General features: G+C 68.6%; 52 protein-coding genes and 1 pseudogene (1 of these 53 cut by a window edge). 22 read left to right on the plus strand and 31 right to left on the minus strand.

From position 1 onward, the window contains the following. Positions 1-316: 316 nt before the first annotated feature. Both tyrS and ACLJO0_RS37145 read right to left on the minus strand, forming a co-directional pair. Positions 317-1,591, minus strand: a complete 1,275-nt coding sequence (gene tyrS, locus ACLJO0_RS37140; RefSeq protein WP_410584009.1) for a tyrosine--tRNA ligase — start codon at positions 1,589-1,591, stop codon at positions 317-319. 32 nt (positions 1,592-1,623) lie between these two features. Further along, a complete protein-coding gene (locus tag ACLJO0_RS37145) occupies positions 1,624-2,259 on the minus strand; it encodes a DNA-3-methyladenine glycosylase (RefSeq protein WP_410584498.1) in 636 nt (211 codons plus the stop codon). Positions 2,260-2,373: 114 nt separating this feature from the next. Here ACLJO0_RS37145 and ACLJO0_RS37150 point away from each other — a divergent pair, with 114 nt between their 5' ends. Genes ACLJO0_RS37150 through ACLJO0_RS37160 form a run of 3 tightly spaced genes read left to right on the plus strand, consistent with a single transcriptional unit; the run spans position 2,374 to position 4,252 of the window. Further along, entirely contained in the window at positions 2,374-2,949 is a 576-nt protein-coding gene (locus tag ACLJO0_RS37150) for an SRPBCC family protein (RefSeq protein WP_410584011.1), read from the plus strand. Next, the gene (locus ACLJO0_RS37155; protein ID WP_410584013.1) at positions 2,946-3,617 is read left to right on the plus strand and encodes a DUF4166 domain-containing protein; all 672 of its coding nucleotides are present in this window, start codon (positions 2,946-2,948) and stop codon (positions 3,615-3,617) included. The genes ACLJO0_RS37150 and ACLJO0_RS37155 overlap by 4 nt, the downstream gene beginning before the upstream one ends. Beyond that, positions 3,617-4,252, plus strand: coding sequence for a TetR/AcrR family transcriptional regulator (locus ACLJO0_RS37160; protein WP_410584015.1), 636 nt, complete (start codon positions 3,617-3,619; stop codon positions 4,250-4,252). Before ACLJO0_RS37155 ends, ACLJO0_RS37160 begins: the two co-directional genes overlap by 1 nt. Here the strand turns inward: ACLJO0_RS37160 and ACLJO0_RS37165 are convergent, their stop codons facing one another. After that, complete coding sequence (locus tag ACLJO0_RS37165; RefSeq protein WP_410584017.1) at positions 4,253-5,629, minus strand: serine hydrolase domain-containing protein; 1,377 nt, start codon at positions 5,627-5,629, stop codon at positions 4,253-4,255. It abuts the gene before it with no gap. A 34-nt stretch (positions 5,630-5,663) separates the two neighbouring features. Here ACLJO0_RS37165 and ACLJO0_RS37170 point away from each other — a divergent pair, with 34 nt between their 5' ends. After that, on the plus strand, positions 5,664-6,359 hold the full coding sequence (locus ACLJO0_RS37170) for a TetR/AcrR family transcriptional regulator (protein WP_410584500.1): 696 nt from the start codon (positions 5,664-5,666) through the stop codon (positions 6,357-6,359). Positions 6,360-6,416: 57 nt separating this feature from the next. On the opposite strand, the gene argH is transcribed toward ACLJO0_RS37170, so the two are convergent. Genes argH through argC form a run of 8 tightly spaced genes read right to left on the minus strand, consistent with a single transcriptional unit; the run spans position 6,417 to position 13,958 of the window. Beyond that, the gene (gene argH / locus ACLJO0_RS37175) at positions 6,417-7,832 is read right to left on the minus strand and encodes an argininosuccinate lyase (protein ID WP_410584019.1); all 1,416 of its coding nucleotides are present in this window, start codon (positions 7,830-7,832) and stop codon (positions 6,417-6,419) included. A 26-nt stretch (positions 7,833-7,858) separates the two neighbouring features. Beyond that, positions 7,859-8,212: an argininosuccinate synthase domain-containing protein gene (locus ACLJO0_RS37180; RefSeq protein WP_125789857.1), complete on the minus strand. Its 354-nt coding sequence runs from the start codon at positions 8,210-8,212 to the stop codon at positions 7,859-7,861. Further along, the gene (locus ACLJO0_RS37185) at positions 8,202-8,723 is read right to left on the minus strand and encodes an arginine repressor (protein ID WP_034321647.1); all 522 of its coding nucleotides are present in this window, start codon (positions 8,721-8,723) and stop codon (positions 8,202-8,204) included. The genes ACLJO0_RS37180 and ACLJO0_RS37185 overlap by 11 nt, the downstream gene beginning before the upstream one ends. Continuing rightward, a complete protein-coding gene (argF, locus tag ACLJO0_RS37190) occupies positions 8,720-9,649 on the minus strand; it encodes an ornithine carbamoyltransferase (protein ID WP_125789858.1) in 930 nt (309 codons plus the stop codon). Before argF ends, ACLJO0_RS37185 begins: the two co-directional genes overlap by 4 nt. Before the next feature lie 16 nt (positions 9,650-9,665). Beyond that, on the minus strand, positions 9,666-10,859 hold the full coding sequence (locus ACLJO0_RS37195) for an acetylornithine transaminase (RefSeq protein WP_410584022.1): 1,194 nt from the start codon (positions 10,857-10,859) through the stop codon (positions 9,666-9,668). Beyond that, positions 10,856-11,776 (minus strand): acetylglutamate kinase, encoded by a 921-nt coding sequence (gene argB, locus ACLJO0_RS37200; protein WP_125789860.1) that lies wholly within the window; start codon positions 11,774-11,776, stop codon positions 10,856-10,858. Before argB ends, ACLJO0_RS37195 begins: the two co-directional genes overlap by 4 nt. Further along, positions 11,773-12,933, minus strand: a complete 1,161-nt coding sequence (gene argJ / locus ACLJO0_RS37205; protein WP_410584025.1) for a bifunctional glutamate N-acetyltransferase/amino-acid acetyltransferase ArgJ — start codon at positions 12,931-12,933, stop codon at positions 11,773-11,775. Before argJ ends, argB begins: the two co-directional genes overlap by 4 nt. After that, positions 12,930-13,958, minus strand: coding sequence for an N-acetyl-gamma-glutamyl-phosphate reductase (gene argC / locus ACLJO0_RS37210; RefSeq protein ID WP_410584027.1), 1,029 nt, complete (start codon positions 13,956-13,958; stop codon positions 12,930-12,932). The genes argJ and argC overlap by 4 nt, the downstream gene beginning before the upstream one ends. A gap of 90 nt (positions 13,959-14,048) precedes the next feature. On the opposite strand from argC, the gene ACLJO0_RS37215 reads away from it, so the two are divergent. Then, positions 14,049-15,014, plus strand: a complete 966-nt coding sequence (locus ACLJO0_RS37215) for a helix-turn-helix transcriptional regulator (RefSeq protein ID WP_410584029.1) — start codon at positions 14,049-14,051, stop codon at positions 15,012-15,014. 42 nt (positions 15,015-15,056) lie between these two features. Here ACLJO0_RS37215 and ACLJO0_RS37220 read toward each other — a convergent pair whose 3' ends face one another. Next, a complete protein-coding gene (locus ACLJO0_RS37220) occupies positions 15,057-15,551 on the minus strand; it encodes a helix-turn-helix domain containing protein (RefSeq protein WP_410584031.1) in 495 nt (164 codons plus the stop codon). A gap of 352 nt (positions 15,552-15,903) precedes the next feature. After that, positions 15,904-17,490 carry an alpha/beta hydrolase gene (locus tag ACLJO0_RS37225; RefSeq protein WP_410584033.1) on the minus strand — a complete coding sequence of 529 codons (1,587 nt, stop codon included), beginning with the start codon at positions 17,488-17,490 and terminating at the stop codon, positions 15,904-15,906. Positions 17,491-17,675: 185 nt separating this feature from the next. Between ACLJO0_RS37225 and ACLJO0_RS37230 the strand changes: the two genes are divergently transcribed. Beyond that, entirely contained in the window at positions 17,676-18,368 is a 693-nt protein-coding gene (locus tag ACLJO0_RS37230; protein ID WP_410584035.1) for a DNA alkylation repair protein, read from the plus strand. Here the strand turns inward: ACLJO0_RS37230 and ACLJO0_RS37235 are convergent. The 7 genes from ACLJO0_RS37235 to infC all read right to left on the minus strand — a co-directional run bounded on the left by ACLJO0_RS37235 (position 18,349) and on the right by infC (position 27,814). Beyond that, entirely contained in the window at positions 18,349-21,735 is a 3,387-nt protein-coding gene (locus ACLJO0_RS37235; protein ID WP_410584037.1) for a tetratricopeptide repeat protein, read from the minus strand. The genes ACLJO0_RS37230 and ACLJO0_RS37235 overlap by 20 nt on opposite strands. Positions 21,736-21,826: 91 nt before the next feature. Continuing rightward, positions 21,827-24,403: a phenylalanine--tRNA ligase subunit beta gene (gene pheT, locus ACLJO0_RS37240; RefSeq protein WP_410584039.1), complete on the minus strand. Its 2,577-nt coding sequence runs from the start codon at positions 24,401-24,403 to the stop codon at positions 21,827-21,829. Continuing rightward, entirely contained in the window at positions 24,404-25,468 is a 1,065-nt protein-coding gene (gene pheS / locus ACLJO0_RS37245) for a phenylalanine--tRNA ligase subunit alpha (RefSeq protein ID WP_125789869.1), read from the minus strand. It abuts the gene before it with no gap. 237 nt (positions 25,469-25,705) lie between these two features. Next, positions 25,706-26,536 (minus strand): TrmH family RNA methyltransferase, encoded by an 831-nt coding sequence (locus tag ACLJO0_RS37250; RefSeq protein ID WP_410584502.1) that lies wholly within the window; start codon positions 26,534-26,536, stop codon positions 25,706-25,708. After that, a complete protein-coding gene (gene rplT, locus ACLJO0_RS37255; protein WP_005163284.1) occupies positions 26,533-26,910 on the minus strand; it encodes a 50S ribosomal protein L20 in 378 nt (125 codons plus the stop codon). The genes ACLJO0_RS37250 and rplT overlap by 4 nt, the downstream gene beginning before the upstream one ends. Before the next feature lie 63 nt (positions 26,911-26,973). Next, a complete protein-coding gene (gene rpmI / locus ACLJO0_RS37260) occupies positions 26,974-27,168 on the minus strand; it encodes a 50S ribosomal protein L35 (RefSeq protein ID WP_005163285.1) in 195 nt (64 codons plus the stop codon). A 70-nt stretch (positions 27,169-27,238) separates the two neighbouring features. Beyond that, positions 27,239-27,814, minus strand: a complete 576-nt coding sequence (gene infC / locus ACLJO0_RS37265) for a translation initiation factor IF-3 (RefSeq protein ID WP_125795494.1) — start codon at positions 27,812-27,814, stop codon at positions 27,239-27,241. Between the two features lie 267 nt (positions 27,815-28,081). Here infC and ACLJO0_RS37270 point away from each other — a divergent pair, with 267 nt between their 5' ends. The 3 genes from ACLJO0_RS37270 (at position 28,082) to ACLJO0_RS37280 (ending at position 30,200) form a co-directional block, all read left to right on the plus strand. Then, entirely contained in the window at positions 28,082-28,441 is a 360-nt protein-coding gene (locus ACLJO0_RS37270; RefSeq protein ID WP_061987073.1) for a DUF1844 domain-containing protein, read from the plus strand. 119 nt (positions 28,442-28,560) lie between these two features. After that, complete coding sequence (locus ACLJO0_RS37275; RefSeq protein WP_410584043.1) at positions 28,561-29,208, plus strand: GntR family transcriptional regulator; 648 nt, start codon at positions 28,561-28,563, stop codon at positions 29,206-29,208. After that, positions 29,205-30,200 (plus strand): 1-aminocyclopropane-1-carboxylate deaminase, encoded by a 996-nt coding sequence (locus tag ACLJO0_RS37280; RefSeq protein WP_410584045.1) that lies wholly within the window; start codon positions 29,205-29,207, stop codon positions 30,198-30,200. Before ACLJO0_RS37275 ends, ACLJO0_RS37280 begins: the two co-directional genes overlap by 4 nt. A gap of 403 nt (positions 30,201-30,603) precedes the next feature. Here the strand turns inward: ACLJO0_RS37280 and ACLJO0_RS37285 are convergent, their stop codons facing one another. The 3 genes from ACLJO0_RS37285 to ACLJO0_RS37295 are packed head-to-tail and all read right to left on the minus strand — an operon-like array spanning position 30,604 to position 32,686. Beyond that, positions 30,604-30,987, minus strand: coding sequence for a RidA family protein (locus tag ACLJO0_RS37285; RefSeq protein WP_410584047.1), 384 nt, complete (start codon positions 30,985-30,987; stop codon positions 30,604-30,606). Then, positions 30,984-31,748 (minus strand): IclR family transcriptional regulator, encoded by a 765-nt coding sequence (locus tag ACLJO0_RS37290; protein ID WP_125800213.1) that lies wholly within the window; start codon positions 31,746-31,748, stop codon positions 30,984-30,986. Before ACLJO0_RS37290 ends, ACLJO0_RS37285 begins: the two co-directional genes overlap by 4 nt. Continuing rightward, positions 31,745-32,686, minus strand: a complete 942-nt coding sequence (locus tag ACLJO0_RS37295; protein ID WP_410584505.1) for a sugar kinase — start codon at positions 32,684-32,686, stop codon at positions 31,745-31,747. The genes ACLJO0_RS37290 and ACLJO0_RS37295 overlap by 4 nt, the downstream gene beginning before the upstream one ends. 150 nt (positions 32,687-32,836) lie before the next feature. On the opposite strand from ACLJO0_RS37295, the gene ACLJO0_RS37300 reads away from it, so the two are divergent. From ACLJO0_RS37300 to ACLJO0_RS37335, 8 genes are read left to right on the plus strand one after another with little or no spacing between them, the layout of a single operon-like run. Then, positions 32,837-34,141 (plus strand): amino acid deaminase, encoded by a 1,305-nt coding sequence (locus ACLJO0_RS37300; protein ID WP_410584050.1) that lies wholly within the window; start codon positions 32,837-32,839, stop codon positions 34,139-34,141. Between the two features lie 34 nt (positions 34,142-34,175). After that, positions 34,176-35,768, plus strand: a complete 1,593-nt coding sequence (locus tag ACLJO0_RS37305) for an N-acyl-D-amino-acid deacylase family protein (protein WP_410584052.1) — start codon at positions 34,176-34,178, stop codon at positions 35,766-35,768. After that, positions 35,768-37,156, plus strand: a complete 1,389-nt coding sequence (locus ACLJO0_RS37310) for a GntP family permease (RefSeq protein WP_125795392.1) — start codon at positions 35,768-35,770, stop codon at positions 37,154-37,156. Before ACLJO0_RS37305 ends, ACLJO0_RS37310 begins: the two co-directional genes overlap by 1 nt. Before the next feature lie 27 nt (positions 37,157-37,183). Beyond that, positions 37,184-38,314, plus strand: coding sequence for a lactonase family protein (locus ACLJO0_RS37315; RefSeq protein WP_410584054.1), 1,131 nt, complete (start codon positions 37,184-37,186; stop codon positions 38,312-38,314). 12 nt (positions 38,315-38,326) lie between these two features. Then, entirely contained in the window at positions 38,327-39,610 is a 1,284-nt protein-coding gene (locus tag ACLJO0_RS37320) for an extracellular solute-binding protein (protein ID WP_410584056.1), read from the plus strand. Beyond that, the gene (locus tag ACLJO0_RS37325; protein WP_410584058.1) at positions 39,611-40,570 is read left to right on the plus strand and encodes a carbohydrate ABC transporter permease; all 960 of its coding nucleotides are present in this window, start codon (positions 39,611-39,613) and stop codon (positions 40,568-40,570) included. Further along, positions 40,561-41,442: a carbohydrate ABC transporter permease gene (locus tag ACLJO0_RS37330; RefSeq protein ID WP_125795388.1), complete on the plus strand. Its 882-nt coding sequence runs from the start codon at positions 40,561-40,563 to the stop codon at positions 41,440-41,442. Before ACLJO0_RS37325 ends, ACLJO0_RS37330 begins: the two co-directional genes overlap by 10 nt. 1 nt (position 41,443) lies before the next feature. Continuing rightward, positions 41,444-42,856: a beta-N-acetylhexosaminidase gene (locus tag ACLJO0_RS37335; protein ID WP_410584061.1), complete on the plus strand. Its 1,413-nt coding sequence runs from the start codon at positions 41,444-41,446 to the stop codon at positions 42,854-42,856. A gap of 96 nt (positions 42,857-42,952) precedes the next feature. Here ACLJO0_RS37335 and ACLJO0_RS37340 read toward each other — a convergent pair whose 3' ends face one another. Further along, entirely contained in the window at positions 42,953-43,981 is a 1,029-nt protein-coding gene (locus ACLJO0_RS37340; RefSeq protein ID WP_410584063.1) for a sensor histidine kinase, read from the minus strand. Positions 43,982-43,998: 17 nt separating this feature from the next. Next, on the minus strand, positions 43,999-44,658 hold the full coding sequence (locus ACLJO0_RS37345) for a response regulator transcription factor (RefSeq protein WP_410584065.1): 660 nt from the start codon (positions 44,656-44,658) through the stop codon (positions 43,999-44,001). A 100-nt stretch (positions 44,659-44,758) separates the two neighbouring features. On the opposite strand from ACLJO0_RS37345, the pseudogene mptB reads away from it, so the two are divergent. Continuing rightward, a pseudogene (mptB, locus tag ACLJO0_RS37350) lies at positions 44,759-46,060 on the plus strand (polyprenol phosphomannose-dependent alpha 1,6 mannosyltransferase MptB); the annotation flags it as partial. Between the two features lie 63 nt (positions 46,061-46,123). On the opposite strand, the gene ACLJO0_RS37355 reads toward mptB, so the two are convergent. After that, complete coding sequence (locus ACLJO0_RS37355; RefSeq protein WP_410584067.1) at positions 46,124-47,218, minus strand: DUF5005 domain-containing protein; 1,095 nt, start codon at positions 47,216-47,218, stop codon at positions 46,124-46,126. 67 nt (positions 47,219-47,285) lie between these two features. Between ACLJO0_RS37355 and ACLJO0_RS37360 the strand changes: the two genes are divergently transcribed. Next, the gene (locus ACLJO0_RS37360; RefSeq protein ID WP_410584069.1) at positions 47,286-48,536 is read left to right on the plus strand and encodes a choice-of-anchor Q domain-containing protein; all 1,251 of its coding nucleotides are present in this window, start codon (positions 47,286-47,288) and stop codon (positions 48,534-48,536) included. Positions 48,537-48,739: 203 nt separating this feature from the next. On the opposite strand, the gene ACLJO0_RS37365 is transcribed toward ACLJO0_RS37360, so the two are convergent. From ACLJO0_RS37365 to ACLJO0_RS37375, 3 genes are all read right to left on the minus strand, one after another. Further along, positions 48,740-49,288 (minus strand): snapalysin family zinc-dependent metalloprotease, encoded by a 549-nt coding sequence (locus tag ACLJO0_RS37365; RefSeq protein ID WP_410584071.1) that lies wholly within the window; start codon positions 49,286-49,288, stop codon positions 48,740-48,742. A gap of 174 nt (positions 49,289-49,462) precedes the next feature. Beyond that, entirely contained in the window at positions 49,463-50,131 is a 669-nt protein-coding gene (locus ACLJO0_RS37370; RefSeq protein WP_125795380.1) for a response regulator, read from the minus strand. Next, entirely contained in the window at positions 50,128-51,744 is a 1,617-nt protein-coding gene (locus ACLJO0_RS37375) for an ATP-binding protein (protein ID WP_410584073.1), read from the minus strand. Before ACLJO0_RS37375 ends, ACLJO0_RS37370 begins: the two co-directional genes overlap by 4 nt. Positions 51,745-51,949: 205 nt before the next feature. Between ACLJO0_RS37375 and ACLJO0_RS37380 the strand changes: the two genes are divergently transcribed. Beyond that, entirely contained in the window at positions 51,950-53,272 is a 1,323-nt protein-coding gene (locus ACLJO0_RS37380; protein ID WP_410584507.1) for a cation:dicarboxylate symporter family transporter, read from the plus strand. A 79-nt stretch (positions 53,273-53,351) separates the two neighbouring features. After that, a complete protein-coding gene (locus tag ACLJO0_RS37385) occupies positions 53,352-53,933 on the plus strand; it encodes a DUF6000 family protein (RefSeq protein ID WP_410584075.1) in 582 nt (193 codons plus the stop codon). On the opposite strand, the gene ACLJO0_RS37390 is transcribed toward ACLJO0_RS37385, so the two are convergent. After that, complete coding sequence (locus tag ACLJO0_RS37390; RefSeq protein ID WP_410584077.1) at positions 53,923-54,324, minus strand: winged helix-turn-helix transcriptional regulator; 402 nt, start codon at positions 54,322-54,324, stop codon at positions 53,923-53,925. The two genes, ACLJO0_RS37385 and ACLJO0_RS37390, sit on opposite strands and share 11 nt — an antisense overlap. Before the next feature lie 104 nt (positions 54,325-54,428). On the opposite strand from ACLJO0_RS37390, the gene ACLJO0_RS37395 reads away from it, so the two are divergent. Further along, positions 54,429-55,838 carry an MFS transporter gene (locus ACLJO0_RS37395; RefSeq protein WP_410584079.1) on the plus strand — a complete coding sequence of 470 codons (1,410 nt, stop codon included), beginning with the start codon at positions 54,429-54,431 and terminating at the stop codon, positions 55,836-55,838. On the opposite strand, the gene ACLJO0_RS37400 is transcribed toward ACLJO0_RS37395, so the two are convergent. Beyond that, positions 55,817-56,413 carry the 3' portion of a carbon-nitrogen hydrolase family protein gene (locus ACLJO0_RS37400; RefSeq protein WP_410584081.1) on the minus strand. It continues 108 nt past the right edge of the window, so the window shows 597 of its 705 coding nt (coding positions 109-705); the start codon falls outside the window, past its right edge; it ends in the stop codon at positions 55,817-55,819. The genes ACLJO0_RS37395 and ACLJO0_RS37400 overlap by 22 nt on opposite strands.

Below are 56,413 nucleotides of genomic sequence, written 5' to 3' on the forward strand. Positions count from 1 at the left end.
CTCTCAAAGGAACCTCAAACGAGGTTCAAATACATAAGCTCTACTGGCTTAGTTCACTAGCACACTGTTGAGTTCTCAAGCAACACACCCCGAATCGCACCACTCACGCGGCCTTATCCGAAGCAGTCATTCCTAGCAGTTTTTGGTGAGACACCCACTCAATCACCTAGAGGTGAGAGCTTGGTTCGTGTCCCGCGGCCACCCGGTTTCCCTGGCGACTTGGAGAACTTTACATGGCCCGCAGGGGCCCGAAACAGGGGGGTACCTTAACTGCGTTTCCGCAGGTCAAGGCCCCTGTTTCGGGCCGGGGCCGCGATCAGCCCTCGACGCGGACGCCGGCGACGTTGCGCTTGCCCTTGCGGACCACGAGCCAGCGGCCGTGCAGAGCGTCGGCCGCGGACGGCTTCCACTCCTCGTCGGCGATCTTCGTGTTGTTGACGTACGCGCCGCCTTCCTTGACGGTGCGGCGCGCGGCGCCCTTGCTGTCGACGAGCCCGGCGGCGATCAGCAGGTCGACGATCGTCGACTCGCCGTTCGGGTCGATCTTGCCGTTGGGCACCTCGGCCATGGCGGCATCGAGGGTCGGCGAGTCGAGCTCACGCAGCTCTCCCCTGCCGAACAGCGCCCCGCTCGCGGCGATGACCTGCCGGGTCGCCGCTTCGCCGTGCACCAGGGTCGTGAAGTCCTCCGCCAGCTTCCGCTGCGCCGACCGCAGGTGGGGGCGCTGTTCGGTGTCCTCGGCCAGCACCGCGATCTCCTCCTGCCCGAGGAAGGAGAACATCTTCAGGTAGCGGATGACGTCGGCGTCGGCGACGTTCAGGAAGTACTGGAACCACGCGTACGGCGAGGTCATCTCCGGGTCGAGCCAGACGCTGCCGCCGCCGGTGGACTTCCCGAACTTGCGTCCCTCGGAGTCGGTGACCAGCGGCGCGGTCAGCGCGTGGGTGTGCCCGCCGTCGGTGCGGCGGATCAGGTCGACACCGCCGACGAGGTTGCCCCACTGGTCGGAGCCGCCGATCTGCAGCTTGCAGCCGTACTCGCGGTACAGGTGCAGGTAGTCCTGCGACTGCAGCAGCAGGTAGCTGAACTCGGTGTAGGAGATGCCGTCGGTTTCGAGGCGGCGCTTCACCGTCTCCCGGTTCAGCATCATGTTGACCGGGAAGTGCTTGCCGACGTCGCGCAGGAACTCGACCACGCTCTGCTTCGCGGTCCAGTTCAGGTTGTTCTCGATGACCGCGCCGGTCGGCGAGTCGTCGAAGTCGACGAACCGCTCCAGCTGGCCGCGGATCCGGTCGGCCCACTCGGAGACGGTGTCCACCGTGTTCAAGGTGCGCTCACCGGTGTCGCGCGGGTCGCCGATCATCCCGGTGGCGACGCCCGCCAGCACGATCGGCCGGTGGCCGGCGCGCTGGAAGCGCGAGAGCATCAGCAGCGGGACCAGGTTGCCGGCGTGCAGGCTCGGCGCGGTCGGGTCGAATCCGCAATAGAGCGTGAGGGGTCCTTGGTCGAGGTCTCGCCGCAGTGCGTCGGTGTCGGTGGATTGCGCGATCAGGCCGCGCCAGGTCAGCTCGTCAAGGATGTGCTCGCTCACGCCTGTAGATCCTCCCGCACCAGGTCAACCGACTATCGGCCGGGGGCCGCCGCCCGTCGCTTGCCGCCCCGGCGATAGGTGGAGACCGCGGGAGAGCCGTCGATCCAGAACCGCCAAGGCGTGTCCATCGCCATCGCGACGCCGACACGCGGCCCGGTGCGGATGTCCGCTTCGGGGACGCGGTCGCCGGTGAACAACCGGACGGGTGACGCGGGGTCGGTCAGGTCGACACCGTTCTCCGGCCGGGCGATGCCGAGCACCGAGGTGAGGATGGCCGGACCCTTGGCGAGTTCGCCGTTGCCCCGAGCGGACGGCCTCCGCGCGCGGGCGATGCCCGCGCCGGAAACCACTTCCCCGGCCCGCAGCAGCACGGCGCCCGGCTGCCCGTCTTCGGTGCCGACGACGTTGGCGCAGAAGTGCATCCCGTAGACGAAGTACACGTACAGATGGCCCGCCGGCCCCCACATGACCTCGTTGCGCGGGGTCTTGCCGCGATAGCAGTGCGACGCGGGATCGTCGAGACCGCGATAGGCCTCGACCTCCACCAGACGGACGGCGACCGTGCCGTCGGGACCGGTCGACTCGATCACCGCCCCGAGCAGGAGCGTGGACAGCTCCACCGGATCCAGCGCCAGCTCCCGCCGGGTGAACTGTCTCCCGGTCGCCACGTTCCGCACGCCTCGACCTTAACCGCAGGCTCCGACAGGTTCGGTATTGAGCGATCGCTCAATACCGGTCTACAGTGTCATTGAGCGATCGCTCAAAACTGGGGAGGAAGCTCGATGAGCCGAAGAGCGCTGTACGTCGAAACGGTGATCCGCACGGACCTCGAAACGCTGTGGCGGTACACGCAGGAGCCGGATCTGCACGAACGGTGGGATCTTCGCTTCGCGCGGATCGAGCCGGTCGCGGGTTCACCGGGACGGTTCCACTACGCGACGAGGTTCCTGGGACTCGTCATCAACGGAACCGGGATTCACGCCGGGGAGAGCCAGCGGCCCGACGGCGGGAGGACGTCGGCGTTGCGGTTCACCTCCGCGGATCCGCTGTCCCTCATCAGGTCCGGTTCGGGGTACTGGCGCTATACCCCGACCGACGACGGCGTCCGCTTCGTCACCGGCTTCGACTACACCACCCGGTGGGGTGTCTTCGGCAGGTTCGCCGATCTGCTGTTCCGGCCGCTTTTCGGATGGATGACGGCCTGGTCGTTCGACAGGCTCCGTCTGTGGCTCGAAACCGGTGCCCCGCCGGAGGAACTCCCCTTGCTCTCGCCCACAGCCGGCCGCTGCCGCCGGAGCCCGCGGCCGGGTAAGGACGGCGTGGCACCTCGCGTTCTCGACACCCTGGAGCAGGCATGATCTTCCGAGAGGCACTGGGCGAGCAGTTCGCGTCGCTGCATCCGCGCATGCGCGAACGACTGTCGCTGAGCACGGAGAACGGTGTCGGGATGATCGGCGTCGGCGTGATGGACGAGATCTGGCGCGGCGCCGCGTTCACCACACCGTTCCTGCGGCTGGGCGCGTCGAGGCACATCCTGTTCCCCGAACGGGGCCGCAACGTCCCCTTCACCATCGAGAACTATCCGTACGTCGATTCCCTCGGCAGGGAGACGGTCTCGTTCGTCCGCACCTTCGAACTGCCAGGGAGGCGGCGGCGGTTCGACGCGCAGATGATCTACAGCGCCGAGCGCGGGACGATCGTCGACTACCTGGGAACACATCAGCACATCGCCGTCGATCTCGACCTGACGGTGCGGCCGGACGGCGGCTTCCACTTCCGTTCGGAGGAGTTCCGGCTCTGCGAAGGCCCGCTTCGGTGCGTGGTGCCGCGATCCGTCGTCGGAGTGGCCGAGGTCGACGAGTGGTTCGACGAGGAAAGCGGTCTGTTCCGAATCGAGATCCAGGTGACGAACCGGCGGTTCGGCCCGCTGTTCGGCTACCGGGGCGCGTTCGAGGCGCGGTTCGTCGACCTGCGGGCGGGGGTGAGCGGGGCGGTGAAGCCGTTGCGTGAGAAAGTCCTGGACTGATGAACGGGCCCAGCACCAAACAGCGGTTGATCGATGGCGCGCTGGAGACGATCCGCACCAGCGGCATCACCGCGGTTTCGGCCAGGACCGTCGCCGCGGCCGCGGGCACCAATCAAGCCCTGATCTTCTACCACTTCGGCAGTGTCGAGGAGTTGCTCGCGCAGTCCTGCGTGACGGCGACCGAAAGCCGCGTCTCCCATTACCGTGATCGGTTCGCCGAAGTGAGCACACTGGGCGAGCTACTGGAACTGGGCCGCACGATCCACGCGGAGGAACGGGCCGAGGGGAACATGACGGTCCTCGCCCAGACGCTCGCCGGTGCCCAGGCAGGCGGACGGCTGGCCGAGGCGACCCGGCAGGCGCTCGACAAGTGGGTTCGCGAAGTTCAAGGCGCGCTCGACCGCGTGCTGACCGGTTCACCGGTGCTCGAACTGGCGGAGACCGAGGGGCTCGCCCACGCGGTCTCCGCCGGTTTCCTGGGCCTGACCTTGTTCGAGACGGTCAATCCGGAAGGCGCCGAGCAGGCATTGGCGGCGCTGGGGCAGCTGGCTGTCCTGGTCGACGTCCTCGAAGGACTCGGCCCGGTCGCGACCCGTGCCGTGCGCGCGAAGCTCCGGAAGAGCGCGAAGAAGTAGCTACGCGATCTTCGGCGCCACTCGCATGCTGGTGTAGCAGCATGCGGTGCCGTCGGGCAGTTTCGTGAACAGCACCGGCATCCAGTCGTCGCCGAACATCGAGTTCATCCCGGCGAAGACGTTCTCCGCCACCGGCACCAGCTCCGCCTCGATCGGCGGGGCGATGCCTTCGAGGCCATCGGCGAATTCGTAGACGAAGTGCAGCTTCCCGTCCTTCTCGGTGACGGTGATGATGACGCCTTCACGGCGATAGGTACCCGCGAAAGGCGCGACGTCCACCGAAGGCGGTGACGGCGGCGGAGCGAAATCGGCGGGAACCCGGACCCCGGCGAGTTCACCGAGCAGTTCCCGTGACAGTCCGGTGTACAGCCGATCGGTCGTGCCGTGATTCGTGAGCAACGCGAAGGCGAACCCCGCCTCCGGCACCACCCGCAGGTACGAGCGCTGCCCGATCGAAGACCCGTTGTGCCCGAAGCCCGCGACGCCGTTCCAGTCGTAGGTCGACAGGCCGAGGCCCCAGCCGTCGGAACCGAGCGTCCATTTGTCAGGTACCTCGACCTCGCGCCGCCGCATCGCGGTCACCGTCTCCTCCGCGAGCACGCGAGCGCCGTCGGCGGCGGTGCCGTCCAGCAGCATCCGCGCGAAGCGCACCACGTCGCCGGCCGTGGCGAGAACGCGGCCGAACGGTCCGGCGGAGCGCGGCAGGAGATCCCAGGCGGCGGTCGGCTCCGGGTCCTTCCCGAGGTGTCCCATCGCGACGCGAAAGCGCAGGGCCTCTTCGGGCAGGGTCATGGTCTCGGCGAGCCCGAGCGGGGCGACGATCCGTGCCCGCAGGGCGTCGTCCCAGGTCAGACCGGTGAGTACCTCGACGATCCGGCCGAGCACGTTGTACCCGACGCTGCTGTAGGACGCGGCCGTCCCCGGCGGGCAGTCGAGCGCCACTCCCCTCGCCGCTTCGACGTACTTGGCGAGACAGTCGTCGCCGCGTCCGGTGTCTTCGATGAAGTCGCAGGTGAGCCCGCCGGTGTGACTGAGCAGCTGCCGGGCGGTGATCGTCTTCGTCGCGTCCGGATCGACCGTCGCGAACTCCGGGAGCACCTCGACGACCGGTGCGTCGAGATCGAGCCGTCCTTCCTCGGCGAGCCCCATCACCAGCGAAGCCGTGTAGACCTTCGCGATCGAGCCGAGCTGGAAGACCGAGTCGGTGGTCGCCTCCACTCCGGTCCCCCGATGCAGGATCCCGCTCGCGAACTCGTGGATCTCGCCGTCCTTCAGCACCGCGAGGCTCGCTCCCGGTACGCGGTGTTCGGCCCGCAGGTCGTCGAGGCGGGACTGCCAGTGGTCATGGTCGAGCGTTGTCCGTACAGTGTTAGGCATACTGAACACTGTACGGAAAATGAGGGGAATGCGGATGTCGGTGTGGATGCGGCCCCCGAAACGCAAGCGCGAGCAGCCGTCGCTGAGCCGGGAGCAGATCGTTTCCGCGGCGATCGAGCTTCTCGACGCCGAAGGCATCGACGCGCTGAGCATGCGGAAGCTCGGAGCGCGGCTCGATGTGGCCGCCGCGTCGATGTACACGCATGTGGCAGGCAAGGACGAGCTGTCCGAACTGGTCGTCGACGAGGTCTACGGCGAGGTCGCGCTCCCGGAGCCGGGTCCGTGGCGAACGGCCGCGACGACGTTCGCGCACGACCTGCGTTCGGTGTTCCTCCGCCATCCGTGGATCGGCTCGCTGCTCGGCGAGGCTGGGGTGGCGTATCTGGGGCCGAACGTCTTGAAGCTGTCGGAAGCGGCGCTGGCCCTGTTCGAAGACGCCGGGTTCTCGCTGGACGACGCCGATCTGGCGTGGAACACGGTCATGGCGTTCGTCGTCGGGAGAGCCACCGGCGAAGCCGCGTGGCTCACGACGCTCAAGCGCAGCGGGCAGAGCGAGCAGGAATGGAAAGACCGTCTGTGGCCCGCGGCCGAGCAAGCGGTGCGAGACCACCCACGGCTGAAGAAGCTCTACGCGGCACAGCGAAACCAGAAACCGGGCGAGACCAACGACGACGACTTCGAACGCGGCCTCGCCTGCGTCCTCGACGGGCTCGCGACGAGGCTTCCCTGAAGCGCGTGAAGGCCCCTTCCTCGGCTCAGCCTAGGGAAGGGGCCTTCACGCGAGAACTCAGCTCAGCCAGGCGCGGTGTTCGGCGACCCGCGCGACCAGTCGGTCCCGCTGCTCGGCGACGCGCTCCGGAGCGGTACCGCCACGAGCGTTGCGCGAACTCACCGAGCCTTCGACGGTCAGCACTTCGCGCACGGCGGGCGTCAGGGCCGGGTTGATCTTCTCGAACTCTTCGTCGGTCAGTTCGTCCAGGCCGACACCGCGGGCTTCGGCGACGCGGACGCTCTCCCCCGCCGCTTCGTGCGCGACACGGAACGGAACACCCTGGCGCACCAGCCATTCGGCGATGTCCGTGGCGAGGGTGAAGCCGGCGGGCGCCAGTTCGGCGAGCCGGTCGGTGTGGAAGGTCAGCGTCTCGAGCATGCCCGCGATCGCCGGGAACAGCAGTTCCAGCTGCTCGACGGAGTCGAAGACCGGCTCCTTGTCCTCTTGCAGGTCACGGTTGTACGCGAGCGGCTGCGCCTTGAGCGTCGCGAGCAGACCGGTCAGGTTGCCGATGAGCCGCCCGGCCTTGCCGCGGGTCAGCTCGGCGACGTCCGGGTTCTTCTTCTGCGGCATGATCGAACTGCCGGTCGCCCAGGCGTCGTCGAGGGTGACGTAGCCGAATTCGGCGGTGTTCCAGATGATCACCTCTTCGGCGATCCTGGACAGGTTGACCGCGAGCATCGCGACGTCGAAGGCGAACTCGGCGACGAAGTCCCGCGAGGCGGTGCCGTCGATGGAGTTCTCGACGCTGGTGTCGAAGCCCAGTTCCGCGGCGACGGCCTCGGGGTCGAGGCCCAGCGAGGAGCCCGCGAGCGCGCCGGAGCCATAAGGCGATTCGGCGGTGCGAGCGTCCCAGTCACGCAGCCGGGTGACGTCGCGCAGCAGCGACTGGCCGTGCGCGAGCAGGTGGTGCGCCAGCAGGACCGGCTGGGCGTGCTGCAGGTGGGTGCGGCCGGGGAGGATCGCGTCCGGGTGCCGTTTCGCCTGCGAAACGAGCGCGTCCACGACCCCGAGGGTGCCCGCGACCACCCGGCGGGCGGCGTCGCGCAGCCACATCCGGAACAGCGTCGCGACCTGGTCGTTGCGCGAACGTCCCGCCCTCAGCTTGCCGCCGAGTTCGGTGCCCGCCCGCTCCAGCAGACCGCGTTCGAGCGCGGTGTGGACGTCCTCGTCGGCGACGGTCGGGGTGAACTCACCCGACTCGACGTCCTGCGCCAGGGTGTCCAGCGCGGCGAGCATGCCGGTCAGCTCGTCATCGGTGAGCAGTCCCGCCTTCCGCAGCACTCGCGCGTGGGCCCGCGACCCGGCGATGTCGTACGGCGCCAGCCGCCAGTCGAAATGGGTCGACGCGCTCAGCGCCGCCATCGCCTCGGCCGGCCCGCTGGCGAACCGGCCGCCCCACAGCTGCACCGGCTGCTCATTCCCGCTCACGACACTCCTCGAATTCTTTGATTACTTCAGGCGACTGATCGGTCGAAGGTAGCGCCTGTGCCGAAGTCGTACAGCGCGCGCTCGTCGCGCGCCGAGTTCACGACCGCGTTCCCGCGGTGCAGGACCAGGCGGACTTCGCCGGACACCCGCTCGGAACTGACCTTTTGCAGTTCCTCGTGCGCGGTGACCAGCGCGAGCGCACCGGGCCCCTCGTAGATTTCGCGTCCTCTGAGCCCGAAGGCGCCGACACGTCGGTTCAGCTGCTGGAAGGCCTCCAGCAGCGTCACGGTCTCCCCGTCGATGGCCACCGGCACACCTTCGTCGAAGGTGATGACCAGCTTCTCCGGGTCATCCGGGAAGGCGAACCCGTCAGGCGTCACCCTCGGTCTCCTCACCGCCGTCCACTGTGGACGACCGTCGGGCCAGCGCCATGAAGCGCTCGGCCAGGTCTTTGCCGGACAACGGCTCCCTCGCGATCACCGCGACCGTGTCGTCGCCTGCGATGGAACCGACGACCTCCTCCAGCGCCGCCCTGTCGATGGCGCTGGCCAGGAACTGCGCCGCGCCCGGCGGGGTGCGCAGCACCGTCAGGTTCCCGGACGAGTCCGCCGAAACGAGCAGTTCCGCGAGCAACCGCGAAAGCCGGGACGTACCGCCCTGCACCCCGCGTACCGGGCTGCCGTCCTCCGGAATGACATACACCGGCGCGCCGGAATCCGCACCCCGGAGCTTCACCGCGCCCAGTTCGTCGAGGTCCCGCGACAGCGTCGCCTGGGTGACGTCGATCCCTTCCGCCGCCAGGAGCTTCGCGAGCTCCGTCTGGCTGCGGATGGCCATCGTGGACACGAGTTCGGTGATCCGGGCCTGCCGGGTGACCCTGCTGCCGGTCATCGTCGCCGCTTCTCGTCCATGAGCCACACCAGCAAGGCCTTCTGCGCGTGCAGCCGGTTTTCGGCCTCGTCCCAGACCGCGCTCGCCGGTCCGTCGATGACCTCGTCGGTGATCTCCCAGCCGCGGTGCGCGGGCAGGCAGTGCAGCACGATCGCCTCGTCCGCGGCGCGGCGCATCAGCGCGGCGTTGACCTGCAGCTCGCGGAACGGGCCGACGCGGTCGAGGCCGTCGTTCTCCTGACCCATCGAAGTCCAGGTGTCGGTGACGACGACGTCCGCGCCTTCGACGGCGGCGTACGGATCGGTGAAGACCGTGGTGCTGCCGCCGGTTTCACTCGATCGGTGCTTGGCGTCGAGCATGACCTGCTGATCGGGCTGGAAGCCTTCCGGCGAGACGACTCGGACGTGCATCCCGGCCGTGGTTCCGCCCAGCAGCAGCGAATGCGCCATGTTGTTGGCGCCGTCGCCGAGGTAGACCAGGGTGAGCCCGGCGAGCTTGCCCTTGCGCTCGCGGATGGTCATCAGGTCGGTGAGCACCTGGCAAGGGTGGAACTCGTCGGTGAGCGCGTTGATCACCGGGATGCTCGCCGCCGACGCCATCGCGTCGATGCGCTTCTGGGCGAAGGTCCGCCAGACGATCGCGTCCAGGTACCGCGAAAGCACCCGCGAGGTGTCCTCGATGGTCTCTTCGCGGCCGAGCTGCATGGAGCGTCCGTCGACGATGACCGGGTTCCCGCCGAGCTGGGCGATGCCCACCTCGAAGGAGAACCTGGTCCGGGTGGAGTTCTTCTCGAAGATCGCCGCGACGGACTTGCCCTCCAGCGCGCGCGAGCTCAGCGGCTCTGCTTTCAACTGGTCGGCGAGGTCCAGGATCTCGGCCTGTTCGGCGGGGCTGAGATCATCGTCACGGAGGAAGTTGCGGAGCATGCGTTTGGTCTCTGTCCTAGGTGGTGGTGGAATCGAGCGCCCCGGGAAGGGCTTCGAGGAATCCCGCGGCCTCGTCGGCGCTCAGGATCAGCGGCGGTGCCAGCCGGATGGTGTCCGGTGCGATCGGGTTGACCAGGTACCCCGCGTCCTGCGCGGCCTTGGCGACCGCGGCGGAGACCGGTTCGCGCAACGCGATGCCGAGCAACAGCCCGGCACCGCGGACCCCGGCCACCAGCGGATGGCCGAGCTCCTCGACGCGGGAGGCGATGTCCTTGCCCAGAGCGGAAACGTGGTCGTTCAGGTTCTCCTTGGCGATGGTCTTGAGCACGGCGAGCCCGGCGGCGCAGCAGATCGGGTTGCCGCCGAAGGTGGTGCCGTGCTGGCCCGGCTTCATCAGCTCCCCCGCTTCGCCGACGCCGATGACCGCGCCGATCGGCAGACCGCCGCCGAGCCCCTTCGCCAGTGTGATGACGTCCGGGACGATGCCGGTGTGCTGGAAGGCGAACCACGCGCCGGTGCGGCCGATACCGGTCTGCACCTCGTCGAGGACCAGCAGGGTCCCGGTCGCCTTGGTGATCTCCCGCGCGGCCTGGAGGTAGCCGTCCGGTGCCGGGACGACACCCGCTTCCCCGAGGATCGGCTCGAGGAACACCGCCGCGGTCTCGGTGTCCACCGCGGCACGAAGCGCGTCGACGTCACCATAGGGAACGTGGGTGACGCCCGGGACCAGTGGCGCGAACGCGTCCCGCTTCAACGGCTGACCGGTCAGCGACAAGGCGCCCATGGTGCGGCCGTGGAAGGCCCCCTCGCAGGCGACGATCTTGGTCCGCCCGGTGAGCCTGCTGATCTTCAGCGCGGCTTCGTTGGCTTCCGCGCCGGAGTTGACGAACAGGACCTTCGCGTTGCCGGAAAGTCCTGCGACGTCCAGGAGGGTCTCGGCCAGTTCGACGGCGACCGGGTTCACGTAGAGGTTCGAGGTGTGCCCGAGTTTCGCGACCTGTTCGGTGACCGCGGCGACCACGGCGGGATGAGCGTGCCCCAGCGCGTTGACCGCGATCCCGCCGAGCAGGTCGACATACGGCTTGCCGTCGGCGTCCCAGACCTTCGCACCCTCGCCGCGGACCAGGGTCAGCGCCGGGGTGCCGTAGTTGTCCATGAGGGACGACGTCCAGTGCTCCTGGCCGTCTACATTGGACTGGAGGGTGGTCACGGAAGCTCCGTTTCGGGGAAGACCATGGTACCGATGCCGCGGGAGGTGAAGACCTCCAGCAGTACCGAATGGGCGATGCGGCCGTCGATCACGTGCGCGCGGCGGACGCCGCCGCGGATGGCGCGCACGCAGGCCTCCATCTTCGGGATCATGCCGCTGGCGAGGCCGGGAAGCAGGGTTTCGAGGCGGTCCACGCGGATCCGGTCGACCAGCGAACCGCGGTCCGGCCAGTTGGCGTAGAGGCCTTCGACATCGGTGAGCACGACGAGCTTTTCCGCGCCGAGCGCGGCCGCCAGCGCGCCGGCGGCGGTGTCGGCGTTGATGTTGTGCACGACGCCGTCGACGTCCGGGGCCACGGTGGACACCACCGGGATCCGGCCCGCGTTGACGATGTCGAGCACCGCGTCCGGGTTGACCTCGGAAACCTCGCCGACGAGCCCGATGTCGACCGGTACACCGTCCACAGTGGCCTGTTTGCGCTCGGCGGTGAACAACCGCGCGTCCTCGCCGGAGATCCCGACCGCGTACGGGCCGTGCGCGTTGATCAGGCCGACCAGTTCGCGGCTGACCTGGCCGGTCAGCACCATCCGGACGATGTCCATCGTCTCGGGCGTGGTGACCCGGAGGCCGCCCTTGAACTCGCCTTCGACGCCGAGCCGGTTGAGCATCGCGGTGATCTGCGGGCCGCCGCCGTGCACCACCACGGGGCGCAGCCCGGCCATGCGGAGGAAGACCATGTCCTCGGCGAAGGCCTGTTTGAGGCTCTCGTCGATCATGGCGTTGCCGCCGTACTTGATCACGACGGTCGCGCCGTGGAAGCGCTGTAGCCATGGCAGGGCTTCGATCAGGATCGCGGCCTTCTCGGCGGCCGTCGCGAGCCGCTCGTCCGCGGGGACGGTGGATTCGGAAGGGCTCATGACGAGTACGCGCTGTTCTCTTCGACGTACGCGTGCGAGAGGTCGGTCGTGTAGATCGTCGCCCCGCCTTCGCCGAGGCCGAGGTCGACGACGATCTGGATGTCACGCCCCGAGAGATCCGCCTCGGAGCGGTCCGCCGCGGGAGTGCCGTCGGCGAACAGGGTGACGCCGTTGATCGCGATGGCGACCTTCTCCGGGTCGATCTTCGCGGGCACCCGGCCCAGCGCCATGGCGATGCGGCCCCAGTTCGGGTCCGAACCGAACAGCGCGGTCTTGACCAGGTTGTCCTCGGCGATCGTCCGGCCGACGGCGATGGCGTCGGCCTCGCTCGCCGCGCCGGTGACCGTGACGTCGACGTACTTGGTCGCGCCTTCGGAGTCCGCGCGCAGTTGAAGCACGAGGTCGAGGCTGACCGTGGTGAGCAGTTCGGTCAGTTCGGCCTCGGTAGGTTCGACGCCGCTGGCGCCGGACGCGAGGACGAGCACCGTGTCGTTGGTGGAAGTCCCGCCATCGACGTCGAGCCTGTCGAAGGTCACGCCGGTGGCGGCGCGCAAAGCCTTGTCCAGGACCGCGGGCGTGACGACCGCGTCGGTGGTGAGGACGGAGAGCATCGTCGCGAGATTCGGGGCGAGCATGCCCGCGCCCTTGGCGAACCCGCCGACACTCCAACCGCCTTCGTGTTCCGCGGCCGCCTGCTTCGGCTTGCTGTCGGTGGTCATGACCGCGGTGGCGGCATCGAGAGAGGCTTCGGCGCCGGTGGCGAGTCGCCCGAAGGCGGTGTCCACGCCGGAAAGCAGCGCGTCCATCGGCAGCCGCTCACCGATCAGGCCGGTCGAGCAGACCGCGACCTCGATCGCCCCGGCTTCGAACAGCCCGGCGACCTTCTCGGCGGTCTGGTGGGTGTCCTGGAAACCGCCGGGGCCGGTGGCGGCGTTCGCGCCGCCCGAGTTGAGGACGACGGCCTTGAGTCGCTGCTGTTTGAGCACCTCTTGCGACCACAGGACGGGCGCGGCCTTGATCACGTTGCGCGTGAACACGCCGGCCGCGACCTGCAGCGGCCCGTCGTTGACGACGAGCGCGAGGTCGAGCTTGCCCTCGGCCTTGATCCCGGCGGCGACGCCCGCGGCACGGAATCCCTTCGGCTGGGTGACGGTCACGGAGCGACTCCTACGGTCGGTAGTCCGGTGGTTTCCGGGAGGCCCAGTGCGATGTTCATCGACTGGACGGCACCTCCAGCGGTGCCCTTGGTCAGGTTGTCGATGGCCGCGACCACGATCAGGCGCCGCGTGTCGGCGTCGACGGTGACCTGCAGCTGGACGTTGTTCGAGCCGACGACCGAAGCCGAGGACGGCCACTGGCCCGCGGGCAGCAGCTGGACGAACGGCTCGGTGGCGTACGCCTTTTCGTAGACCTCGCGGGCGCCGTCGGCGTCCAAGTCGGTCTTCAGCGGGGCGCTGGCGGTGGTGAGGATCCCGCGCGGCATCGGGGCCAGCACGGGGGTGAACGAGACCTTGACCCGTTGGCCAGAGACCGCCGAGAGGTTCTGTGCGAATTCGGGGGTGTGCCGGTGGGCGCCGCCGACGCCGTACGCGGTGGCCGAGCCCATCACCTCCGAACCGAGGAGGTTCGGCTTCAGGCTCTTGCCCGCTCCGGAGGTCCCGGTGACGGCGACGACGTTGACCTCCGGCTCGACCAGACCCGCGGCGAACGCCGGGGCGAGGGCGATCGAGCCACCGGTCGGGAAGCAGCCGGGGACCGCGATGCGTTTGGTCCCGGCGAGGCGCTCTCGGGCGCCGGGGAGCTCGGGGAGCCCGTACGGCCACTGCCCGGCGTGGTCCCCGCCGTACCAGCGCTGCCAGTCGGCCGCGTCGGACAGGCGGTGATCCGCGCCGAGGTCGACCACCAGGACGTCCGGGCCGAGCTGTGCCGCGATGGCGCCGGAGTGGCCGTGCGGCAGGGCGAGAAAGACGACGTCGTGCCCGGCCAGGGTTTCGGGGGTCGTCTCCAGCAGGACACGGTCCGCCAGCGGCGCGAGGTGCGGCTGGTGCTGGATCAGCGGCGTGCCCGCGGAGCTGGCCGCGGTCAGCGCGCCGATCTGGATTTCGGGATGGGTCAGCAGCAGGCGCAGGAGTTCGCCACCCGCGTACCCGCTGGCTCCGGCCACCGCGATCTTCACCGTCATACGCATGATTATGCACTCCCATGCAAGTTCAATCAAACAAAGTCGTGTGGCTCACCCGACACGGGCTCGTGTACGGGCATCCTTGACCGCATGACCGACACGCCCGCCCGGCTCCTCAGCCTGCTGTCACTCCTGCAAACCCCGCGTGAGTGGCCTGGCAGCGAGCTCGCGGAACGACTGGAGGTCAGCCCGCGGACCATCCGGCGCGACATCGACCGGCTGCGTGAGCTCGGTTACCCCGTCGAGGCGACTCGAGGCTCCGAGGGCGGCTACCGGCTGGGCGCCGGCACGGCGATGCCGCCGCTGCTGCTCGACGACGAGGAGGCCGTCGCGATCGCGGTCGGTCTCCGCGGCGCCGCCGGACAGGCGATCTCGGGTATCGAGGAGTCTTCGGTGCGGGCGCTCGCGAAACTCGAGCAGGTGCTGCCCTCGCGGCTCCGCTATCGCGTCGGCGCGCTCGGTGCCGCGACCGTGCCGCTGCCCGGCACCGGCCCAGCGGTCGACCCGGTGCACCTCACCGTCTTCGCCGGCGCGATCGCCAACACCGAGCGAACCCGGTTCACCTACCGCACCGGCGACGGGACCGAATCCCGGCGGCACGTCGAACCGCACCGGCTCGTCACGGCCGGACGGCGCTGGTACCTGCTCGGCTACGACCTCGACCGGGACGACTGGCGGATCTTCCGCGCGGATCGCATCTCGGAACCGCGGGCGACCGGCGGCCGGGCGACCCCGAGGCAGCCACCCGCGGAAGACGTGGCGGCCTACGTCACCGACAGGATGTACAGCCTCCTTCCCACCTACACCGCACGCGTGACGTTGCACGCGCCGGTCAGCCAGGTCGCCTCCGCGATCGGTGAAGGTTTCGGCGACCTGGAACCGATCGACGACGAGACCTGCGTTTTCCACGCTGGCACGGACACCCTGGACTGGCTCGCGTTCCGGATCCTCGGACTCGGCTGCGAATTCACCGTGCACGAACCGCCGGAACTGATCGGCCACCTCCGGGCAATGGCGGCGCGGGCGAATCGCGGTACGGCGTCCACAGTGGACTGACGGCGGCCGCGAGGGCCTGCTGACCCTCGCGGCCGCCGGGATTCAGACCAGTTCACCCACCTCTCGCTGGCTCGGCGGGATCGGGAGGTACGCGCCGCGGCGCTCCGGGTCGCAACCGACCCTCGGCAGCCTGGCCCGGATCCCGCCCGGTGTCCGTTCGAACCGTCGCGCGATCTCCTCGACGCTTTCCCCGGCCAGCCAACGGCTTTCCAGTTCCGCGTCGAGCTCGTCGGACCACGGCGAGCCCTGATGCGCGGGGCGATCCGCCGATCTTCGGCGGCCGTTCCGGCCATTGCTCTGCCCGGCGAACGCCAGCAGCGTGTCGGAAAGGACGGTCGCCAAGGCCGGTATGGCTTCGGCGTCCATGTCGAGCCTGCCTTCGGCGACAGGCTCCTCCTGCGGTCCGGCTCCGCCGACCGTTACGGTCACCCAGCGGTCTTCCCCGGCCGCGCCGCCACCCTCACGGGCGGCGACCTCGATGCGATAAACGGTGTCCTGCACGCGGATCTCGGTCCGGTGCTCTTCGACGATGGTCATGCCGGGGACGTTAACGGGCGGTCCCGACAATTCCGCGGCGCGGCGAGGGGAATTCGGCCGGGGGCGGTGGATGACCGGTACTTTCATCGCTTTTGGGGACGAGAGGGTGCCGGTCATGACGCGTTTCGGGCGCAAGTAGGTGGCGAATTGCGGGGGCGGACCCTCGGTGGAGGCACGAGCGACCGTGCCGATCTGGGCTGAAGGCGTCCTTCGCCGCGTCTGATGCGGTGAAGGACGCTTTCAGCCCACTTGGCATGCTGGCTTGCCTTACCCCTCAATACCGCGGGACCGGACCAAAGGGAAAGCCCCGGTCCGGAAACCCGGACCGGGGCGGAACTTTCCGAGAAAGGGCTCAGAAGGGCAGCGCCTGAGCCAGCGCCTCCTTCTTCACTTCCGCCACCGAAGACGGCACTTCGGACTTGGGTGCCGCGGAAGCACCGGCGGGCACCGGCTGCGGGACCGGCGTGCACTGCACGTCCGAACCGTTGCCCGGCTTGCGCACGGGCAGCTTCCCGGTCAGCAGGTAGTCCGCGATCTTGTCGTCCACACAGGACACACCGGACAGCGAACCCGAGTGCGTCGTGCCGCCCGGAGCGCTGATCAGGCTGGAGTTCGGGTAGCGCTTGCGGACCTCGAGGCTGCCGGGGTACGGCGTCGCGGCGTCGTTCTCCTCGTTGACCAGGAGGATGCCCGGCACCTTGCTTCCGTCGATTTCCACCGGTTTGCCGGGCTTCGCGGGCCAGTCGAGGCACGGCGCGTTGAACCAGGCGTTGCCCCAGGTTTCGAACGGCGCCCGGAAGTGCGTGACCCAGTTGTCGAACTTCCAGCGGGACCAACTCTGCGGCCACGCCACGTCGGTGCATTGCACGGCCGCGTACACCGCGTAGCCGTTGTCCTGGCCCGGCGGGTTGGAGTCGTCGTACAGGCCCTTCAAGGTCTGCCAGTCACCCTTGTGCACCCAGCCCGAGAAGGCGTTCGCGATGTCCTCCCAGCCGAAGACGTAGTAGCCGGCCTGCAGGAAGATGTCCGTCCACTCGGAACCGCCGATGACGCCGCCCGCGGGCTTGTCGTACAGCTTCTTCTGCTCGGCGTACCACAGCTTCTCGACCGCGGACGCGGTCTTGCCGAGGTGGTAGACGTCGTCGTACTTCGCGAGCCAGCCGAAGTAGATCTTGATGTTCTTGTCGAAGGCGATGTCCTGGTTCAGGTTCGCCTTGTACCAGACGTCGCGGGGGTCGACGGTGCCGTCGAACACCATCCGCCGCACGTTCTGCGGGAACAGCGTGCTGTAGACCTGCCCGAGGTAGGTGCCGTAGGAGAACCCGTAGTAGTTGATCTGCTTCTCGCCCAGCGCCTTGCGCAGGCTGTCGACGTCCTTCGCGACGTCGATGGTCTTGATGTGGTCGAGGATCGCGCCGTTCTTGGCGCACGCCTTCGCGTAGCCCTTCGCCTTCTCGCGCCACGCCGTCTCGATGGCGCGCGTGGTCGGCACGTACTGCGGGCGGTTGTAGGAGGCGTAGTTCCCGTCGCAGGTCAGCGACGGCTTGCTCTCCCCGACGCCGCGCGGATCGAAGCCGATCCAGTCGTACTCCTCGCCCGCCTTCTTGGGGACGGCCCGGCCGAGGGTCGACAGGCCGAGGCCCGAACCTCCCGGTCCGCCCGGGTTGACCACCATGACGCCCTGCGACTGGGCGGACTTGTGCTTCACGCGCGAGACGGCGATCGAGATCTTCTCCCCGCCGGGCTTCGCGTAGTCCAGCGGGACCTCGAGGAAGCCGCATTCCGCGCCGGCCTTGACCAGGCTCGGGCGCGTACACGCTCCCCAGGAGATGGGCTTCGGATCGAAGTCCGACGCCGAGGCGGCCGTGGCGGAGGGAGCGAGCGCCATGGTGCCGACGCCGATCCCCGCGACCGCCAGGGCGGCAACGAATTTCTTCACTGTGTTCCTTTTCGTCCGCGTTCGACCCGGTCGGGCCGAAGCTACCGAGAACCGGCTTCAATCTCGCTGACCGACACGTTGACCACCATCCCTCTTTAGTCGGTATCCGCGCCTCGATCCGGGCATATCCGTCTTGTCGGTCCCCTGTCGTACGCTCGCGGCGCAGGCTGGGGAAAGGAGAACGCGTGGACGAGGTGAAAAGCCTGGTTTCGGCGGTTCGCAACGGTTTGGCCGGACTGGCCGATCCGGCGAAGGCCCCGTCGATGCGGGCGTACATGAAGTCGGAGATGCCGTTCCTCGGTGTGGCGTCCCCGCCTCGGACGGCCTTGCTGAAACGGGTTTACGCCGAACATCCACTACCCGATCGAGTGAGTTTCTCGACGGCCGCGCTCACCCTGTGGCGCGAAGCGGAATTCCGTGAAGAGCGTTATGCGGCGATCGCCCTTTCCGGCCACCGCGCCTACACCTGCTGGCAGGACAGCGATCTGCTCGGCCTGTACGAAGAGATGATCGTGACGGGCGCTTGGTGGGACTACGTGGACGAGGTCGCCATCCGCCGGGTCGGGCCGATCCTCCGGGCGGAGCCGGAGACGATGACCACGCTGATGCTGACCTGGGCCTACGACGAGGACAGGTGGCGCCGCCGCACCTCGGTCATCTGCCAGATCGGCGCCAAGGGCGGAACGGATACCGATCTGCTCACCCGTGCGGTCGAGGCCAACCTCGACGACAAGGACTTCTTCCTGCGCAAGGGAATCGGCTGGGCCCTGCGCGAGTACGCGAAGACCGAACCGGACTGGGTGCGCGCCTTCGTCGCCGCGCATCCGGCACTGTCCACTCTGTCCAGGAAGGAGGCGCTCAAGCACCTGGGCGGTTGAGCACCGGCCTCGGGATGAGGGCGATGAGCTCCTCGATCCCGGCGCCGAGTTCGGGCACCAGCTCTCGAAGGTCTTTCAAGTCACGGAGCAGGATGAGTCGCGTCTCCTGGGGCGGAGCCTTTTCGAGCAGCGCCGTGAGCTCACGTGTCGCTTCGGCGTGACGTCCGAGGGCGAGGAGATAGAAGAGCGGCTGCACCTCGTTCTCCCAGTCGAAGTCGCCGTCCGCGTTTCGCGCGACCGCTTCGTCGAGGCCGGCGGCGAGGGCCTGGTGTGCTTCGGCCGTTCGTCCGGTCTTCAGCCAGGCGAGGGACAGGAGGTCACGAGCCCACACGGAGTCCGGCGCGAGCGGACGCAGGATCTCCATCGCCTCGTCCGTCTCCCCCGCGAACAGCAGAGCCTCCCCGAGGTTCTCGCGGTGGTCGGCGTCCTCGGGATCCGCGGCGACCAGTTCACGCAGGTCCCGGATCGCTTCGCCGTACTCGCCCGCCTGACGGCGGATCTCCGCGCGCAGGGTGCGGGCGCTCTCGTCCTGCCCGGCGGCCATCGCGCTGTCCACATCGGACAGAGCGCCCTCGAAATCCTCGAAGAGGAGACGGTGGCGGGCACGCCGATAGAACGCGTATCCCCCGTCCTGTCCCAGTCGGATCCCCTCGTCCAACGCGGCGCAGGCCTCCTCGTGCCGGTCGAGATCTCTGAGGATGTCGCCACGGGTGCTGTGGAAGAAGGCCATCTCCGGGTTCGCCGCGACCGCGGCGTCGATGTCGGCGAGGGCGGCCTGAGGATCGCCGGATCGCTGGTGGGCCATCGCGCGCCAGGTGTACGCCCACTCGTTGCCGGGGTCGAGTTCGATCGCGCGGTCCAAGGATTTCACCGCTTCGCCGTACCTCTGCAGCCGGCTGAGCGTGATCCCCCGCTGCAGTTGATTCTCGGCGTCCTCGGGGGCCAGCTCGACCGCCTTTTCGAAGTCGGCGAGCGCCGTCACGCGATCTTCCAGATCGTCGTGTGCCAGACCGCGCATGTAGTAGGCCCACTCGTAATCCGGGTCGATCCGGAGCGCGGCCGTGAAACCGTCGATCGCGAGCCTGCTTCGCTCGATGCGGCGGTGGAACGCCGCCCGGATCGCGTGGGCGCTGGCGCTTTCAGGGTCCGCCGCGACGATCGCGTCGAAGGTCGCCGACGCGGCGTCCACGTCTCCGGTCTGCTCAAGGAACGACGCGAGCTCCGTCAGGTAGTACACCTCCTTGGGGCGGAGGGCGACGGCCGCGCGGTGACCGGCGAGTGCCTCTTCCTTGTCCCCCAGCTCCGCGAACAGCGTCGCCCGGTAGTGGACAGCCCAGGCATAGTCGGGATCGAGCCGGATCGCGATGTCGATCTCGTCGATCGCCTTCCGGACGTCGCCGCGTTTGAAGTGGACCTCGCTCCGGATGCTGTAGGCCCACCGGTGGTCCGGCTGGAGACGGACGGCCTCGTCGAGGTCGGCCATCGCACCCTCGAGGTCGCCCAGCCGGGCCCGCGCCGACCCACGCCCGCGCCACGAGTAGGCGTAGGTGGGGTCGAGTTCGATGGCCCGGTTCAGATCCGACAACGCCTGCTCCCACTCGCCTTCGTCGCGGAACAGGTTGCCCCGGTCACTCCAGACGTAGGGGTCGGCGGGGTTCAGGTCGAGAGCCCGGTCGAAATCCCGTTTCGCCGCCTCGACGTCATCCTGGCCTTCGTAGGCCCACGCGCGCCGCCGGAGCACCGTCGAAAGCCGGGCCGCGTCGAGCTCGGCCGCACCGGCGAGCAGGTCGAGCACCTGGATCTCCCGCTGGCCGTCGCCGTCGCCGACCGCGGCGGCCAGGCGCTGCCCCCAGCCCAGTACCGCGGGCGCGTCCGCGTCGACCCCCGCCTGCTCCATCATGCGCGCCCAAGCGCGGGCGGCAGCGGTGCCGGTGGTGATCATCTCGGCGGCGCCGAGCAGCGCGTCCGGCAGTGCTTCGGCCGGGCTCCCGCACAACCGGTGGTAGGTGTGCTCGAGTTTCCTTCGCTGCCAGCGCTCGTCGTTCCAGGCATCACGGTGGCTGCTGAGCCCGAGTTCGGCACACCGGCCCTCGTAGTACTCGCTGAGCTTGCGGTGCTGCTCGGCGAACGCGGCGGGCGAACTGCCGCGTTCCAGGCGCACCATCGGACCGCGGACCACCGGGTGATAGCGCACCGGGAGTTCACGGCGCCCGACGAACGGCAGCTCCCGCAACCAGCGGAAGGTCTCCCCCGCGGTCTCCTTCCCGGTCAGCACGCCGATGACGTCCTCGTCCAGGACGCGGGGCAACGACGCCGTGGCGGCGATCTTCTGCTTGGCCTTGTCGGGAACCCAGTGCAGGAAACGCTTGACCGCGTCATCGCTGGGATCCCCGACCGCGTCCGCTTCGGTGGGGTTTCCCTGTGCCAGCATGGCGACCAGGACGGGCAGCCCGTCGGTCAGCCGCAGCACGGTCTCGACCACCTGCTCGTCGGTGATCCCGTGCTCGGCGAGCAGGTGACGCGCCTCCGGCTCGGTGAAGGGCCGGAGTTCGATCTCGCGCACCAGCGGCGCGTGCCGGTTCCATTTCGCCTCGTCCAGCGGGAACTGGCCGGCCACGGTGAGCACGAGGTTCTGCGGGAGATCGCCGTACAGTCCGCCGAACAGGTCGAGCAGCCAGGTCTCCAGTACCGGCGCGGTCCGTTCGAAGGTGTCGAAGAACAGTGCGATCTGCCGGGTCTCCGGAAGACGCCAGAGATCCTCGACGAACGGTTTGGTCAGCTCCTCCGCCGGTTCCAGGAGCAGCTGGACATCGGCCTTCCGCTTGAACTTCGCCGCGAGGTAGACCTGCAACTGTTCCAGCTGTTTCGCCGTCGCGTCCGCGTCGATCGCGTCGGCGGCGATGCTTCCGCCGGGCAGGGTCTTCGCCACGCCGAGGCCCGCCTTGACCACGGCCTTCGTCACGAGTTCGCGGCCTGCCGCCGGAGCCTGCGGATCGTTGTGGAGCCGTTCCCTCGCCTTGAGGTACGACTCGTAGCGCTTCTCGAACCGGCGCATCTCGTGCCCGCCGCGAGCGAGGTCCTTCGCCAGTTTGACCAGGGTCGCCGGCAGATCCTGTTGCCGGTCGTCCGCGAACCCGACGGCGGCGCGGGTTTCCTCGGCGATACCGCGAAGCTGTTCGAGGAGGAACGACTTGCCGACCCCGGCGAGACCGTGCACCGAGTACAGGTACCGGCGGCGCCGGTCGCTCCCGGGCAGCCCCAGATTCCCCCGGAAGTCCTCGCGTTCCCCGACCCTGCCGACGAAACCGTCGCTCAGCCGGGCACGGGCGATGTCTTGGATACTGGACCGACCGTCTGGACGTGACACAAGTCCTCACTTTGCCACACCTGAAGCGCGTGAAGGCCCCCATTCCCTCGGTTCGAGCCGAGGGAATGGGGGCCTTCACGGGACTTTCGGATCAGGTCCGCAGGCCGGCGCCGAAGCGTTCACCGGCGACCGCGACGGCGGCGTCACGGGCCTTGGTGGCTTCGTCGACGGTCAGCGTGCGGTCCGTGGCGCGGAACCGCAGCTTGTACGCCACCGAACGCTTGCCCTCGCCCAGTTGCTCGCCCTGGTAGGAGTCGAACAGCGTGATGTCCTCGAGCAGTTCGCCCGCGCCTTCGCGCAGCGCCTCGGCAAGGTCGGCCGACGGCACACCCGCCTCGGCGACGAGGGCGACGTCGAGCAGCACCGGCGGGTAGGCCGAGATCCGCGGCGCCGGACGGCCGTCCGGGATCGGGATCGCGTCCAGGTCGAGTTCCATCGCGACGGTGCGCGGCGGCAACCCGAGCGCCTCGACGACCTTCGGGTGCAGCTCACCGGCGTAGCCGACGGGCCACTGCCCCACCCGCAGCTGCGCGCAACGGCCAGGGTGCCACGGCGGCTGGTCCGCCGCGGCCGTGGTCAGCTCGACACCGGCGGCCTGCGCCACCAGCCGCGCGGCCTGCACCGCGTCGGCCCAGTTCGCCTGCTCGCCCTCGCCCCACCAGCCCGCGCGGCCACGCTGGCCCGCGAGCACGACGGCGACGTGCAGCGGCTGCGGCGGGACCGCCGCCTCCAGCACCGCGAGCTCCTCGTCGGTCGGCCGCCGGTCCACCCCGAGCGAAGGCATCGGGATCGGATTCGGCCCGGGCAGCACGACCTGTCCGATGTGGAACAGCGAGACATCCTTGAAGCCACGGGAAATGTTGCGCTGGAGAATCTCCAGCAACCCCGGGAGCAGGCTGCTCGCCATCCGGTCCTTGTCCGCCTCCAGCGGGTTGCGGACCTTCACGGTGCTGCGGCGGACGTCGTCTTCGGGCAGTCCGAACGCGTCCCAGACCGAGTCCGAGATGAACGGGAAGGGCAGCACCTCGACGTAGCCGCTCTCCGCCAGCGCGCGAGCGACCGAGCGGCGACGGCGCTGGGTGTCCGTCAGGCCCCGGCCTGCCGGGGCTTCGGGCAGCACCGACGGGATGCTGTCGTAGCCCTCCAGCCGGAGGACCTCCTCGACCAGGTCGGCGGGCTGCACCAGGTCACCGCGCCAGCTCGGCGGGACCGCGGTCACCAGCGCGGTGCCGTCCTCGGACGTGCCCACGTTGACCTTGCACCCGATCTGCGACAGCCGCTTGACCGTGACACCGCGCTGGTAGCGCACCCCGGCCACCTGGTCGGGCAGGCTGATCGGCATGGTCACCGGCGGGTTCGGCTCGACGCCGCCCTCGTCGGTGCGGCCGGGAAGGATCGAGCCTTCGCCGTACTGGCGCAGCAGGCGAGCCGCGAGTTCGACGGCCACCGCGCACAGCTGCGGGTCGGTGTAGCGCTCGAACCGCTTCGCCGCCTCGGAGAACAGCTTGTGACGGCGGGCCGTCCGGCTGATCGACGACGGATCCCAGTGCGCCGCTTCGAGCAGCACGTCGGTGCTTTCCGGCGTGATCTCCGTCGACGCGCCACCCATCGTGCCCGCCAGCGAGATGACCCCGCTGTCGTCGGCGATCACCACGTCGTCCGGGTCGAGCGTGCGCTCGACATCGTCCAAAGTGGTCAGTTTCTCGCCCGGCTTCGCCTTGCGCACCACCAGATCGCCCTTGACCGAACCGGTCGCGAACGCGTGCAGCGGATGCCCGAGTTCGAGCATCACGTAGTTGGTCACGTCGACCGCGAGGGAGATCGAGCGGATACCCGACAACATCAGGCGACGGCGCATCCACCACGGCGTCGGCGCGGTCGCGTCGAGGTTCTTGACGCGGCGCAGCACGAACCGCTTGCAGCCCTCGGTGTCTTCGAGGTGCACCGGCCAGACATCGCTCTCGGCCTCGGGGACCTCGAGGGACGCCGGGTCGCCGAACGGGACGTCGAGCGCGTTGGACAGCTCGCGGGCCAGGCCGCGGACCGACAGGGTGTACCCGCGGTCCGGGGTCGGCGTCACCTCGAGGACGGTGTCTTCGAGGCCGAGCAGCTTGTTCGCGTCCTCACCGGGGCTGGCCGTGCTCGGCGGCAGCACCAGGATTCCGGAGTGGTCGTCACCGATGCCGAGTTCGCTCGCCGAGCAGATCATGCCGTCGCTGAGCCTGCCGTAGGTCTTGCGCGAACCGATCTCGAAGCCACCGGGCAGCACCGTGCCGGGCAGCGCGACGACGACCAGGTCGCCCTCGGCGAAGTTCGTGGCACCGCAGATGATCCCGCGGGTCCTGATCCCCGTGGGACCGTCGTCCTCGAAGGGGCCTTCGTCGTCATCGTCATCGTCGGCACCGTCGGCGTCGACGTTCTCGTCAGGTTTGGCGTCGTTCTCCGGCTCACCGACATCGACGCGGCAGAAGCGGACCGGCTTCTTGAACTCGGTGAGCTCCTCGATCTCGGCGACACGGCCGACCACGAGCGGACCGGTGACCGGTTCGAGCTTCCGGACGTCGTCGACCTCGATGCCGATGCGCACGAAGGCGTCGGCCAGATCCTGGGCGGTGACCTCCTCGTCGACGTCGAGGTGTTCGGTCAGCCAGCTGGCTGGGACCTTCACTCAGGCCTCCGTTCCGAAGGGCAGGGTGAACCTGATGTCGCCCTCCACCATGTCGCGCATGTCCGGGATTCCGTTGCGGAACTGCAGGGTGCGCTCGATACCCATGCCGAAGGCGAAGCCCGAGTAGACCTCGGGGTCGACGCCGCAGGCACGCAGGACGTTGGGGTTGACCATGCCGCAGCCGCCCCATTCGACCCAGCCGGCACCGCCCTTCTTCTCCTCGAACCAGACGTCGACCTCGGCCGACGGCTCGGTGAACGGGAAGAAGTGCGGGCGCAGGCGGGTCTTCGAGCTTTCGCCGAACATCGCGCGGGCGAAGGCGTCGAGGGTGCCCTTGAGATGCGCCATCGTCAGGCCCTTGTCCACCGCGAGGCCTTCGACCTGCGAGAACACCGGGGTGTGCGTGGCGTCGAGCTCGTCGGTCCGGTACGTGCGGCCGGGGCAGACGACGTACACGGGCAGGTCACGGTGCAGCAGCGTGCGGGCCTGCACCGGCGAGGTGTGGGTCCGCAGCACCAGGCCGGAGTCCTCCTCGCCGAGGTAGAACGTGTCCTGCAGCTGGCGCGCGGGGTGATCCTTGCCGAAGTTCAGCGCGTCGAAGTTGAACCACTCGGCCTCGAGTTCCGGACCGTCGGCGACCTCGTAACCCATCGCGATGAACGCGTCGGCGATCCGATCCGACAGGGTCGCGATCGGGTGCCGGGCCCCACGGGGCACGCGGTCCCACGGAAGCGTGACGTCGACGGTCTCCTCGCGGAGCACCTTTTCGTCACGCTCGACCTGGAGCACGGCGCGGCGGGCATCGAAGGCGGCCTGGATGGCTTGGCGCGCTTCGTTGACCCGCTTTCCCGCCTCGGCCTTCTCCTGCTTCGGCAGGGCGCCGATCTCGCGGCGGGCGAGCAGCAGCGGAGACTGGTCCCCGAGGTGGGCGGGCTTGACCGCGGCCAGCGCGTCGAGATCCGCCGCGGCCGCGAAATCGGTCTCGGCCTGTTTGACGGCGGCCGTCAACGTTTCCGGCGCGAGCGTTCCCGCCTGGGGGTCCTGCTTGTCGTTGGCTTCGGACATAACTCCTCGGCGTCCGCTGGGACTGGTCCGGTGCACGCGAGCGCACACATGGGTTTAGCAGCTGCTGAATTCTATGGGACAGCGAACGGCGGCTCCCGATCACCCTCGGGCTGGGCACACCGTCACTCGGAAGTGCGAAAAACGCGCTCTACGCCGTAAACAAGGTGCTGGAACGAACAGTGCGTTCCATGAGAGCTCCCTTGGCGTCGTGGTGCGAGCGGCGTGATGCCCGCGACTCTACGTCGTGGCGGTCCGGGAGGCCATCGCATTCGTGTACACGCAGATCGCGGCGGCCGTCGCGAGGTTCAGGCTCTCCGCCCGGCCGTACATCGGGATCTTGACCGCGAGATCGACCGTCTCCAGGACGCCCTGCGGCAGTCCGTGCGCCTCGTTGCCGAAGACCCACGCGGTGGGCTCGTCGAAGGTGACCTGATCGAGCTCGGTATCGGCGTAGCCGTGCGCGCCGAAGGTGCGGAGTCCGGCGGCGGAGCAGGCCTTCAAGGCCGCGTCGACGTCCCGGATCCGGGTGATGGCGGGGTGGAACAGGCTGCCGGCGGCCGCGCGGACGCATTTGCCGTTGTGCGGGTCGACGCTGTCCCCCGCGAGAACGACCGCGTCGGCACCGGCGGCGTCCGCGACCCGGATCACGGTGCCCGCGTTACCGGGGTCCGCGACGTCGACGAGGACGACGACGAGCTTCGCGCCGGGCTTCAGGACAGTCCCTTGTGGACGGTCGACGAGCGCGCAGACCGCGACGATGCCTTGCGGCGTCACGGTCTCGGACAACCCGTCGGCAGCGCGATCGGTGATCGGCGAGACGGCGACGCCCGCCTCGCGCGCGACGGCGACCAGGCGCTCGTGCTGCGCGGCGGCGCGTTCGGTCACGAACAGCTCGTACACCGTGCCGTCTTCGAGCGCGGCTTCGACCGCGTTCGCGCCCTCGGCGAGAAACCGGCCGGTCTTCTCACGTTCGGCCCGGCGGGTGAGCTTGCGCGCAGCAACGACCCGGGGCGTCCGTTCGGTGAACGGAGCGGCCCCGGGTCGGTGAAGAGCGCTGTCGCCGGTCAGGCCGACTTCTTCTCTTCGGTGTTCACGTTCGCCTTGGCCAGCTCGGCCAGCGCGGTGAACGCGGCGGCGTCGTTGACGGCGAGGTCCGCGAGGATCTTGCGGTCGACCTCGACACCCGCGGCCTTGAGGCCCTGGATGAACCGGTTGTAGGTCACGCCGTTGGCGCGGGCCGCCGCGTTGATACGGGTGATCCACAGCTGGCGGAAGTCACCCTTGCGGGCACGACGGTCCCGGTAGGCGTAGTTCAGCGAGTGAAGCGTCTGCTCCTTCGCCTTGCGGTACAGCCGCGAACGCTGGCCGCGGTAGCCGCTGGCGAGCTCGAGAGTCGCGCGACGCTTCTTCTGGGCGTTGACAGCCCTCTTGACGCGTGCCACTGGGGTCCATCCTGTCGATCTGGGGGCGCGCTGGCGCGCCCGGCGTTTACAAAGTGCGGGGTGTCAGCGGCCGAGAAGGCGCTTGACGCGGCCGACGTCGTTCTTGGCGATCTCGGTCGTGCCTTCGAGGCGACGGGTGAGCCTGTTGGACTTCTTCTCCATCAGGTGGCGACGGCCGGCCTTCTGGCGGCGCAGCTTGCCCGTACCCGTGACGCGAACTCGCTTCGACGTCCCGCTGTGCGTCTTCATCTTCGGCATTACGTTGTCCTCTTTCGTGCGGCGGCACACCGGTGTTCTCCGGTGTGCCGCTGACATGGGCTTGTCGGCGCTACGCGTCGGCGGGCGGCTCGGGCGCCTCGTCCTTGGCGGCCTTCGGGCCCTTGGTCGGCTTCACGTTCTTGTGCGGGGCCAGCACCATGATCATGTTGCGACCGTCCTGCTTCGGCGACGACTCGACGAAACCGAGTTCCGTCACCTCGTCGGCGAGCTTCTGCAGCAGACGGAAACCGAGTTCCGGCCGGGACTGCTCGCGACCGCGGAACATGATCGTGACCTTGACCTTGTTGCCGGCGGCCAGGAAGCGCGACACGTGACCCTTTTTGGTCTCGTAGTCGTGCTGGTCGATCTTCGGCCGCAGCTTCTGCTCTTTGATGACGGTGAGCTGCTGGTTGCGGCGGGACTCGCGGGCCTTCTGCGCACTCTCGTACTTGAACTTGCCGAAGTCCATGAGCTTGCATACGGGCGGGCGTGCCTGCGGAGCGACCTCGACGAGATCGAGATCGTTCTCCTGTGCCAGCCGCAGCGCATCTTCGATCCGGACGATGCCGACCTGTTCACCGGCCGGTCCGACGAGGCGAACCTCCGGTACCCGGATTCGGTCGTTGATGCGTGTCTCGGAGCTGATGGGGCCTCCCTGGTTCGAGGTAAATTCTTCTACCGTTTCGACCTGGTGCCCACATACCGAAGGCCCCGGTACCGTGAGGTACACGAGGCCCACTCTTCCGATCGTGTTCGATCTCCAGAATCGAACACACCGCCTTGACGCCCGAAATCGTCTTGACGAGACCGGACCCGGACACCTGGTCTTACGGCGGTGACACGGGTGGGAGCGGGGCTCCACTTGCCGCCCCCGATCGCTCGGGGGCTGGTCGCTCGTGGAAGGCTACCAGACGTGTCAGAAGAACCCGTTCAGCAGCCCCCGTATTCCCCGGACGTCCGCGACCTGGAGGACATCCCGAGCGTCGAGGTGATCAGCAGGGCGGCCGTCATGCTGCTCTCCGCGGGCGCCGAACGCCTCGGCCTCGCGGACGAGGACCCGGCCAGCTCCCCCCACCGCGACCTCGACGAAGCCCGTCGCCTGATCACCGCTCTCGCCGGGCTGGTCACCGCTTCGGCAGAGTACCTCGGCCTGCACGCGGGCCCGTTGCGCGACGGCCTCCAGTCGCTGCAGAAGGCGTTCCGCGAGGCTTCGGCCGTGCCCGACGCGCCCGGCCAGGGGCCGGGTGAGAAGTACACGGGCCCGGTCTACTGAGCTTGCTCGGCTTCCTTCAAGCGCAATGAAGGGGCCTTTCATAGCAAAATTTGCTATGAAAGGCCCCTTCATTGCACGCGCACTAGGCGTCGGTGCTGCTGTCAGCTAACATTTCAGATGTGAGTGGCTTAGCGAAGGTGCCGAGGTCCCTCCTCAGGGACGAGGCCTACGAGAACATCCGCCGGGCGATCATCGACGGGACGCTGCCGCCGGGGACGAACCTGCGCGACGGCGACCTCGCCGAGCAACTCGGGCTCTCCCGGGCGCCGGTGCGCCAGGCGCTGCTGCGGCTGATCGAGGACGGCCTCGTCGAGTCGAAGCCGCAGAGCTACACGCGCGTGGCCGGGTTCGTTCCTGACGACGTCCGTGACGCATTGCAGCTGGTCCGGGCGTTGCACGAGTTCGCCGTCCGGGCGGGCGCCCCGCGGATGGGGCCCGCGGAGGTCGCCGCGATGCGCGCGGCCAACGCCCGGTTCGCCGATGCGATCGCCGTCGGCGACATCGCGGCCGCGATCGCCGCCGACGACGAACTCCACGACGTCCCGGTCGCCGCCGCGCGCAATCGGGCGATCGCCGCGACGCTGGCCCGCTACACGCCGCTGCTGCGCCGTCTCGAATACGCCCGCTTCGGTTCCCTGCCCGCGCACCGGTCGGTCCAGCGTCACGCGGAGCTGGCCGACGCCATCGAAGCGGGTGACGTCGACGCGGCCTGCGCGATCACCGCCACGATCTGGACCGAACTCGAAGACCTCCTGGAGACGCCATGACCCTCGCCGATTTCCCGCGCTACCCGCTGCTGTTCGGCCCCTCCCCCGTGCACCCGCTCGAACGGCTCACCGCCCATCTCGGCGGCGCGAGGGTCTGGGCGAAACGCGAGGACGTCAACTCCGGGATCGCGTTCGGCGGCAACAAGACCCGGAAGCTCGAGTACCTGGTCGCCGACGCGCTCGCCTCGGGCGCGGACACGCTGATCTCGATCGGCGGCGTGCAGTCGAACCACACCCGTCAGGTCGCCGCGGCCGCCGCGCGGGCCGGGCTCAAGGCCGTGCTGGTGCAGGAGAGCTGGGTCGACTGGAACGACCCGATGTACGACAAGGTCGGCAACATCCAGCTTTCGCGCATCCTCGGCGCGGACATCCGGATGGTCGAAGCCGGGTTCGGCGTCGGCTTCAAGGAAAGCTGGGAGAACGCGGTCAAGGAGATCGAGGACGGCGGCGGAAAGCCGTATGCGATCCCGGCCGGCGGCTCGGACCACCGGCTCGGCGGGCTCGGTTTCGCGAACTGGATGGTCGAACTCGAAGCGCAGGAGGCGGAGCTCGGCGTCTTCTTCGACACGGTGGTCGTCTGCTCGGTCACCGGCAGCACGCAGGCCGGGATGGTCGCCGGGGCCGCGCTTTCCGGGAAGCCGCGACGGATCCTCGGGATCGACGGGTCGGCCAAACCGGCCGAGACGCGCGATCAGATCACCCGCATCGCCCGCGCGACCGCGGAGCTGATCGGCGCCGGCGAGATCGGCGAGGTCGAACTGGACGAGCGCTACCACGCCGGGATCTACGGCATCCCGGACGAGTCCACCCTGGACGCGATCCGCATGCTGGCGCGGCTCGAGGGTGTGCTCACCGATCCGGTGTACGAGGGCAAGTCCATGGCGGGGCTGATCGACCTCGTTTCGCGCGGCGAGATCTCGCGGGACTCGAACGTGCTCTTCGCGCACCTCGGCGGGCAGCCCGCGCTGAACGGGTACACGAGCGTGCTGTGACCTCGTGAGTGGTAAGGACGGTTAGGGCCAACTGTGTTTCGAGTACCTACTGGGGGTGCGCGGATGGCGATCTCGCGTGATTGAACGGACGACACGCGTGATCGGGCGGACCGCTCGTGATGGAGCCCCTGCCGTGGTTCACCCGAGTACATGAAGGCCTGGCGACCGGGGTCGCGAAAGCCACTTTCGCGACGTCTGGTGTCCCGAAAGTGGCTTTCGCGACACCACCTCCAGGACCCCAGGCCGGACCGACAGCGGCCGGGATCGCACTCACGACCAACCCGCGGGCGCGTTCACCGGACGGCGTGCAGGTCTGGTTCCGTCGACACAACTCCCCAGGACGCAATGAACGGTCCGTTACTTGCAAAATTTGCAAGGAACGGACCGTTCATTGCACGCGGGATCAGTCCGCCACGGCCAGGACGTCGATCTCCACCAGCAGCCCGGCGGGCAGGCCGACGTACACGGTGGTGCGGGCGGGGTGCGGCGCCTCGCCGATCAGCTTGTTGTAGACCTCGTTGAACGCGCCGAAGTGATCGACGTCGGTCAGGTACACGCGCACCATCATCGCGTCGGCCAGGCTCGAACCGGCGGCCTCGAGCACCGCCTCGATGTTCTTGAAGGTCTGCTCGGTCTGCTCACCGACGGTCTCGCCGACGATGGCGCCGGTGGCCGGGTCGAAGGCGACCTGGCCGGCCACCTGCAGGATGTTGCCCTTGCGGACCGCCTGTGAGAACGCGGCCACCGGCTTCGGCGCGTTCTCCGTGCTGATCGCGGTCTTGCTCATTCCAACTTCCCCTTTCGGTTCCCCGTCCATCCACTGTGGACGGAAGCTTCTTCGGCGGCGGCGATCAGTTCCGGGACGAGCGCCATCAGGCCGTCGTAGTCGAGCAGCACCTTCGGCACCGATACCGACGCGGCGGCGAGCACCACGCCGCCGGGGCCGCGGACGGGCGCCGCGACGCAGTGGATGAAGTCCTCGTGCTCGGCGTTGTCCACCGCGTAGCCGCGGTCGGCGACGAGCGCGAGTTCCTTCCCGTAGGCCTCGGGCGTGGTGATCGTGTTCGGCGTGCGGACGAAGAAGTCGATCCGCGAGACCACGTCCGCCTGCTTTTCCGGCGTCATCGCCGCCACCAGCACCTTGCCGACGGCGGTGCAGTGCAGCGGGGCGCGTTTCCCGATGCGGGAGTACATCCGCACCGAATGCCTGCCCTCGAACTTGTCGATGTAGACGACCTCTCCGTCCTCGTAGGACGCGAGGTGCACGGTGTGCCCGGTGCGCGCGTTGAGCCCGGCGAGCGCCGATTGCGCGGTGCGGCGGACGTCGCGGTCTTCCAGCGCCTGCTGCGCGAGGTCGAAGAGCGCGCTGCCGAGCCGGTAGTACCGCTGCCCTTCCCTGCGCACGAAATGATGCGTCTCCAGGGTGCGCAGCAACCGCAGCACGGTCGACTTGTGCACACCGATCTCCTCGGCGAGCTGGTCCAGCGTCTTCGGCTCGCGGGCGAGCCCGCTCAGCAACGTGAGCGCCCTGTCCAGGCTCTGGCTCATCCGCCCACCAATCCCTCGTCCGTCAGCTTCGCCGCCGCCCATGCTGCCTCATCCGCCCCGAGGAGCGCTTCGACGACGGATCCGGGCAGCGGCGTTCCCACGTCGTCGTGGGTCAGCAAGGTGGCCGCGGCCTGCAGGTGACCGCGCCGCAGCCGGGTCGCGGGGTCGTCACCGCGCAGCGTGGCGGCGAGGAAACCGGCGGCGAAGGCGTCACCGGCGCCGACCGGCTCCACGACGTCCACCTGGAGCGCGGGCGAGAACAGCGGTGCCTCGTCGCCGTCGATCAGCGTCACCCCGCGTGCCCCGTGCTTGACGACCAGCGTCTTCGGCCCCGGCAGCGCGACGCGTAGGCGTTCCGGGTCGCCGGTCCCCCACACTCGCTCGGCCTCGTCCTCGCCTGCCAGCACGATGTCTGCGCGGGCGGCCAGTCCGGCCAGCACCGACGGGTCGCGCCCGGTCCACAGCGCGGGCCGGAAGTTCACGTCGAACGACACCAGCGTGTCGCCACGCGGCCGTTCCATCAGCGCCCGCACCAGATCGAGACAACCGTCCGACAGGGCGGGCGTGATCCCGGACAGGTGGATCACGCGCACCCGGTCGAGATCGAGTTTCCCCAGCAGGCCGGCGTCCATTCCGGACGCGGCCGAGCCTTTGCGGTAGTAGCGCACGGGGCTGCCGTCCGCTCCGCTTTCCTTGATGTAGAGCCCGGTCGGGCGCGTCGGGTCGACCACGACCGCGCTGACGTCCACCCCCGCCGCGCCGATCTCGCGCACGAGCGCGCGGCCGAACGGATCGTCGCCGACGGCGCTCACCCACGCGCTGGCGAAACCCAGCGCGGGGAGATGGCAGGCGACGTTCGATTCGGCTCCGCCGATGGTCCGCATCCACTTCCGTACCTCGTCGGGCGGCCCTGATTCGGCCGGTACGAACAAGGCCATCGACTCCCCGATGCACAACACGTCGGGCGCGCTTGTCACTTCCGCGTCTCCTCGTCGTCACCCCGTTGACCTCTAGCGGACCGGATGCTACACCTATCCCACGCAATATGCGCAACGTCCGTTGCAACATACGCAACCGAGGTGAACCTCATGTTCGAAGCCGGCACCATCGATTCCGCCGCGGTCGCGGCCGTCCGGGAGGAGCGCGTCGACTGGCGCTTCCGCTCGGTCGCGCCTTCGCTGTCGGGTCTCACGATCGGCGAGGCCGCCGCCCGCGGCGCGAAGCTGTTCGAAGACGGCTTCCTCGGCCCGTTCGTGGTACTCGACGAGGAAGCCGTCGAGCACAACCTCCGCACGATGGCGGACTGGTGCGCCGAACGCGGGGTCGCGCTGGCCCCGCACGGCAAGACGACGATGGCGCCGCAGCTGTTCGAGCGACAACTCCAGCACGGCTCGTGGGGTATCACCTGCGCGAACGCCGGCCACCTTCGGATATACCGGGCGTTCGGTGTTTCCCGGATCCTGCTGGCGAACCAGCTGCTCGACCCCTCGGGACTGAAGTGGCTCGCCGCCGAATTGGACGCCGACGACGACTTCGAGTTCGTCTGCTGGGTCGACTCGGTCCGCGGCGTCGAGCTGATGACCGAAGCCCTGCGCGGAGCCCGCCGCAAGGTCGACGTACTGGTCGAACTCGGTGCCGAAGGTGGCCGCACCGGTGTCCGCGACACCGAGACCGCGCTCGCCGTCGCCGAAGCCGCGCACGCGAGCCCGGCACTGCGGCTACGCGGATCCGGCGGCTACGAAGGCGCGCTTTCCCACCACACGGACGAAAAGTCGCTCCGGCTGATCAGCTCCTATGTGGACGGTCTGCGTGAACTCGTCTTCGCCTTCGCCGCGAAGGGCCTGCTCGACGACGCCGGCCAGATCATCGTCACCGGCGGCGGCAGCGCGTACTTCGACCGCGTCGCCGACGAGCTCACCAAGGACTGGGGCGACCTGGACGTCCTGCCGATCCTGCGCAGCGGCGCCTACGTGACCCACGACGACGGCTTCTACCGCGTGATCTCACCGCTGGGCGAACACCCGCGCATCGGCGGCGTCGCCTCATTCCGCTCCGCGCTGCGTGCCTGGGCGCAGGTCACGTCGAAGCCGACGGACGAACTCGCGCTGCTCACCATCGGCAAACGGGACGCCTCCTTCGACGAAGGCATGCCCGAGCCGCGCCTGATCCGCAAGGGCGACGGGCAGACGTCCGCACTCGAAGGTCATTCCATCCAGAAGATGAACGACCAGCACGCTTTTCTGACGCTACCCGCGTCGTCGCCGGTCGAGGTCGGGGACTGGATCGCCCTCGGTCTGTCGCATCCGTGCACCGTCTTCGACAAATGGCCCCTCATCCCGGTCGTCGGCCCCGACGGCGAGACCGTGCTCGATTTCGTCCGCACCCATTTCTGATCCGTCCTCCACTCCCCGCAGAGGAAGAATCGCCATGGACATCGTTGTCCGCTCCGCACTGGTCGCCGACGGCACCGGGGATCCGCTCACCAGGCACGACGTGGGCATCACCGACGGCCGGATCGCCAGTGTCGCCGAACCCGGCTCGCTCGCGGGCCGCCGCACCATCGACGCCGAAGGACTCGTGCTCGCGCCCGGGTTCATCGACATGCATTCGCATTCCGACCTTCAGCTGCTCGCCAACCCGGATCACCTCGCGAAGCTCTCCCAGGGCGTCACGACCGAAGTGCTCGGCCAGGACGGGCTCTCTTACGCGCCCGTGAACGACGACGTCCTCGCCGCGCTGCGCCAGCAGCTCGCCGGATGGAACGACGATCCGGCCGGATTCGACTGGAACTGGCGCTCGGTCGGCGAATACCTCGACCGGCTCGACGCCGGGGTCGCGGTCAACGCGGCCTACCTGGTGCCGCAGGGCACCGTCCGCATGCTCACCGTCGGCTGGGACGACCGGCCCGCGACCGAAGCCGAGATGAACGCGATGAAGGAACTCATCGCGACCGGGCTGGCCGAGGGCGCGATGGGCATGTCGTCCGGGCTCACCTACACGCCGGGTATGTACGCGACCACCGAGGAACTCGTCGAGCTGTGCCGGGTCGTCGGGGAGAACGGCGGCTTCTACAGCCCGCACCACCGCAGCTACGGCAAGGGCGCGCTCGAAGCGTTCGGCGAGATGGTCGACGTCTCCCGCCGTTCGGGCTGCCCGTTGCACCTCGCCCACGCCACCATGAACTTCTCGGTTAACAAGGGCAAAGCACCGGATCTGCTGGAGTTGCTCGACCGGGCGCTCGACGACGGCTGTGACATCACGCTCGACACCTACCCCTATCTTCCTGGCGCCACCTACCTTTCCGCGCTCCTGCCGAGCTGGTCGACCGAAGGCGGGCTCGACGCCACGCTCGCCCGATTGTCCGATGTGGACACTCGTGAGCGGATCCGCGCCGAGATCGAGGAGACCGGCTCCGACGGCGCACACGGGGTGCCGATCGACTGGGAGGCCATCGAGATCAACGGTGTCCGCCGGGACGAGAACTCCCATCTCGTCGGGCATTCCGTCGCCGCTTCGGCGCAGCGTGCCGGGAAGCCGGCCGCGGAGCTGTACTTCGACGTCCTGATCTCGGAGAAGCTCGGCACGTCCTGCCTGATGCACGTCGGGCACGAGGAGAACGTCCAGGCGATCATGCGCCACCGCACGCACACCGGCGGCAGCGACGGGTTGCTCGTCGGCGCGCGGCCGCATCCGCGCGCCTGGGGCACGTTCCCGCGTTACCTCGCGCGCTACGTCCGCGAACTCGGCGTTCTCGACCTCGCCGAATGCGTCGCCCACCTCACCGGCCGCGCGGCGGACCGCCTGCGGCTGACCGACCGGGGTCTCGTCCGCGCCGGATACGCGGCGGATCTCGTGCTGTTCGATCCGGAAACCGTCGCCGACACCGCCACGTTCGACGAACCGCGGCAGCAGGCCGCCGGTATCCCCTATGTCTTCGTCAACGGTGTCGCCGCCATCGACGATGGTCAACCGACCGGCGCCCTCGCCGGCCATTCACTGCGTAATCCCAGGAGTGCCTGATGATCGACTGGCTCCAACATTCGACGGGAGGTCTCCTGACCCTCGCCGCCGTCTCGATCGCGGTCTTGCTGTTCCTCATCATCAAGGTCAAACTGGAACCCTTCATCGCCCTGATCGTGGTCGGCCTGCTGACCGCGCTGGCCGCGGGCCTGCCGGTCGGCCAGATCGTCGGCTCCGCGCAGAAGGCGTCGGATTCCCTTCTGGAAAAGGGTTTCGGCGGGATCCTCGGCCATATCGCCGCGATCATCGGGCTCGGCACCATCCTCGGGTCCATTTTGGAGCGTTCCGGCGGGGCGCGGGTCCTCACCGGCGCGCTGCTGCGGGCCATCGGTGAGAAGCGGGCCCCGTTGGCGATGGGTCTCGCGGGTTTCGTCTTCGGTATCCCGGTCTTCTTCGACATCGGCATCTTCGTGCTGGCACCGCTGGTCTACGTCGCCGCCAAACAGGGCGGCCGCTCGCTGGTGCTGTACGCGTTGCCGCTGCTCGCCGGACTTTCGATCACGCACGCGTTCCTCCCGCCGCACCCCGGCCCGGTCGCCGCGGCAGGCCTGCTGCACGTGGAACTCGGCTGGATCATCCTGATGGGCCTGATCTGCGGTATCCCGGCGTTCCTCGTCGGCGGTGTCGCGTACTCGACGTGGATCGGCAAACGCGTCGACGTTCCGGTTCCCGCGGAATTCCTGGTCGCGGAGGAAGAAGGCGAAAAGGAGGAGAACCCGCCGTCGCTCGGGCTGGTGCTGGCGATCATCGCGGTGCCGCTGGTGCTGATCCTCGCCGGGACCTTCGGCAGCATCTGGCTGCCCAAGAACTCCGCGCCCGCCGGCGTCGCGGCGTTCATCGGCACCCCGGCGGTCGCGCTGACGATCTCGGTGCTGCTCGCGTCCTGGCTGCTCGGCCTGCGCCGCGGCTTGACAGGCAAGGATTTGAGCGAGCTTTCGGCGAAGTCGCTCCGTCCGGTCGCGATGATCCTGCTGGTGGTCGGCGCGGGCGCGTTCTTCGGCGCCGTGCTGTCCGCCACGGGGATCGGCAAGGCCGTCGCGGGGTCGCTGGACAACGCCGGTCTTCCGGTCATCCTGGCCGCGTACGTGATCAGTTGCGGAATGCGGATCGCGCAGGGTTCGGCGACCGTCGCGATCGTGACCACGAGCGGCATCGTCGCGCCGACGGTGGCGACGCTGGGCTACTCGCAGATGCAGCTCGCCCTGCTGGTCGTCGCGATTTCGGCGGGCTCGATCATCGCCTCGCACGTGAACGACGGCGGTTTCTGGATCATCTCGCGGTACTTCAACATGACCGTGCCGCAGACCCTGAAAACCTGGACCGTCCTGGAAACCGTCCTTTCCGTTTCCGGTTTCGGCGTGGCAGCATTGCTGATGGCAGTGGTTTAAACCACCTGACGACTGGGAGAGATCACGATGACCGGACTCGATCGACGCACCTTCCTCGGCGCCGTCGGAGCGGCTGGACTCACGACCGTTCTCGGTTCCCACCTCGCACACGCCTCCGAACAATCCTGCGGACCGAAGGGAACCGGGGCCATCTACCTCAGCAGCTACACCAGTTCCGGGCACGGGCTCGATGTCGCTCACCGGGACGCGGCGACCAACGCGCTCGTCGTCGACCGGACGATTCCCGGAGTCAGCAACGCCTCCTGGTTCGACATCAGCGCCGACCGCAAGACGCTCTATGTGACCAACGAGGACGAGAACGGCCAGATCTCCGCGTTCAGTCTTGCCGATCCGGTGAAACCCAAACTGCTCAACAAGAAATCGGCAAAGGGTCAGCACCCGACACATCTGAGCGTCCACTCGAGCCAGAAATACGTGCTGGCCGCGAACTACAGCAGCGGCAGCGTCGTCGTCCTCCCGATCCTCGCGGGCGGGAAGCTCGGCGACGTCGTCGATGTCGCCCAGCACAAGGGCGCCGAGCGTCAGGCACACGCGCACCAGGTCGTCAACGATCCGACCGGCAAGTGGGTGCTCGCGGTCGATCTCGGCGCGGATTCGGTCTATGTCTACAAACTCGACACCACGACCGGGAAACTCAAGCTGAACCAGCAGCTGAAGCTCCCGTCGGGCGCCGGGCCTCGGCATCTGGCATTCCACCCGAACGGGAAGTACGCGTACATCCTCGGCGAACTGCGTGCCGAGGTGACCGTCGCGGCATGGGACCCGGTCACCGGGAAACTCACCGCCGGACAGGTCGTCCCGGCCGTTCCCGCGGGCACCCCCGGCGAGCAGTACCCCGGCGAGATCGCGACGTCCAAGGACGGGAAGTTCGTCTACGCGTCGGTGCGCGGTTCCGACACGATCGCGTCGTTCGGCGTCAGCGAAGACGGGAAGTCCTTGAAGCTACTGAACAACGCGCCCGTCGGTGGGGTGTACCCGCGTCACTTCACGCTCGACCCGACCGAGCGCTGGTTCTACGTCTCGAGCGACAAGTCCGGCACGCTCAGCTGGCTGCCGCGCGATCCCGGCACCGGTCTCCCCGGGCCCGTCGCCGGGAAACTCGCGCTCCCCCAGGTCAATTCCGTCTTTTTCGCTTAAGGAGAAAATCCCATGAGAACTCGCGTACTCATCGCGGGCCTCGCGGCTGTCGGCCTCGTCGCGGGCTGTGCACCGGCGCAGAACACCCCGGCCGCGGGCGGCGGTGACGAGAAGACCGGCACCGTCCGGGTCTGGCTGTTCGACGAAGCCAACCGCGCGCCCAAGGAAGCGGCGGTCAAGGAGGCGATCGCCGAGTTCAAGGCGGCGCATTCGGGCGTCGAGGTCGACGTCCAGTGGATTCCGGTGGAAGGCCGCGCGGACAAGTTCTCCGGCGCCTTCAACGATCCGGCGAGCGCGCCGGACGTCGCCGAGTTCGGCAACACCGACGTGTCCAGCTACGCCGCCACCGGCGCGCTGGCCGACCTGAGCGGCGATCTCTCGTCGTGGAAGGAAGGCGCCGACATCCTGCCCGCGGTGCTGGAGACGGCGAAGTCCGGCGGCAAGACCTACGGGCTTCCGTGGTTCACCGGCATCCGCGCGTTGTACTACCGCACGGACCTCTTCGCCGAACTCGGCCTCAAGCCGCCGGCGACGCTGGCGGAGCTGACCGAGACCGCGAAGACGATCCGTGCCAAGAAGCCGGAGCTGTACGGCATCTCCGTCGGCGGCAAGTACACCTACGCGATGCTGCCCTTCCTGTGGGCACACGGCGGCGAGATCGCCAAGCAGGACGGCGACAAGTGGAAGTCCACTGTGGACTCCGAGCAGGCCAAGGCCGGTGTCACGGCGTACGCGAACCTGCTGAAGGCGGACATCTGCCCGCCCGAACAGTGCGCCAACCTGACCGGGACGCAGAGCATCACGGCGTTCGCGGGTGGCAAGGCGGGGATGTCGATCGGTGGTGACTTCAACCGCAAGGCCGTCGAAGCCGGCCAGGTGAAGGGCAAGTACGCGATCATCCCGCTCCCGGGCACCGAGGCGGGCAAGATCGCCCCGGCGTTCGCGGGCGGCAACCTGCTCGGCGTGTTCAACGCGACCAAGCGCAAGAGCCTCGCGGTCGAGTTCACCCAGCTGCTCGGTGGCGCCAAGTACCAGGAGAAGATGTACGTCGCCATGGGCAACCTGCCCACGCTCGGCAGCGTCCAGCAGAAGCTCGCCGCGAGCGACCCGTCGGTCAAGCCGTTCGTCGACACGCTCACCGCGGGCACCAAGTTCGTCCCCGCCACCGCGGCGTGGTCGAAGATCGACGCGCAGAACGTGCTGCCGACCGCGATCCAGCAGATCGCGACCGGCGGCAAGGATCCCGCTGCCGCGCTGGCCACCGCGTCCGCCGAGATGAACAAGGCGTTCGGCTAAGTGGTCACCAAGGACATCCCCCGCACCACGGCTCCGGCCGTCCCGGCACGGCGGTCTCCCCGCCGTCGCCGGGACGGGCGGGCGGCCCTGCTCTATCTGGCGCCCGGCGGCATCCTGCTGCTGGCGATGCTGGTGTACCCGATCTACCAGCTCGTCCTGATCTCGTTCTACGACTACGGCCAGCCGCAGGCGGTCGGCAACGCGCCGCTGGTGTTCCTCGGCTTCGGAAACTACGTCGACCTGCTGGAGAACGTCCAGTTCTGGGAGGTGCTGGCCAAGACCCTCGGCTTCACCGCGGTCTGCGTCGTCGGCAGCCTCGCGCTCGGGACTGGGCTCGCCGTGCTGGCGACCCGGGTCCGCGCCTGGGCACGGGTCCCGCTGTTCCTTGCGGCGCTGGCCGCGTGGGCGACGCCCGCGATGGCGGGCTCGTACGTCTGGCTGTTCCTGTTCGACGCCGACTTCGGCCTGGTCAACGAGGTGCTCTCGGGCCTCGGGTTCACCGGGATGGCGAACCACTCCTGGACCTTCGACACCTACAGCACGTTCGGGCTGGTGGCCGCCGAGGTCATCTGGTGTTCGTTCCCGTTCGTCATGGTGACGATGTACGCGGGGCTCAAGGGAGTGCCGGAGGAGGTCATCGAGGCCGCGTACCTCGACGGCGCGTCGACCTGGCGCACCACGTGGTCGATCACGCTGCCGATGGTGCGGCCGCTGCTGACCATCGCCACGATCCAGTCGATCATCTGGGACTTCAAGATCTTCACGCAGATCTACGTGATGACCAACGGCGGCGGCGTGGCCGGGCGCAACCTCGTGCTCAACGTCTTCGCCTATCAACAAGCCTTCGCCGGACAGGAATACGGTCTCGGCGCGGCGCTCGGAGTCGTGATGACCTTGCTGCTGCTGTCCATCACCGGGCTGTACGTCCGGTCGCAACGCCGGAGCGCGGGATGGGTGTGACGACAGCGCCCCGCCCGAAAGCTCGTCGAGTTCAAAGGCCCGGCAGGCTGATCGCCGAGATCATCTGCGTGGTGATCGCGGGGATGGTCGCCTTCCCGGTGTACTGGATGGTGCTTTCGGCGTTCAAACCCACCGGGCAGATCCAGGCGGAGAACCCCCGCCCCTGGACGCTCACGCCGACCCTGGAGCATTTCGAACGGGTGCTGAGCGGTGAAGGGTTCGCGTTGTTCTTCCTGAACAGCGTGATCGTGGCCGTCGTGGTGGTGGCGTTGTCGCTGCTGCTTTCGTTCCTCTCGGCCGTCGCGCTGACGCGGTTCAACTTCAAGGGCAAGACCGTCCTGCTGGTGATGGTGCTGGTGGCGCAGATGGTGCCGGTCGAGGCGCTGACCATTCCGCTGTTCTTCCTGATGCGGTCGGTCGGCGACGTCGCGCCGGCGTTCGGCACCAACCACCTCGGCTCGCTGATCCTGGTGCACCTGGCGTTCAGCCTGCCGTTCGCCATCTGGATGCTGCGCGGCTTCGTCGCCGCGGTGCCGCAGGAACTGGAAGAGGCTTCGAAGATCGACGGGGCGAGCCGCATGCGGTTCACCTGGCAGATCCTCTTCCCGCTGGTGGCGCCCGGGCTGGTGGCGATCAGTGTGCTGGCGTTCATCCACGCCTGGAACGACTTCCTGTTCGCCAAGACGTTCATCATCTCCAACACCGAAAACCAGACGCTCCCGCTCGCGATCCTGGTGTTCTTCAAACCGGAGGACACCGACTGGGGCGCGGTGATGGCGGGTTCGACCTTGATGACCATCCCGGTGCTGGTGTTCTTCATTCTCGTGCAACGACGACTCGTGTCCGTCATGGGCGGCGCGGTGAAGGGCTGACATGCCTGGCTTCGAAACCTTGCTCCCCCGTCCCGTCTCGGTGGAACCCTTGCCGGGAGAATGCCCACTACCGTCCGAAGTGGACGTACGTACCGACGCCACGCTGCCTGCCGAGGGCTACCGGCTGGAGATCGACCCGTCGGGCGTGACCCTGCACGCCGCCGACGCGGCGGGCGAGTTCTACGGCCGTCAGACACTCCGGCAGCTCATCGGACCGGACGCGTTCCGGGCCGTGCCGATCCACAGTGGACAGCCGACGATCCCGTGCGGGGTGGTGACCGACCACCCTCGGTTCGCGTGGCGCGGCTGCCTGCTCGACGTGGCGAGGCATTTCCGGACCAAGGCCGAGGTGCTGCGGTTCGTCGACCTGATCGCGGCGCACAAGCTCAACGTGCTCAACCTGCATCTGACCGACGACCAGGGCTGGCGGATCGAGGTCCCCGAGTTCCCCAAACTGACCGAGGTCGGTGGCTGGCGGAAGTCGTCCATGGTCGGACGGCACGACGGGCCGGAACGGGACGGGCGGCCGCACGGCGGGTTCTACACGACCGACGACCTCCGCGAGATCGTCGCGTACGCCGCCGCGCGTTCGGTGACGGTGGTCCCGGAGGTCGACATCCCCGGGCACGCACGGGCCGCGATCGCCGCCTATCCCGAACTCGGGCCGGAGACCGCCGAACCGTGGGAGGTCTGGACGAGCTGGGGCATCAGCACGTCCCTTCTGAACACGAAGAAGTCCACAGTGGACTTCTTCAAGGGCATCTTCGACCACGTGCTGGACATCTTCCCGTCCGAGGTCATCGCGCTCGGCGGCGACGAGGTGCCCGGCGCGACCGACGAGCACGGCTGGTTCGTCCGCGAGATCGCGCGGCACCTGGTCGAACGAGGACGTCGTCCGCTCGGCTGGGACGAGGTCCTCGAAGCGGGGGACCTGCCGCCGATGGTCATCGGCTCGTGGCAGAGCGAGGCGGCCGGGGCTCGCGCGGCGGCCGCGGGGCACGACGTCGTCATGTGCCCCGAGGACCACGTGTACCTGGACCACCGGCAGTCCGACCATCCCGACGAACCGATCCCCGTCGGCTACCTGAGCACGCTGGAGAGCTTCTACGGCTACGAGCCGGTGCCCGCGGACTTCCCCGAGGGGAAGACGATTCTCGGCGCACAGGCGCAGGTGTGGGCGGAGCATCTCGACACCGTGCGGCGGGTGGACTACGTCGCCTTCCCGCGGCTGTGCGCTTTCGCCGAGGTGGCGTGGAGCAGCCCGGAGGGCCGGGACTACGCGGAGTTCCTGCCGCGTTTGCGGGACCATCACCTGCCCAGGCTGGACGCGCTGGGCGTCGAGTACCGGCCGCTGGACGGGCCGCTTCCCTGGCAGACGCGGCCTGGAGTTCCGGGGCGGCCGCGGCAGAGGTGAGTCGTCGGCTCGGCACCGCCGCGGTCCGAGGTTCCCCATGTCGCATGGGGGACGCTGAGCGTCTCCGATGCGACATGGGGAACCCGGCCGACTCGGTCAGGGCAGGATCAAGTCCACCCGCAGGCCGCCACCCTCGCGGGGGACGGCGGTCACCCGGCCGTGATGCGCGGTGGCGATCGAGTGCACTATGGACAGTCCGAGGCCGGCGCCGTCGCGGTGGTTCGTGCGGTCGGCGGTGAGGCGGCGGAACGGCTGGAACAGCGAGTCGACCGATTCGGCAGGTACCTGCTCACCGGAGTTGCGCACGCTCAGCGCGGATTCGCCGCCGACGATCACCTCGATCCACCCGCCGGGCTGGTTGTACTTGATCGCGTTGTGCACCAGGTTGGCGATGAGCCGTTCCAGCAGGATGGGGTCGCCGGGCACGGTCCGTACGGCCGATTCGGTGCGCAGGGTCAGCCCGTGCTCGGTCAACCGCTCGGCGTACCGGGCGAGGACGGTGTCCACGAGCTCGTCCAGCCGCACCGGCACCGTGCCGGGCAGTCCCCGATCCGCCTCGGCCAGCACGAGCAGTCCCTCGATCAGCTGCTCGTTGCGTTCGTTGACCACCAGCAGCTGCGCCGCCAGCCGCTGGACGTCGTCACCACCACCGGTGACCATCGCGACCTCGGCGAGCGTCCGCTGCACCGCGAGCGGGGTACGCAGCTCGTGCGACGCGTTCGCGGCGAACCGGCGCTGGCCCTCGAAACCGAGAGCCACCCGGTCGAGCATTCCGTTCACCGCCGCGGCCAGCGCCCGCACCTCGCCGTCGGTCTGGTCCAGCCGCATGCGCTGCCCGAGGTTTCGCGGCCCCAGCTGCTCGATGGTGGCCGTGAGATCGGGCAACGGCCGCACCACCCACGACGCCACCGGGCGCCGCATCACGATCACGAGCGTGGCCGCCGCGACGACCGGCAGGAGCCACCAGAGCCCGCCCGCCGTGTCGGCGCAGCCGGTTCCCCGCGGGCAGAAGTCGAAGTCCACGAACGTCCCGAGCACCATGCCCACCGCGTAGGAGAGCGGGTAGGCCAGTACCAGGAGGACGAACAGGGCACCGAGGAAGACCAGTTCGACGCGGCCGCGCACCGACGCCCGTGCCCGCCTCAGGTATCCAGCCGGTAGCCCGCTCCCGCCACGGTGTGGATCACCTGCGGTGCGCCGAGCTTCTTCCGCAATGTCATCACCGTGACCCGCACCGTGTTCGTGAACGGATCGGCGTGCTCGTCCCATGCCTTCTCCAGCAACTCTTCCGGGCTGACGACCCGGCCCTCGGCTCGCAGCAACACCTCCAGGACAGCGAACTCCTTGGGAGACAACAACAATGGCCGCCCATCCCGGGAAGCGAACCGTTTCGCCGGATCCAGTTCGACACCGGCGCGGTCGAGCACCGGTGGCAATGCCGGACGGGCACGCCTGGCCAGCGCGTGCACCCTGGCGACGAGTTCGGCGAAGGCGAACGGCTTGGTGAGGTAGTCGTCCGCGCCGAGGCCGAGCCCGTCGACGCGATTGCGGACGCCCGCGGCTGCCGTGAGCATCAGCACCCGGGTCTCGCCGTCGCCTTCGGCGATCTTCCGGCAGACCTCGTCGCCGTGCACCAGCGGCAGATCCCGGTCGAGCAGCACGACGTCGTACCGGTGAACGGCGACACGTTCGAGCGCGGCGTCGCCGTCGTAGCAGACATCCACCGCCATGCCCAGGTGCCGCAGGCCTTCGGAGATGGAGTCGGCCAGCATCCGCTCGTCCTCGGCCACGAGTACACGCATCAACGGCTCCCCACGAGCCTCAGTAGAACGCCGGTCGGATAAAGACCGGATAAAAGCCGATCTTAACGGCCCGAGATCATCGGCTGACTAGACCTGTCGCATGATCTTCGCTGGAAAGAGCACGGTCGCGGTCGGGCTGGGCGGATCCCTGCTGATCTCGCTCGGCGCTTTCGGGGCGGGTGCGACACCGCGGCACGATCCCACGCTGCTCGGCACGCTGTTCGACGTCCTGCGGTCCGGGTCCGGCCGGGTACTCGCCACCGCGGTGCTGTACCTCGGCCTCACCCTGCTGTCGACGGCTTGGGTCCGATTAGGACACTCGGCGCGTACGGGCAGGGCGAGTGCGCGCGACGTCGTGCGGGCGGCCTGGCTGTGGTGCGTTCCACTGCTCTTCGCGCCGCCGTTGTTCAGCACCGACCTGTACACCTATCTCGCACAGGGTGCGGTGGCACACGCCGGTCTCGATCCGTACACGCACGTTCCCGCCGAACTTCCCTCGCCGATCACCGACAACGCCGCCGGCGGGTGGCTGTACATCTCCTCGCCGTACGGGCCACTGCAGATCTTGATCATGAAGAGCGTGCTCGCCGTGACCGGTGAGAACGTGCTCCTCGGTGTTCTTCTGACCCGGCTGGCGATGATGACCGGGCTGGGGTTGCTCTGCTTCGCTTTGCCCGTCCTGTGCCGCCACCTCGGCGCCCGGCCGGAACGCGCGCTGTGGATGACAGTGGCCAATCCGCTGATGGTGCTGTGCGTGGTGTCCGGTGGGCACAACGACCTGCTGATGGTCGGACTGCTCGCGGCGGGCACGGCGCTCGTGCTCACCACCGCGCCCGGTGCCGGGTTCGCGTTGGTCGCGCTCGCCGCCGCGGTCAAAGCTCCCGCGGCCGTGGCGTTGCCGTTCCTGGTGTGGGTGTGGGCGGCACGACGATCGAGCGTTTCGGCCCGTGGCCATTTCCTCGTGTTCGCGTCCTCGGTGTCCATTGTGGTCGCCACATTCGGGCTGTGCACCGTCGTCGCGGGTGTCGATCTCGGCTGGATCCGGACGCTGAGCGGAAACTCGGTGCTGGAACCGTGGCTGTCGATCCCGACCGCGCTCGGGAAGATCGCCGGGGTGGTCCTGCCCGGCTCCGCGGGTGCCGTCGCGGCGTGCCGGATGGCGGGCTGGGTCGCCCTCGCCTGCCTGGTGACGTGGCTGTGGTGGCGTTCGCGCGCGGGGGGTGCCGCCGCGGTCCGCGGTGCCGCGGCGGCCCTCCTGGCGACGGTGGTACTGGCACCGGTGGCGTTGCCGTGGTACTTCATCTGGCCACTGGTCCTCGGGGCGGCGGTAGCGTGGCCGATCCCGCACGTCGCGGTCGCCGCCGCCGTTTCGACCTGGCTCGTGGTGGGCACCCACCCTGACGGGAAAACCCTGCTGCCGCCATGGGGATTCGGGGCGCTGCTGGTCGTCTCGGCCGGTGTCGGCCTACTGACCGCGCGCGGACCAGGGGCGTCGGGCCGGAACCGGCGGCCAAGTCACCTCGACGAACCGCGGCCGGTAGATCCGCACGTCGGCGATGTTGTCGGCGTGGTCCAGGCTGTTCACGTTGTACGAGACCACGAGCTTCCCCGGACGGCTCAGCTGCGGATGGGCGGTGGCGTCGTAGACGATGCGCCGGTCACTCGCTTCGGGCGCACGGTGGACGACCCGCGGATCCCGGAACGGGCCGGTCGGCGAACTCGCGGTGTAGGCGAGCATGACGGGGCTGAAGCCGGGGCTGGTGTCCATGGTGATCAGCACGTACTCGCCACCGACGCGGGTCACGGAGAACGCCGTCCCGACCCCGGCGAGCATCCGGGCAGAGTCCTCTTCGTGCGACGACCAGCCTGAGCCGGTCCAGAACCACCAAGGTCCGCGAAGGCCCCCAGCGGGCACTCTGGCGAGCCGGAGATGCCCTTGTTCGGCACCGTAGATGTAGGTGTACCCGCTGTCTTCGAGCAGCTCCGATCCCCACGCGACCTTGTCGCTCACCGGGATCACCAGCAGCTCGGACGGTGTCAGCTCGGGCAGCCGGAAGGTGGCCAGCGACGTCCCGGTGCTCCGGAAGTCGAGGCCGCCGGACCCCGTCGTCCGGTACCGGTTGTAGAGCACCCGCAGGACGTCGCCTTGGACGACTCCGTCGCCGACCCAGTAGTGCTCGGCCGAGCCCGCGAGCCCGATCAATGCCTTCGGGTCGTCGGCGGTGCCGCCGTGCAACGTCTCCCCCAGTGTGCCGTCCGGCCGCTGGACGACCAGGGTGTTGCGGGCGATCGGGCTGTCCGGCGGGCGGCTGTGATCCGGGTTCACCGTGCCGAGGAACGTGTCCGAGAACAGCCACGCGGTGCGTCCGTCCGGCAGCGGCACCGACACCGTGCGATCCCCGCCGGTCCAGTGCCCACCCTGATCGCCGTAGCCGTTCCAGAGCTCGTTCAGTCCCACGCGGGGAACCACGGGCCGCGGCGCCGGCATGATCCCGCTGCTCGCCACCACGGCGCTGAACAGCAAAGCCGCCGCTACGAGAATCCGCGACGCCCGGCGCATCGGATCATGCTAAAGCCACCGTGGTCTTTGTACGAGCCTTGTGCGGCGGATGGTTACGGTCCGCGGCATGTCCTGGAAACTGCTTTCCGTGAGCGTGCTCGCCGCTCTCGTGTGCACCGGATTCGCGACGGCCGAAGCCGCCCCGAAGACCTACTACGTCGATCAGGTCTCCGGCAGCGACACCGCGAGCGGCACTTCGCAGCAGACCCCGTGGAAGTCCTTGGCGAAAGTCTCCGCCGCCACGTTCGCCGCGGGCGACACCGTCCTGTTGCGTCGCGGCAGTGCCTGGTCCGGCGGCCTCACCGTCAAAAGCTCGGGCCTCACGATCGGCGCGTACGGCACCGGCGCGCGGCCGATCGTCAAGGGCGACACCGAAGCGTGTGTCGACCTCGCCGGCAACGACATCGTGGTGAAGGACCTCCAGGTCGGCGTCGCGGCCGACGCGGGACGCTGTTCGTGGGCCGGGGTGAAGGTGTCCGGCGACCGCGACAAGGTGCTGTCGAACCTGATCACCGGCGCCGGCGCGGGCGTGTACATCGCGCCGTCGGCGGAGGGCACCGAGGTCACGCAGAACGACCTGGTCGACAACAATCACATGACCGTCGTGACCCCTGGCGGCAACGACGACTCCGGCGCCTTCGCCATCCTGGTCCAGGGCAACGACTCCGACATCGGCTGGAACCGGATCAGCGGCTCCATCGCGAAAGCCGACGACTTCGGCGGCCTCGACGGCGCGGCGGTCGAGATCTTCTACGGCTCCCGCAACGTCATCCACCACAACATCTCCGAGGACAACGAGACCTTCACCGAACTCGGCACGGACGCGAAGGACCCCGACGGCGTCTCGACCGGCAACGTCTTCGAGTACAACGCGGTCTTCGGCGCCAAGACGCGCGGCGGGATCATCACGCGCGGCGCCGAGGACGGCAACGGGCCGGTGCTCGGCACGGTGTTCCGCAACAACTCGCTCCGGCTCCCGAACGCCGAGGCGGAAGGCTTCGTCTGCTACGGCGGCTGCACGAATCAGATGCTGACGATGACGCAGAACGTCGTCCAGGCCGCGTACAAGGTCGGCTACGCGGACGCGACCTTCACCGCGACCGACCACAACGTGTACTTCGGCGGGCTCCGGCAGTTCACCCCCGGCGCGACGGACAAGGTCGCGGATCCGAAGTTCACCTCGGCCACGAACCTGATCCTCCAGCCGGGAAGCCCGGCGATCGACCTCGGCACCACGAAATACGACGACCGAGACGTCGACGGCAACCCCGTGTACGCGGGTGCGGCGGTGGACGCGGGCGCCTACGAGTTCTCGTGAGTGGTAACGACGGCTGTTCAGGTACCTACAGGTCACGCCGGTCGTGGCTGTCCTGAAGGTCACCTTCAGGACGCTCAACGTCTCAAAGGTGACCTTCAGGACAGCCGGACCCTCTCGCTCACTCACGCCTCCCTGTCCACTGCTCGTGAGTGGTAAGGACGGTTGGACCGTCCTTACCACTCACGAAAGATGGCGCCGAGGCGTCAGTTGTAGATGCGCTGCATGGCGCCCGCCGCGACGAGCCCGTTGGCCCACAGCGAGTTCACCCGCGAGATCTCCTGGGCGTTCGGCGTCGCGTTGGTGCAGGACGGGCCGGGGCCGCCGCCGGACATCAGTTCGGAGCACGGGCCCTGGTAGTTGTCCGGCAGGCCGAGCGCGTGGCCGGTCTCGTGCGCGGCGATCCGCGTCTGGTTGTACTCCCGCGCCTGCGTGTAGTCGATGAAGATGGTGCCGCGGCCGTGGCCGTCGGTCTCGGCGTACGAACCCGAGGGGTCGTTGCCTTCGGTGTAGCGCAGGGTGGCGCCCGACGAGCTCTCCTGCAGCTTCACGTTGGACACCGAGTTGTTCCAGTTCGCCACGCCCGCCTGGATGGCGGCGCGGAAGCTGGGCGCTCCCGAAGCGTCGTAGTAGACCGTGGTAGCCGCAACGGTCTGCTGAGCAGGCTGGACCGCCGCCGTGGCCTGGCCCGCGGTGACCGGGACGGCCAGCAGCGCCAAGCTCACGGACGCGGAGACGAAGAACTTCCTTGCCATGGACCCACTCCTTGTGAGGACAACGGAATGGTTCGTGAATTTAGGAGCCCTGGCCGAGACTCGGCACCAACTTTCGTAGCGTCCGCCAGCTGGTGATTTACCAACACTTTCGCTCTATTGACATGCACGTGTTCGCATACGACCATATTCGACCATGAGTCGGCGTATAGATCGTTATACAGTTTTCGGTTTGTACCAGACTTCGGGGCGGCCGACCTGGCCGTAGCGGGGCTCGCGCTGGGCGAGGCCGTTGTCGGCGAGGTACTCGAGGTAGCGGCGCGCGGTGACACGGGAGGCGCCGATCGCGGTCGCGGCCGCCCCGGCGGAAAGACCGTCCGCGGCCGAGGCGAGGACCTCGGTGATCGCCTCCAGGGTCTGCGAGCTCATCCCCTTCGGCAACGCCTGCCGCTCGGTGGTGCGCAGGGTGCCGAGCGCGCGGTCGATCTCGGCCTGGCCGGTGACCTCGCCCGAAGCGCCGTGGAACTCGGCGTAGCGCTCCAGTTTTTCCCGCAGCGAGGCGAAAGTGAACGGCTTCAGCAGGTACTGCACCACGCCGACCGACACGGCGGCCTTGACCAGCGCCAAGTCCCGCGCCGAGGTCACCGCGATGACGTCGATCGGGAGACCGGCCGCGCGCAGCGACCGGCAGACCGCGAGCCCGTGCGTATCCGGCAGGTAGAAGTCCAGCAGTACCAGGTCGACCGGTTCGCGTTCGCAGAACCGCAACGCGTCGCCGCCGGAATGGACGACACCGGACACGGTGAAACCGGGCATCCGCTCGACGTACACCCGATGCGCGTCCGCGGCCACCGGTTCGTCCTCGACGACCAGCACCTTGATCATCGTGTCGGCTCCTTCGGCGGTGCTTTCAATGGCAAGCGCACAGTGAACACCGCGCCCTCTTCGCGGCCGACGTCGATCGTCCCACTGTGCCGCCGCACCGCCTGACCCACCAGTGCCAAGCCGAGTCCGTGCCCGTCCTCCGGTTTGGTCGACCAGCCGCGCCGGAAGACGTCCTCGACGTCGTCCACACCCGGGCCGGTGTCGGCGACCCGCAGCAGCAGTTCGCCGGGGTCGGAGCGCACGGTGACCTCGACCCCGGGCCGCCCGCCGTCGCCGGCGTTCCCCGCCGCGGCGTCGATCCCGTTGTCGATCAGGTTCCCGAGGATGGTCACCAAGTCTCGCGGCGGGACGCCGGTGTCCGAGTCCTCCATGACCGTGTCGGGCGTGATCGTGAACTCGACACCACGCTCGCTCGCCTCCGCCGCCTTGCCGAGCAGCAACGCCGCGAGCACCGGTTCGGCGACCGCGCCGACCACGCGGTCGGTGAGTTCCTGCGCCAGCGCGAGCTCCTCGGTGGCGAACTCGACGGCCTGTTCGGGGCGGCCGATCTCGACCAGCGAAACGACGGTGTGGAGCCGGTTCGCCGCCTCGTGCGCCTGCGACCGCAGCGCCTCGGCCAGCCCGCGCACCGTCGTCAGTTCCCCGGTCAGCGCCTGGAGTTCCGTGTGATCGCGCAGGATCACGACGGTGCCCATCGCCTTCCCCCGCGCGCGCACCGGCGCCGTGCTGACGACGAGCACCCTGGCCTCGGTGAGGTGGAGTTCGTCGGTGCGCTCCTCCCCCGAGGTGAACGCTTCGACGAGGTCCTCAGGAACGTCCAATGAGGACAGTTCCCGGCCGACAGGGTCGTCGTCGACCCCCAGCAGCGCGCGGGCGCCGTCGTTGCACAGCACCACTCGCCCGTCGCCGCCGACGAGCAGCAGGCCCTCGCGCACGGAATGCAGGACGGCTTCGTGGTACTCGAACAGGTTGCTCAGTTCCTCGGGCGCGATCCCCCTGGTCTGCCGCCGGAGCCGGGCGCTGACCAGGTAACTGCCGATCCCGCCGACCACCAGCACCGCCACCGCGACCCCGATCAGCGGCCACAGCCGTTCCCGCAGTTCGGCGTCGATCGCTTCGACGGTGATGCCGACCGACACCAGCGCGACGACCTGTCCGGCGGCACCGTGCACCGGCACCACGACGCGTTCGGACGGGCCGAGCGAACCGGCGTAGGTCTCCAGGACCCGCGCGCCGCGTTGCGCCTCGCCGATGTTCCCGATGAACGGCTTGCCGATCAGCTCCGGATTCGGGTGCGTGTAGCGGATTCCGTTCTTGTCCATGATGGTCACGAAATCCACGTCCGTATCCGCGCGGACACTCTGCGCGAACGGCTGCAACGTCGAAGTGGGATCCGATGTGGACAATGCGGCCAGTACCCCTGGCGCGTCCGCGACCGCTTCGGCGACCGCGATCACCTTGTCTTCCGCCCGGTGTTCGGTGGCACGGACGGAATCGAGATAGGCGAAGGTCAGCCCCGCCGCGACGAGGACGAAGAGCACGACGAGCTGGAGAATCAGCAGCTGGCGGGCGAGACTGCCGCGTCCGGTCCGGTTCCGCGTCGTCGAGGGCACCCGCTCATACCAGCACACCGCCACCGGCGCCGCCCAGCGCGCCCGGCCGGAATTCCCCGGAAACCATCCGCGCGAACTCAATGAACACAACCGTGACCCAGCTCACCTGCCCGGGTGATAGTGACCGGCAATCCCACGGACACCCCCTGAGCTGGAGGCAAAGGTGCCTACAACGCCCGAAGCGGCGCCGCGTCGCCGAGACAAGATGCACTACCTGTACCTGGCCGTGATCGCGGCGGTCGTCCTCGGCGTCATCGTCGGGTTCGCCGCGCCGGGTCTGGCCAAGGAACTCAAGCCTCTCGGCACCGGTTTCGTCAATCTGATCAAGATGATGATCTCCCCCATCATCTTCTGCACCATCGTGCTCGGCATCGGATCGGTGGCGAAGGCCGCGAAGGTCGGCAAGGTCGGGTTGCTGTCGCTCGGCTACTTCCTGATGATGTCGACGTTCGCGCTCGCGATCGGTCTCGTCGTCGGCAACCTCCTGCACCCTGGCGAGGGCCTGCATCTCGACCCGGCCGCCGCCGCGAAAGCGCACACGCAGGCCGAGGGCGGCGAAGGCTCCGTCGACTTCCTGCTCGGCATCATCCCGACCAGCTTCGGCTCCGCGTTCACCGAAGGCCAGGTGCTGCAGACGCTGCTGGTCGCCCTGCTCGCCGGGTTCGCCGTGCAGAAACTGGGCACGAAGGGCGAGCCGATCCGCCGCGGCATCGAGCACATCCAGCGCCTGGTGTTCCGGATCCTGGCGATGATCATGTGGGCCGCCCCGGTCGGCGCGTTCGGCGCGATCGCCGCCGTGGTCGGAGAGACCGGCTGGGGTGCGCTGCGCAGCCTCGCCGTCATCATGATCGGCTTCTACCTGACCTGCCTGGTGTTCGTGTTCGGCGTGCTCGGTTCGGTGCTGTGGCTCGGCGCGCGGATCAACATCTTCACCCTGCTCCGCTATCTCGGCCGTGAATTCCTGCTGATCCTGTCGACCTCGTCGTCCGAGTCGGCCCTGCCGCGCCTGATCGCGAAGATGGAGCACCTCGGGGTCTCCAAGCCGGTCGTCGGCATCACCGTGCCCACCGGCTACTCGTTCAACCTCGACGGCACGGCCATCTACCTGACCATGGCGACGCTGTTCATCGCGACCGCGCAGGACCAGCCGCTGTCGCTCGGCGAGCAGATCTCCTTGCTGCTGTTCATGATCATCGCGTCGAAGGGCGCCGCGGGTGTCAGTGGCGCCGGCATCGCCACCCTCGCCGGCGGGCTCCAGTCGCACCGGCCGGAACTGGTCGACGGCGTCGGCTTCATCCTCGGCATCGACCGGTTCATGTCCGAGGCTCGCGCGCTGACCAACTTCGCGGGCAACGCCGTGGCGACCGTCCTGGTCGGAACGTGGACCAAGGAGTTCGACCGCGAGCGGGCCAACCAGGTCTTCAGCGGGCAGGCCCCGTTCGACGAAGCCACCCTGATCGACGATCACGTCCCGGATCCCCACGAGGACAGTGACGGGGACAGGGAGAAAGCCGTGGCGCGCGTGTAGCGCACGGCAAGAACGAAACCGCGGTGCGAGGGTCCCCCGTCCTCGCACCGCGGTTTCTTCGTTCCGGCAAACTGAACGCATGCCGGACGCCATCGACCGCTACGTGCTCACGCGGTACTCGAAGCTGCTGCACGGCAACTTCGCCGGGATGATGAGCGGACCCGAACGCGAGCTGTTCCTGCGCGACCTCGTCGAGGACGCCGCGCGGATCACCGACGACGAACTCGAAGAGCTGTTCGAGGCGGACTGGCGGCCGCGGATCACCGCGGCGTGGCTCATCGGCGTCGACCGCCGCACCGCGTGGCGCGGGCGCATCCGGGAACTGTTCCTGGAAAGCGGTTTGGTGTTCGCCGGGCAGGGCTACTGCTTCGCGCTGGCGCGATTCGGCACCATCGCCGACGCCGAGATCCTCGTGTCCTATCTGGACCATTACCTCGCCAGGCCGGACCTGCGTTACGACCAGGAGTGGGCACTCGCGGCCCTGCACCACGTCGACGCCGACCTCACGACCGCGTACACGTCACGCTATCTGCGGCCTGGCGGCCTGTGGGAAAGCTGGTCCGCGAAGAACAGCACGGACCTGCCGTTCCACAAGATGTACTTCGACCTGCTCTGTTCCCACGTCCAGCACGCCGTGCACACGGCAGGCGTCAGGCGCTGACCTTCTCGTCGTAGACGACGCGGGACGCGGCGACCGAGTCGCGGTGGCGCTCGGCCCAGCTCAGCAAGCCGCTCAGCGACGCGTACAGCTCCTTCGCCATCGCCGTGGCCTCGTACTCCACCTTCGGCGGCACCGTCGGATACACGGTGCGCACGAGCAGCCCGTCGCGTTCGAGGTTCCGCAACGTCAGCGTGAGCATCCGCCTGCTGATCCCCTCCACCGACCGCTCCAGTTCGGTGAACCGCACCGGACCGCGCGTGGCCTCCAGCAGGATGCCGATCGCCCATTTGCCGCTGATCCGGTTGATCACCTCGAGCACGGTGCACACCTCGAGTTTTTCCGGGTCGACGACCCTGGCCTGCGCGGTCACATCGGTGTTCCCCTGGGACATGAAAGTGCCTCCTTCCGGCAGGGAACAGAGTCACACAAGATGGGCGCTGTTACAAGTGATGCACCAAGGCATCACCTGGGGAACTCTTCCGAATTGGATTCTTCATGCCACAGCGCGCTCTCGCCCTCGCCGTCCTTTGCGCCGTCTCGCTGATGGTCGTCCTCGACGGCTCGATCGTCGCCGTCGCGCTACCCGCGATCCAGAACGACCTCGGCTTCACACCGTCCACCCTGGCCTGGGTGGTCAACGCCTACCTGATCGCGTTCGCCGGGCTGCTCCTGTTGTCCGGCAGACTGGGCGACCTGCTCGGCCGAAAACGGGTCTTCCTGGCCGGACTCGGCGTGTTCACCCTCGCTTCGCTGCTCTGCGGAATCGCACAGGACCAAACGCAGCTCATCGTGTTCCGCTTCCTGCAGGGCGCGGGCGGTGCGCTCGCGTCGGCCGTGGTGCTCGGCATGATCACCACCCTCTACCCGGAACCGCGGGCGCGGGCGAAGGCCATCGGCGTCTACAGCTTCACCCAGGCCGCGGGCTCGTCGATCGGGCTCATCGCGGGCGGCACGCTCACCCAGCTGCTCGACTGGCACTGGACGTTCTTCGTCAACCTGCCGATCGGCGCGGTCGCGCTCGTGCTGGCCGTCCGGCTGCTCGCGGACGACCGAGGATCCGGCCTGCGCGGCGGCACCGACGTCACCGGCGCCGGACTGGTCACCGGCGGACTGATGCTGCTGGTCTACACGATCGTCAAGGCCGAGGAGTACACCTGGGCCGATGCCCGCACGCTCGGGCTGCTCGCGGCGTCGCTGCTGCTGCTCGCCGGATTCGTGCTCCGGCAAGCGAAGGCGCGTCAACCGTTGCTGCCGCTGCGGATCTTCCGAATCCGGGCGGTGTCCGGGGCGAACACGGTGATGGTCCTGATGGTCGCCGGGCTGTTCGGCTTCCAGTTCATCACCGCGCTCTACCTGCAGCGCGTGCTCCGGCTCGACGCGCTGAGCACCGGGTTCGCCTTCCTGCCCGCCCCGCTCGCGATCGCGGTGATGTCGCTGGTCTTCGCCGAGCGGCTGAATCACCGCTTCGGGGCGCGAACGGTGCTCGTCACCGGGCTTTCGCTGGTCGCGCTGGCGCTCGGCTTCCTCGCCACCGTCGAGGCGGACGGGAACTACGCGACGGACGTCCTGCCCGCGCTCGTCCTGATGGGCGTCGGGTTCGGCGCGGCGATGCCGGCGCTGATGGGACAGGCGATGTCCGGTGTCACCCCCGCCGACACCGGGGTCGCTTCGGGGCTGATCAACACCACGCAGCAGATCGGCGCGGCGATCGGGACGGCGGTGCTCGCGACCGCCGCCGCGTCCCGCACCGGATCGCTACTGGCCGAAGGCACCATGATGGCCGAAGCGCTCACAAGCGGCTACAGGACCGCGTACGCGTTGAGCGCCGGGCTGCTCGCTCTCGCCGTCTTCGTCGCGGCCGTGGCTTTGCGTGCTCGAAAGGCTCAGGAACTGATCGTCGCGTAAGCCCATTCGGAGACCTCGCCGCCGAGCCGCACCTCGGCGGCGCCTCCGGGTTTCCAGATCCCGCTGCCGCCGAACGCGGCCATCCCGCCGGTCTTGCCTGAATACTGGGAAAGCACGACCCACATCCCATACCCGGCCGCGACGCCGACCTGGTCGAGCAGCCGCTGTTCCTGGCCCTCACCGAAGAGTGCGCTGAGGACGTACACCTCGGCTCCGGCCTCGGCGAGTTCCCTGGGGTGGTCCGGATTCGCGGCGTCGAGACAGATCGCGAGGCCGAGGCGCCTGCCGCCGACCTCGATGATCACCCGGCGATCGCCCGGTTCGAACAGCTCTTCCTCGCTGTTGTGCAGATTGCGTTTCGCATAGGTGGCAACGGTTTCCCCGTTCGGTCCGAGGACGAGCGAACCGATGTACCGCCTCCCGTCCTCCACGAGCGGGAGACCGATGACGGCGTGGACACTACTTGCCCGGCACGCCTCCCGAAGCGGATCGAGGCGGGGGTCGTCCTGGGACAGCCACAGGCCGGGGTCGGCGGCGAGCGCCTCGAACTCCAAGCCGGTCAGGGAAAGTTCGGG

It is taken from the genome of Amycolatopsis sp. lyj-108 (assembly GCF_046549005.1).
Classification (GTDB): domain Bacteria; phylum Actinomycetota; class Actinomycetes; order Mycobacteriales; family Pseudonocardiaceae; genus Amycolatopsis.

Bases quoted from the DNA above. Each gene is read 5' to 3' on its own strand.
- ACLJO0_RS37150 (WP_410584011.1), top strand. From the start codon at position 2,374: ATGAGCCGAAGAGCGCTGTACGTCGAAACGGTGATCCGCACGGACCTC.
- ACLJO0_RS37155 (WP_410584013.1), top strand. From the start codon at position 2,946: ATGATCTTCCGAGAGGCACTGGGCGAGCAGTTCGCGTCGCTGCATCCG.
- ACLJO0_RS37160 (WP_410584015.1), top strand. From the start codon at position 3,617: ATGAACGGGCCCAGCACCAAACAGCGGTTGATCGATGGCGCGCTGGAG.
- ACLJO0_RS37165 (WP_410584017.1), bottom strand. From the start codon at position 5,629: ATGCCTAACACTGTACGGACAACGCTCGACCATGACCACTGGCAGTCC.
- ACLJO0_RS37170 (WP_410584500.1), top strand. From the start codon at position 5,664: ATGTCGGTGTGGATGCGGCCCCCGAAACGCAAGCGCGAGCAGCCGTCG.
- ACLJO0_RS37185 (WP_034321647.1), bottom strand. From the start codon at position 8,723: ATGACCGGCAGCAGGGTCACCCGGCAGGCCCGGATCACCGAACTCGTG.
- argF (WP_125789858.1), bottom strand. From the start codon at position 9,649: ATGCTCCGCAACTTCCTCCGTGACGATGATCTCAGCCCCGCCGAACAG.
- argB (WP_125789860.1), bottom strand. From the start codon at position 11,776: ATGAGCCCTTCCGAATCCACCGTCCCCGCGGACGAGCGGCTCGCGACG.
- argC (WP_410584027.1), bottom strand. From the start codon at position 13,958: ATGACGGTGAAGATCGCGGTGGCCGGAGCCAGCGGGTACGCGGGTGGC.
- ACLJO0_RS37215 (WP_410584029.1), top strand. From the start codon at position 14,049: ATGACCGACACGCCCGCCCGGCTCCTCAGCCTGCTGTCACTCCTGCAA.
- ACLJO0_RS37220 (WP_410584031.1), bottom strand. From the start codon at position 15,551: ATGACCATCGTCGAAGAGCACCGGACCGAGATCCGCGTGCAGGACACC.
- pheS (WP_125789869.1), bottom strand. From the start codon at position 25,468: ATGTCCGAAGCCAACGACAAGCAGGACCCCCAGGCGGGAACGCTCGCG.
- rpmI (WP_005163285.1), bottom strand. From the start codon at position 27,168: ATGCCGAAGATGAAGACGCACAGCGGGACGTCGAAGCGAGTTCGCGTC.
- ACLJO0_RS37280 (WP_410584045.1), top strand. From the start codon at position 29,205: ATGACCCTCGCCGATTTCCCGCGCTACCCGCTGCTGTTCGGCCCCTCC.
- ACLJO0_RS37285 (WP_410584047.1), bottom strand. From the start codon at position 30,987: ATGAGCAAGACCGCGATCAGCACGGAGAACGCGCCGAAGCCGGTGGCC.
- ACLJO0_RS37290 (WP_125800213.1), bottom strand. From the start codon at position 31,748: ATGAGCCAGAGCCTGGACAGGGCGCTCACGTTGCTGAGCGGGCTCGCC.
- ACLJO0_RS37295 (WP_410584505.1), bottom strand. From the start codon at position 32,686: ATGGCCTTGTTCGTACCGGCCGAATCAGGGCCGCCCGACGAGGTACGG.
- ACLJO0_RS37300 (WP_410584050.1), top strand. From the start codon at position 32,837: ATGTTCGAAGCCGGCACCATCGATTCCGCCGCGGTCGCGGCCGTCCGG.
- ACLJO0_RS37305 (WP_410584052.1), top strand. From the start codon at position 34,176: ATGGACATCGTTGTCCGCTCCGCACTGGTCGCCGACGGCACCGGGGAT.
- ACLJO0_RS37310 (WP_125795392.1), top strand. From the start codon at position 35,768: ATGATCGACTGGCTCCAACATTCGACGGGAGGTCTCCTGACCCTCGCC.
- ACLJO0_RS37315 (WP_410584054.1), top strand. From the start codon at position 37,184: ATGACCGGACTCGATCGACGCACCTTCCTCGGCGCCGTCGGAGCGGCT.
- ACLJO0_RS37320 (WP_410584056.1), top strand. From the start codon at position 38,327: ATGAGAACTCGCGTACTCATCGCGGGCCTCGCGGCTGTCGGCCTCGTC.
- ACLJO0_RS37330 (WP_125795388.1), top strand. From the start codon at position 40,561: ATGGGTGTGACGACAGCGCCCCGCCCGAAAGCTCGTCGAGTTCAAAGG.
- ACLJO0_RS37335 (WP_410584061.1), top strand. From the start codon at position 41,444: ATGCCTGGCTTCGAAACCTTGCTCCCCCGTCCCGTCTCGGTGGAACCC.
- ACLJO0_RS37345 (WP_410584065.1), bottom strand. From the start codon at position 44,658: ATGCGTGTACTCGTGGCCGAGGACGAGCGGATGCTGGCCGACTCCATC.
- ACLJO0_RS37355 (WP_410584067.1), bottom strand. From the start codon at position 47,218: ATGCGCCGGGCGTCGCGGATTCTCGTAGCGGCGGCTTTGCTGTTCAGC.
- ACLJO0_RS37360 (WP_410584069.1), top strand. From the start codon at position 47,286: ATGTCCTGGAAACTGCTTTCCGTGAGCGTGCTCGCCGCTCTCGTGTGC.
- ACLJO0_RS37365 (WP_410584071.1), bottom strand. From the start codon at position 49,288: ATGGCAAGGAAGTTCTTCGTCTCCGCGTCCGTGAGCTTGGCGCTGCTG.
- ACLJO0_RS37370 (WP_125795380.1), bottom strand. From the start codon at position 50,131: ATGATCAAGGTGCTGGTCGTCGAGGACGAACCGGTGGCCGCGGACGCG.
- ACLJO0_RS37380 (WP_410584507.1), top strand. From the start codon at position 51,950: ATGCACTACCTGTACCTGGCCGTGATCGCGGCGGTCGTCCTCGGCGTC.
- ACLJO0_RS37385 (WP_410584075.1), top strand. From the start codon at position 53,352: ATGCCGGACGCCATCGACCGCTACGTGCTCACGCGGTACTCGAAGCTG.
- ACLJO0_RS37390 (WP_410584077.1), bottom strand. From the start codon at position 54,324: ATGTCCCAGGGGAACACCGATGTGACCGCGCAGGCCAGGGTCGTCGAC.
- ACLJO0_RS37395 (WP_410584079.1), top strand. From the start codon at position 54,429: ATGCCACAGCGCGCTCTCGCCCTCGCCGTCCTTTGCGCCGTCTCGCTG.